At 56.5% G+C, this 55,871-nt stretch carries 58 protein-coding genes and 1 tRNA gene (2 of these 59 running past the window's edge); 29 read left to right on the top strand and 30 right to left on the bottom strand.

Annotation, left to right across the window (positions count from 1 at the left end):
• The 4 genes from U5A05_RS18740 to U5A05_RS18755 all read left to right on the top strand — a co-directional run.
• On the top strand, positions 1-936 hold the 3' portion of the coding sequence (locus U5A05_RS18740; protein WP_261739385.1) for an L-serine ammonia-lyase. 441 nt of this gene lie to the left of the window's left edge; 936 of the gene's 1,377 nt are visible here — the last part of the coding sequence; the start codon falls outside the window, past its left edge; it ends in the stop codon at positions 934-936.
• Positions 937-953: 17 nt separating this feature from the next.
• Positions 954-2,078: a glycine cleavage system aminomethyltransferase GcvT gene (gene gcvT, locus U5A05_RS18745; protein ID WP_321834298.1), complete on the top strand. Its 1,125-nt coding sequence runs from the start codon at positions 954-956 to the stop codon at positions 2,076-2,078.
• Between the two features lie 386 nt (positions 2,079-2,464).
• Positions 2,465-2,677 carry a cold-shock protein gene (locus tag U5A05_RS18750; RefSeq protein WP_261739387.1) on the top strand — a complete coding sequence of 71 codons (213 nt, stop codon included), beginning with the start codon at positions 2,465-2,467 and terminating at the stop codon, positions 2,675-2,677.
• A gap of 92 nt (positions 2,678-2,769) precedes the next feature.
• A complete protein-coding gene (locus tag U5A05_RS18755; RefSeq protein WP_321834299.1) occupies positions 2,770-3,258 on the top strand; it encodes an RDD family protein in 489 nt (162 codons plus the stop codon).
• 131 nt (positions 3,259-3,389) lie between these two features.
• Here U5A05_RS18755 and U5A05_RS18760 read toward each other — a convergent pair whose 3' ends face one another.
• The 4 genes from U5A05_RS18760 to rpoE form a co-directional block, all read right to left on the bottom strand.
• Positions 3,390-4,811 (bottom strand): DegQ family serine endoprotease, encoded by a 1,422-nt coding sequence (locus tag U5A05_RS18760; RefSeq protein WP_321834300.1) that lies wholly within the window; start codon positions 4,809-4,811, stop codon positions 3,390-3,392.
• 180 nt (positions 4,812-4,991) lie between these two features.
• Entirely contained in the window at positions 4,992-5,954 is a 963-nt protein-coding gene (locus U5A05_RS18765; protein ID WP_321834301.1) for a MucB/RseB C-terminal domain-containing protein, read from the bottom strand.
• A gap of 8 nt (positions 5,955-5,962) precedes the next feature.
• Positions 5,963-6,553 (bottom strand): sigma-E factor negative regulatory protein, encoded by a 591-nt coding sequence (locus U5A05_RS18770; protein ID WP_321834303.1) that lies wholly within the window; start codon positions 6,551-6,553, stop codon positions 5,963-5,965.
• Positions 6,554-6,584: 31 nt separating this feature from the next.
• Entirely contained in the window at positions 6,585-7,166 is a 582-nt protein-coding gene (rpoE, locus tag U5A05_RS18775) for an RNA polymerase sigma factor RpoE/AlgU (protein WP_048359852.1), read from the bottom strand.
• Between the two features lie 513 nt (positions 7,167-7,679).
• Between rpoE and nadB the strand changes: the two genes are divergently transcribed.
• Positions 7,680-9,296, top strand: a complete 1,617-nt coding sequence (nadB, locus tag U5A05_RS18780) for an L-aspartate oxidase (protein ID WP_321834305.1) — start codon at positions 7,680-7,682, stop codon at positions 9,294-9,296.
• Here nadB and U5A05_RS18785 read toward each other — a convergent pair.
• Positions 9,265-9,717 (bottom strand): protein YgfX, encoded by a 453-nt coding sequence (locus tag U5A05_RS18785; protein ID WP_261739393.1) that lies wholly within the window; start codon positions 9,715-9,717, stop codon positions 9,265-9,267. The genes nadB and U5A05_RS18785 overlap by 32 nt on opposite strands.
• Positions 9,701-9,955, bottom strand: coding sequence for an FAD assembly factor SdhE (locus U5A05_RS18790; RefSeq protein WP_261739394.1), 255 nt, complete (start codon positions 9,953-9,955; stop codon positions 9,701-9,703). Before U5A05_RS18790 ends, U5A05_RS18785 begins: the two co-directional genes overlap by 17 nt.
• A gap of 138 nt (positions 9,956-10,093) precedes the next feature.
• Between U5A05_RS18790 and ygfZ the strand changes: the two genes are divergently transcribed.
• Positions 10,094-11,038 carry a CAF17-like 4Fe-4S cluster assembly/insertion protein YgfZ gene (ygfZ, locus tag U5A05_RS18795; protein WP_321834307.1) on the top strand — a complete coding sequence of 315 codons (945 nt, stop codon included), beginning with the start codon at positions 10,094-10,096 and terminating at the stop codon, positions 11,036-11,038.
• Positions 11,039-11,071: 33 nt separating this feature from the next.
• Entirely contained in the window at positions 11,072-11,875 is an 804-nt protein-coding gene (locus tag U5A05_RS18800; protein ID WP_261739396.1) for an HDOD domain-containing protein, read from the top strand.
• 55 nt (positions 11,876-11,930) lie between these two features.
• Here the strand turns inward: U5A05_RS18800 and U5A05_RS18805 are convergent, their stop codons facing one another.
• Complete coding sequence (locus U5A05_RS18805) at positions 11,931-13,331, bottom strand: sensor histidine kinase (RefSeq protein WP_261739397.1); 1,401 nt, start codon at positions 13,329-13,331, stop codon at positions 11,931-11,933.
• Positions 13,324-13,995 carry a response regulator gene (locus U5A05_RS18810; protein WP_261739398.1) on the bottom strand — a complete coding sequence of 224 codons (672 nt, stop codon included), beginning with the start codon at positions 13,993-13,995 and terminating at the stop codon, positions 13,324-13,326. The genes U5A05_RS18805 and U5A05_RS18810 overlap by 8 nt, the downstream gene beginning before the upstream one ends.
• 425 nt (positions 13,996-14,420) lie before the next feature.
• Between U5A05_RS18810 and U5A05_RS18815 the strand changes: the two genes are divergently transcribed.
• The 8 genes from U5A05_RS18815 to U5A05_RS18850 all read left to right on the top strand — a co-directional run bounded on the left by U5A05_RS18815 (position 14,421) and on the right by U5A05_RS18850 (position 20,262).
• The gene (locus tag U5A05_RS18815; protein ID WP_321834310.1) at positions 14,421-15,398 is read left to right on the top strand and encodes a Bug family tripartite tricarboxylate transporter substrate binding protein; all 978 of its coding nucleotides are present in this window, start codon (positions 14,421-14,423) and stop codon (positions 15,396-15,398) included.
• A 56-nt stretch (positions 15,399-15,454) separates the two neighbouring features.
• Entirely contained in the window at positions 15,455-15,913 is a 459-nt protein-coding gene (locus tag U5A05_RS18820; RefSeq protein WP_261739400.1) for a tripartite tricarboxylate transporter TctB family protein, read from the top strand.
• A 1-nt stretch (position 15,914) separates the two neighbouring features.
• The gene (locus U5A05_RS18825) at positions 15,915-17,429 is read left to right on the top strand and encodes a tripartite tricarboxylate transporter permease (protein WP_321834312.1); all 1,515 of its coding nucleotides are present in this window, start codon (positions 15,915-15,917) and stop codon (positions 17,427-17,429) included.
• Positions 17,422-18,456, top strand: coding sequence for an AbrB family transcriptional regulator (locus U5A05_RS18830; RefSeq protein ID WP_321834313.1), 1,035 nt, complete (start codon positions 17,422-17,424; stop codon positions 18,454-18,456). The genes U5A05_RS18825 and U5A05_RS18830 overlap by 8 nt, the downstream gene beginning before the upstream one ends.
• A 149-nt stretch (positions 18,457-18,605) precedes the next feature.
• Positions 18,606-18,875 carry a response regulator transcription factor gene (locus U5A05_RS18835; protein WP_261739403.1) on the top strand — a complete coding sequence of 90 codons (270 nt, stop codon included), beginning with the start codon at positions 18,606-18,608 and terminating at the stop codon, positions 18,873-18,875.
• Between the two features lie 149 nt (positions 18,876-19,024).
• On the top strand, positions 19,025-19,378 hold the full coding sequence (locus tag U5A05_RS18840; RefSeq protein ID WP_261739404.1) for a putative holin: 354 nt from the start codon (positions 19,025-19,027) through the stop codon (positions 19,376-19,378).
• Between the two features lie 459 nt (positions 19,379-19,837).
• Positions 19,838-20,095 carry an Ogr/Delta-like zinc finger protein gene (locus U5A05_RS18845; RefSeq protein ID WP_261739405.1) on the top strand — a complete coding sequence of 86 codons (258 nt, stop codon included), beginning with the start codon at positions 19,838-19,840 and terminating at the stop codon, positions 20,093-20,095.
• A 14-nt stretch (positions 20,096-20,109) separates the two neighbouring features.
• Positions 20,110-20,262 carry a hypothetical protein gene (locus tag U5A05_RS18850; protein ID WP_321834314.1) on the top strand — a complete coding sequence of 51 codons (153 nt, stop codon included), beginning with the start codon at positions 20,110-20,112 and terminating at the stop codon, positions 20,260-20,262.
• Positions 20,263-20,370: 108 nt separating this feature from the next.
• On the opposite strand, the gene ung is transcribed toward U5A05_RS18850, so the two are convergent.
• A complete protein-coding gene (gene ung / locus U5A05_RS18855) occupies positions 20,371-21,063 on the bottom strand; it encodes a uracil-DNA glycosylase (protein WP_321834315.1) in 693 nt (230 codons plus the stop codon).
• A 559-nt stretch (positions 21,064-21,622) separates the two neighbouring features.
• A complete protein-coding gene (locus U5A05_RS18865; protein WP_261739409.1) occupies positions 21,623-22,060 on the bottom strand; it encodes a DUF3757 domain-containing protein in 438 nt (145 codons plus the stop codon).
• Between the two features lie 264 nt (positions 22,061-22,324).
• On the opposite strand from U5A05_RS18865, the gene U5A05_RS18870 reads away from it, so the two are divergent.
• The 4 genes from U5A05_RS18870 (at position 22,325) to U5A05_RS18885 (ending at position 24,418) form a co-directional block, all read left to right on the top strand.
• A complete protein-coding gene (locus U5A05_RS18870; RefSeq protein ID WP_261739410.1) occupies positions 22,325-22,546 on the top strand; it encodes a cysteine-rich CWC family protein in 222 nt (73 codons plus the stop codon).
• A 33-nt stretch (positions 22,547-22,579) separates the two neighbouring features.
• On the top strand, positions 22,580-23,290 hold the full coding sequence (locus tag U5A05_RS18875; RefSeq protein WP_261739411.1) for a pseudouridine synthase: 711 nt from the start codon (positions 22,580-22,582) through the stop codon (positions 23,288-23,290).
• Positions 23,291-23,383: 93 nt separating this feature from the next.
• Positions 23,384-24,238 (top strand): alpha/beta fold hydrolase, encoded by an 855-nt coding sequence (locus U5A05_RS18880; protein ID WP_321836534.1) that lies wholly within the window; start codon positions 23,384-23,386, stop codon positions 24,236-24,238.
• Positions 24,239-24,344: 106 nt separating this feature from the next.
• Positions 24,345-24,418: transfer RNA gene (locus U5A05_RS18885), tRNA-Gly, on the top strand.
• Between the two features lie 91 nt (positions 24,419-24,509).
• Here the strand turns inward: U5A05_RS18885 and betA are convergent.
• The 4 genes from betA to speB all read right to left on the bottom strand — a co-directional run bounded on the left by betA (position 24,510) and on the right by speB (position 30,437).
• On the bottom strand, positions 24,510-26,198 hold the full coding sequence (gene betA / locus U5A05_RS18890) for a choline dehydrogenase (protein WP_261739412.1): 1,689 nt from the start codon (positions 26,196-26,198) through the stop codon (positions 24,510-24,512).
• A 2-nt stretch (positions 26,199-26,200) separates the two neighbouring features.
• Entirely contained in the window at positions 26,201-27,736 is a 1,536-nt protein-coding gene (locus U5A05_RS18895; RefSeq protein ID WP_321834316.1) for a purine-cytosine permease family protein, read from the bottom strand.
• Positions 27,737-27,854: 118 nt separating this feature from the next.
• Positions 27,855-29,363, bottom strand: a complete 1,509-nt coding sequence (locus U5A05_RS18900; RefSeq protein ID WP_321834317.1) for an aldehyde dehydrogenase family protein — start codon at positions 29,361-29,363, stop codon at positions 27,855-27,857.
• 96 nt (positions 29,364-29,459) lie between these two features.
• The gene (speB, locus tag U5A05_RS18905; protein ID WP_261739414.1) at positions 29,460-30,437 is read right to left on the bottom strand and encodes an agmatinase; all 978 of its coding nucleotides are present in this window, start codon (positions 30,435-30,437) and stop codon (positions 29,460-29,462) included.
• A 154-nt stretch (positions 30,438-30,591) separates the two neighbouring features.
• Between speB and U5A05_RS18910 the strand changes: the two genes are divergently transcribed.
• The 4 genes from U5A05_RS18910 to U5A05_RS18925 all read left to right on the top strand — a co-directional run bounded on the left by U5A05_RS18910 (position 30,592) and on the right by U5A05_RS18925 (position 35,476).
• Positions 30,592-31,503, top strand: a complete 912-nt coding sequence (locus U5A05_RS18910; RefSeq protein WP_261739415.1) for a LysR family transcriptional regulator — start codon at positions 30,592-30,594, stop codon at positions 31,501-31,503.
• Positions 31,504-31,543: 40 nt separating this feature from the next.
• Positions 31,544-33,058, top strand: coding sequence for a MocR-like pyridoxine biosynthesis transcription factor PdxR (gene pdxR, locus U5A05_RS18915; RefSeq protein WP_321834319.1), 1,515 nt, complete (start codon positions 31,544-31,546; stop codon positions 33,056-33,058).
• A gap of 85 nt (positions 33,059-33,143) precedes the next feature.
• On the top strand, positions 33,144-34,205 hold the full coding sequence (locus U5A05_RS18920; protein WP_261739417.1) for a sugar phosphate isomerase/epimerase family protein: 1,062 nt from the start codon (positions 33,144-33,146) through the stop codon (positions 34,203-34,205).
• Positions 34,202-35,476, top strand: coding sequence for an MFS transporter (locus U5A05_RS18925; RefSeq protein WP_261739418.1), 1,275 nt, complete (start codon positions 34,202-34,204; stop codon positions 35,474-35,476). Before U5A05_RS18920 ends, U5A05_RS18925 begins: the two co-directional genes overlap by 4 nt.
• 31 nt (positions 35,477-35,507) lie before the next feature.
• Here U5A05_RS18925 and U5A05_RS18930 read toward each other — a convergent pair whose 3' ends face one another.
• From U5A05_RS18930 to U5A05_RS18945, 4 genes are all read right to left on the bottom strand, one after another.
• Positions 35,508-36,791 carry a diguanylate cyclase domain-containing protein gene (locus U5A05_RS18930; protein WP_261739419.1) on the bottom strand — a complete coding sequence of 428 codons (1,284 nt, stop codon included), beginning with the start codon at positions 36,789-36,791 and terminating at the stop codon, positions 35,508-35,510.
• 79 nt (positions 36,792-36,870) lie between these two features.
• Positions 36,871-37,506, bottom strand: coding sequence for a LysE family translocator (locus tag U5A05_RS18935; protein ID WP_261739420.1), 636 nt, complete (start codon positions 37,504-37,506; stop codon positions 36,871-36,873).
• A 103-nt stretch (positions 37,507-37,609) separates the two neighbouring features.
• Entirely contained in the window at positions 37,610-38,767 is a 1,158-nt protein-coding gene (locus U5A05_RS18940; protein WP_321834322.1) for a phospholipase D-like domain-containing protein, read from the bottom strand.
• Position 38,768: 1 nt separating this feature from the next.
• Positions 38,769-39,359, bottom strand: coding sequence for a YceI family protein (locus tag U5A05_RS18945; protein WP_261739422.1), 591 nt, complete (start codon positions 39,357-39,359; stop codon positions 38,769-38,771).
• Between the two features lie 239 nt (positions 39,360-39,598).
• Here U5A05_RS18945 and olsB point away from each other — a divergent pair, with 239 nt between their 5' ends.
• Both olsB and U5A05_RS18955 read left to right on the top strand, forming a co-directional pair.
• On the top strand, positions 39,599-40,354 hold the full coding sequence (olsB, locus tag U5A05_RS18950; protein ID WP_261739423.1) for an L-ornithine N(alpha)-acyltransferase: 756 nt from the start codon (positions 39,599-39,601) through the stop codon (positions 40,352-40,354).
• Positions 40,354-41,145: a lysophospholipid acyltransferase family protein gene (locus U5A05_RS18955; protein WP_261739424.1), complete on the top strand. Its 792-nt coding sequence runs from the start codon at positions 40,354-40,356 to the stop codon at positions 41,143-41,145. Before olsB ends, U5A05_RS18955 begins: the two co-directional genes overlap by 1 nt.
• A 375-nt stretch (positions 41,146-41,520) precedes the next feature.
• On the opposite strand, the gene U5A05_RS18960 is transcribed toward U5A05_RS18955, so the two are convergent.
• Positions 41,521-42,108 carry an acyl carrier protein phosphodiesterase gene (locus U5A05_RS18960; RefSeq protein WP_321834325.1) on the bottom strand — a complete coding sequence of 196 codons (588 nt, stop codon included), beginning with the start codon at positions 42,106-42,108 and terminating at the stop codon, positions 41,521-41,523.
• A gap of 155 nt (positions 42,109-42,263) precedes the next feature.
• On the opposite strand from U5A05_RS18960, the gene U5A05_RS18965 reads away from it, so the two are divergent.
• The 3 genes from U5A05_RS18965 to U5A05_RS18975 are packed head-to-tail and all read left to right on the top strand — an operon-like array spanning position 42,264 to position 44,814.
• On the top strand, positions 42,264-42,566 hold the full coding sequence (locus U5A05_RS18965; RefSeq protein WP_261742484.1) for an ArsR/SmtB family transcription factor: 303 nt from the start codon (positions 42,264-42,266) through the stop codon (positions 42,564-42,566).
• A gap of 11 nt (positions 42,567-42,577) precedes the next feature.
• Complete coding sequence (locus U5A05_RS18970) at positions 42,578-43,744, top strand: MFS transporter (RefSeq protein WP_321834326.1); 1,167 nt, start codon at positions 42,578-42,580, stop codon at positions 43,742-43,744.
• 20 nt (positions 43,745-43,764) lie between these two features.
• Positions 43,765-44,814, top strand: a complete 1,050-nt coding sequence (locus tag U5A05_RS18975; RefSeq protein ID WP_321834327.1) for an alkene reductase — start codon at positions 43,765-43,767, stop codon at positions 44,812-44,814.
• 688 nt (positions 44,815-45,502) lie between these two features.
• Here the strand turns inward: U5A05_RS18975 and rpoS are convergent.
• The 8 genes from rpoS to U5A05_RS19015 all read right to left on the bottom strand — a co-directional run bounded on the left by rpoS (position 45,503) and on the right by U5A05_RS19015 (position 52,693).
• Positions 45,503-46,507 (bottom strand): RNA polymerase sigma factor RpoS, encoded by a 1,005-nt coding sequence (rpoS, locus tag U5A05_RS18980; protein WP_261739428.1) that lies wholly within the window; start codon positions 46,505-46,507, stop codon positions 45,503-45,505.
• A 106-nt stretch (positions 46,508-46,613) separates the two neighbouring features.
• The gene (locus tag U5A05_RS18985) at positions 46,614-47,441 is read right to left on the bottom strand and encodes a peptidoglycan DD-metalloendopeptidase family protein (RefSeq protein ID WP_321834330.1); all 828 of its coding nucleotides are present in this window, start codon (positions 47,439-47,441) and stop codon (positions 46,614-46,616) included.
• A 203-nt stretch (positions 47,442-47,644) separates the two neighbouring features.
• Complete coding sequence (locus tag U5A05_RS18990) at positions 47,645-48,280, bottom strand: protein-L-isoaspartate(D-aspartate) O-methyltransferase (protein WP_169845246.1); 636 nt, start codon at positions 48,278-48,280, stop codon at positions 47,645-47,647.
• A gap of 41 nt (positions 48,281-48,321) precedes the next feature.
• Positions 48,322-49,071 carry a 5'/3'-nucleotidase SurE gene (gene surE, locus U5A05_RS18995; RefSeq protein WP_321834332.1) on the bottom strand — a complete coding sequence of 250 codons (750 nt, stop codon included), beginning with the start codon at positions 49,069-49,071 and terminating at the stop codon, positions 48,322-48,324.
• Positions 49,059-50,117: a tRNA pseudouridine(13) synthase TruD gene (truD, locus tag U5A05_RS19000; protein ID WP_321834333.1), complete on the bottom strand. Its 1,059-nt coding sequence runs from the start codon at positions 50,115-50,117 to the stop codon at positions 49,059-49,061. Before truD ends, surE begins: the two co-directional genes overlap by 13 nt.
• Positions 50,114-50,587, bottom strand: coding sequence for a 2-C-methyl-D-erythritol 2,4-cyclodiphosphate synthase (gene ispF, locus U5A05_RS19005; protein WP_048359885.1), 474 nt, complete (start codon positions 50,585-50,587; stop codon positions 50,114-50,116). Before ispF ends, truD begins: the two co-directional genes overlap by 4 nt.
• Positions 50,588-50,639: 52 nt before the next feature.
• Positions 50,640-51,485: an S-formylglutathione hydrolase gene (gene fghA, locus U5A05_RS19010; RefSeq protein WP_425262889.1), complete on the bottom strand. Its 846-nt coding sequence runs from the start codon at positions 51,483-51,485 to the stop codon at positions 50,640-50,642.
• A gap of 95 nt (positions 51,486-51,580) precedes the next feature.
• Positions 51,581-52,693 (bottom strand): S-(hydroxymethyl)glutathione dehydrogenase/class III alcohol dehydrogenase, encoded by a 1,113-nt coding sequence (locus U5A05_RS19015; RefSeq protein ID WP_261739432.1) that lies wholly within the window; start codon positions 52,691-52,693, stop codon positions 51,581-51,583.
• 108 nt (positions 52,694-52,801) lie between these two features.
• On the opposite strand from U5A05_RS19015, the gene U5A05_RS19020 reads away from it, so the two are divergent.
• Positions 52,802-53,707 carry a LysR substrate-binding domain-containing protein gene (locus tag U5A05_RS19020; RefSeq protein WP_261739433.1) on the top strand — a complete coding sequence of 302 codons (906 nt, stop codon included), beginning with the start codon at positions 52,802-52,804 and terminating at the stop codon, positions 53,705-53,707.
• A gap of 48 nt (positions 53,708-53,755) precedes the next feature.
• Here U5A05_RS19020 and ispD read toward each other — a convergent pair whose 3' ends face one another.
• From ispD to eno, 3 genes are all read right to left on the bottom strand, one after another.
• Positions 53,756-54,460, bottom strand: a complete 705-nt coding sequence (gene ispD, locus U5A05_RS19025; protein ID WP_261739434.1) for a 2-C-methyl-D-erythritol 4-phosphate cytidylyltransferase — start codon at positions 54,458-54,460, stop codon at positions 53,756-53,758.
• Positions 54,457-54,735: a cell division protein FtsB gene (gene ftsB / locus U5A05_RS19030; RefSeq protein WP_261739435.1), complete on the bottom strand. Its 279-nt coding sequence runs from the start codon at positions 54,733-54,735 to the stop codon at positions 54,457-54,459. The genes ispD and ftsB overlap by 4 nt, the downstream gene beginning before the upstream one ends.
• Positions 54,736-54,903: 168 nt before the next feature.
• On the bottom strand, positions 54,904-55,871 hold the 3' portion of the coding sequence (gene eno / locus U5A05_RS19035) for a phosphopyruvate hydratase (RefSeq protein WP_261739436.1). The gene runs 322 nt beyond the window's last position; the window shows 968 of its 1,290 coding nt (coding positions 323-1,290); the start codon falls outside the window, past its right edge — the gene reads right to left on this strand; its stop codon occupies positions 54,904-54,906.

A 55,871-nucleotide genomic window follows, 5' to 3' on the forward strand; every position in this document is an offset into this window, starting at 1 on the left:
GGTGGCGGCTTTGTGGTCGATGAAGGCGCAGCGGGCGCTGACCGCATTGTCGAAGACAGCACCGCACTGAAATACCCCTTCAAGACCGCCAAGGACCTGTTGCGCCATTGCGTCACTCACAACCTGTCGATCAGTGAAGTGATGATGGCCAACGAAAGCGCTTGGCGCCCCGAGGCCGAGACGCGCAGCGGCTTGCTGAAAATCTGGCAAGTGATGCAGGACTGCGTGAGTGCCGGTTGTCGCAACGAAGGCATTTTGCCCGGCGGGTTGAAGGTCAAGCGTCGGGCGGCTGCGCTGCATCGTCAGCTGTGCAGCAACCCTGAGGCCGCGTTGCGCGATGCGCTGTCGGTGCTCGACTGGGTGAATTTGTACGCGCTGGCGGTCAATGAAGAAAACGCCAACGGCGGACGTGTTGTCACCGCACCTACCAACGGCGCGGCCGGGATCATTCCTGCCGTGTTGCATTACTACATGCGCTTTATTGGCGGAGCCAATGAAGACGGGGTGGTGCGATTTCTGCTGACCGCCGCCGCCATTGGCATTTTGTACAAGGAAAATGCCTCGATCTCCGGCGCCGAAGTCGGCTGTCAGGGCGAGGTCGGCGTGGCCTGTTCAATGGCGGCTGGCGCGTTGTGCGAAGTGCTGGGTGGCACCGTACAGCAAGTCGAGAATGCTGCCGAGATCGGCATGGAGCACAACCTCGGCCTGACCTGCGACCCGATTGGCGGCCTGGTCCAAGTGCCGTGCATCGAACGCAATGCAATGGGTTCAGTCAAGGCAATCAACGCGGTACGCATGGCCTTGCGCGGTGACGGCCAGCACTTTGTCTCGCTGGACAAGGTGATCCGCACCATGCGCCAGACCGGCGCCGACATGAAAAGCAAATACAAGGAGACCGCTCGCGGCGGTCTGGCTGTCAACATTATTGAGTGCTGATTTTCAAGGAGTCTCGAATGTCCACCGAACAACTGCTTCAAACCCCGCTGCACGCACTGCACCTTGAACTCGGTGCCCGTATGGTGCCGTTCGCCGGCTACGACATGCCCGTGCAGTACCCGCTGGGGGTGATGAAAGAACACCAGCACACCCGTGAACAGGCCGGGTTGTTCGATGTATCGCACATGGGCCAGATCCGCCTGATCGGCGCTGATGCAGCCAAGGCCCTTGAAACTCTGGTGCCGGTCGACATCATCGACCTGCCGGTGGGCATGCAGCGCTATGCCATGTTCACCAACGAACAAGGTGGCATCCTCGATGACTTGATGGTTGCCAATCTGGGCAATAACGAACTGTTTTTGGTGGTTAACGCCGCGTGCAAGGATCAGGACCTGGCGCATCTGCGCAAGCATTTGAGCGCCCACTGCCAGATCCAGCCGTTGTTTGAAGAGCGCGCCCTGCTCGCCCTGCAAGGCCCGGCAGCCGTCAACGTGCTGCAACGCCTGGCGCCAGAAGTGGCAAAAATGACCTTTATGCAATTTGCCCCGGTGACATTGCTGGGCGCGGACTGCTACGTCAGCCGCTCTGGCTATACCGGCGAAGACGGCTTTGAGATTTCAGTACCGGCCGATCGCGCCGAAGAACTGGCACGTCGCCTGCTGGCAGAACCGGAAGTCCAGGCCATCGGCCTCGGCGCACGGGACTCGCTGCGCCTGGAAGCTGGCCTGTGCCTGTACGGGCATGACATGAACGACAGCACCACGCCAATTGAGGCCAGCCTGCTGTGGGCAATCTCCAAGGCTCGCCGCGCCGATGGCCTGCGTCCTGGCGGGTTCCCGGGTGCCGAGAGCATCTTTGCCCAGCAGCAAAATGGCGTGGCACGCAAACGCGTGGGCTTGCTGCCACAGGAGCGCACCCCGGTACGTGAAGGCGCGGAAATTGTCGACGCCGACGGCACTGTGATTGGAACTGTGTGCAGCGGCGGTTTTGGCCCAACTCTGGGCGCGCCCCTGGCAATGGCTTATCTGGATATCGCGTTCACCCCGGTGGACTCTGAAGTCTGGGCGATTGTGCGAGGCAAGCGTGTACCCATGAAAGTGTCGAAAATGCCATTTGTCGCACAGCGTTATTACAGAGGCTAAGCGTCTAACCTCAAGTAAGACAGTTGCATGTTTACACACTAACGTAGCATGCAACTGCTCCTGGACTGCACTAAGATTCGATAGCGAAAACACTGTTTTAAACTCGAAAACAATTGAACCTCTCTATGATTAATCCGCACTTATAACTTCCCGCTGCAGGTTAATAACCCGGTATCGCCCGCTTATTAACGGGGCTTGTATTTTCAATTCCAGTTTCGTAGAGTTTGCCTACTGTGTTTGCATGGGTCGCTGGAATCGTGACCTGGGCAGTAGCTCTACGTTTGCTACAACCCGTTCTGCGTCTCTTACTTTCCTGCAACCCAGCACCAGAACTCTTTCATGTGAAAGAGGCTGTCATTAATTGTTAGCGTCAAAGGAATTAAGAAATGTCCCAACGTCAGAGCGGTACCGTCAAGTGGTTCAACGACGAGAAAGGGTTTGGTTTCATCACCCCTGAAAGTGGTCCAGATCTGTTTGTGCACTTTCGTGCCATTCAGGGCAACGGCTTCAAAAGCCTGAAAGAAGGCCAAAAAGTGACCTTCATCGCAGTTCAAGGCCAAAAAGGCCTGCAGGCTGACGAAGTTCAACCAGAAGCCTGATCTCGCGCACAAAAGCCTCTGATGGTGACATCAGAGGCTTTTTTATGGCCGTAATTCCGTAAGATGGCTCTTTTCCTTCACGAGACCCTGCCATGTCGAAACAACCACTTAGCCCTCAAGGCGAATTTCCCGCCGTTGGCCTGGGGCGCCGCCTGGCAGCCATGTTCTATGATTTCCTGCTGTGTACCGCCCTGCTGATTGTCACCACCTTTATTTACAAGCTGATCATGATGAGCTTTATCGGCGAAGCCAAAATGAGGGCACTTTCCGAGGCCGGTGCCCTGGATGGCGACCCATTACTCTCGACCATCCTGTTTTTTGTCCTGTTCGGTTTCTTTGCCAAGTTCTGGACCCATTCCGGGCAAACCCTGGGCATGCAAGTCTGGGGCATACGCGTGCAAAATGCGGACGGTACGGCCATCAGCCTGTGGCAAGCCTTGTTGCGTTTTATCGTCTCCATCGGCTCATGGCTATGCCTGGGTCTGGGGTTCATCTGGTCGGTCTTCGACAAGCAAAACCGCACCTGGCATGACATGTATTCCAACACTCAGTTGGTGCGCATCCCCAAAATCAAGAAATAAAAAAAGCCCGTATCTCTCGATACGGGCTTTTTTGTTGCTGCGTTGCGAATAACAAGATCCAAAGGATCTTCAAACAGGGGTTGCTACGCAACCCATCGCAGCCCTCGGCAGCGGCTACAGATATCTATGGCTTACTCAGCCAGCTTGAAGGTTATGAAGCTGGCACGACCCTGACGCAGAACCCGCATCGACACCGAGCGATTCTTCGGCAATGCCTTGGCAATTTCAGTGAACTCCTTACCATTGGTAATTGCCTGATTGTTCAGGTGAGTAATCACGTCGCCAGGTTGCAAGCCGATCAAGGCCGCAGGACCGTCCTGAACGTCGGTGATGATCACGCCACCCTTGATGTCGTTGGCTTTCTTCTGCTCTTCGCTCAAGTCGGCCACGGACACACCCAGACGGTTGCTGCTTTGCTCGGCACCCGTGCCTGAAGCGAGATCTTTCGCATCATCAGGGATAGCACCGACAGTCAGGTCGAGGTTTTTGCGCTTGCCGTCACGAATCACTTCAAGGGTTGCCTTGCTGCCGGCCTTGAGAGCGCCAACCAGATGCGGCAAATCTGCCGACATGATGATCGGCTGACCATTCATGCTCAGAATCACGTCGCCAACTTGCAAACCACCTTTGGCAGCCGGCCCGTTATCAAGTACCTGTGCCACCAGCGCACCAGCTGGCTTGTCCAGGCCAAACGACTCGGCCAGATCCTTGTTGACCTCTTGAATCACTACGCCCAACCAACCACGGCTGACCTTGCCGCCAGCCTTGAGCTGATTGGCAACATCCATGGCGACATCAATAGGGATCGCGAAGGACACGCCCATAAAGCCGCCCGAGCGGGTGTAGATTTGCGAGTTGATACCCACCACTTCACCCGCCAGGTTAAATAGCGGGCCACCCGAGTTACCCGGGTTGATCGGCACGTCAGTCTGGATAAACGGCACGTAGCTTTCATTCGGCAGGCTGCGACCGATAGCGCTGATAATGCCTTGGGTCACGGTGTGGTCAAAGCCAAACGGTGAGCCGATGGCAACCACCCACTGACCGGCCTTGAGATCCTGAGACTTGCCCAGTTTCAGTACAGGCAGGTTTTTGCCTTCGATTTTCAGCAGCGCAACGTCGGAACGTGGGTCAGTACCAACCAGCTTGGCCTTCATTTCGCTGCGATCAGACAGGCGCACGATGATTTCATCAGCATCTGCCACAACGTGGTTGTTGGTCAGGATGTAGCCATCGGGCGAGATGATAAAGCCCGACCCCAAGGATTGAGCCTCGCGTTGCCGCCCACCTTTGCCACCAGGCGGCATACTGCGTTCAAAGAAGTCGCGCAGACCAGGCGGCAAGCCTTCCAGGTCGGGCATTTGCCCCATGCTTGATACTTTGCGCTCCGGCAACTTTTGCGTGGTGCTGATATTCACCACGGCTGGCGAGGCTTGCTCGACCAGTTGCGTAAAATCAGGCAACTGCGCTTCAGCCATCACCGGAACTGCCTGCCCGAGCATCAGCACGGCTGCAAAAATAGGTAAATAAGTTTTCAATCGAGGCATCGACATACAGCTCCCGTTAATAGCAGCAGAGTTAAGCGACAGGCACTAAAAAACCAAGTCCAAAGCATAGACCGTTTTTAAGGCCCCAGAAAACAAACAAGGCCAGAGCCCTTTAGGGCTCTGACCTTTATTAAAAGATAGAAAAATGGCAATTGGAAAATTGTCACCCGCCATGTCGACCCAGCCCTATGGTTTAGTCTGAGATTCGTCTTTACCGACACGCATTGAGAGTGCAATTCGCTCCGCAGTTCCCAGCGGGATTTCACCCACCACAGTGGCAATCATGTCACCTTGCGGGGTGGTCAGATGCCGTGAAACTGCAACTGTTGGCCCCAGTTGTACACGGGCATCGGGAACTGCAGTGCCCTGCAAAGGCTCAAGAAACACCGAAAACCGCGTCAAGCCATCGTCATACAAGAGGCTGGTGACTTCAGACTTGGTCCGTGGATCACGCCGCACTGTGCTGCTGATTTGCTCGAAACCGGGTGGCAGCCAGTCGGAATGCCAAGCATGGGCAGTATTGACCACAGGGGCCGCCGTATCAGCCGTGGCAACGGGACGGCAAAGGCCTGTGGGCTTGAGTTCACTGTCATCAGGAGTGGTTGTTTCAAGGCTGGTAAACTGGAAACGCTCAAGCAGTTGCCCCTTGTCATTGAGCAACAACGACTTGAGAGGCAAACCGGTTTCACGGTCCAGATACAGTTCGAACCCATAACGATGCTGGTCGCGCGGGGTGAGTGAAATCACCGCCACCGGCCGACCTGCAACTCTTGAGTCGCCTGTTTTTGTCACTGCGTACCAGTCATTGAGCTTCTGGGTATCAAGCTGTCTGGCCGACACGGCACTGACATCTCCAGGCCCGGAGACCATCTTGCCAGTGACACACTCAGTGCGCCCGTCGGCACGAATGACCTCTTGTGCAGCGCCATCCAACTGCATCAAGCGTTCACGAACTTTCCCATCCTGCACGCGGTGCCAGATGCTGTGGGTAGAAAAACTACCGTTACGTTCGTAAACGAAAGTGCCCTGATAGCTGTGCTGTTGCTCGGCCTGCCCAAGACGTTTGAGCCAGTCCTGGGCATCATCGGCGTGTGCAGGTACAACAAACCAGCCGCAGAGCAAAAGCGATAACAGAGGTAGGACGCGCATGTTGGTCCTTAACGGTTTTCCAGGCTGGCAGCCCGAGCATATGGCAGAGGGCTTTCAGACCCTTTCAATGCCGCTTGCTGGGCGTGCTGACGCAGGTAACCTGGCAAACGCTGATCGTGCCAACCGGGCTGACCTTGCAGAACACCGTTTGCCATCGGACCTGTGGCCTGATCGGAGCTTTCGCTGTAGTTGGCCAGTACCGCTGGGCCTTTAGCCATCGGCGCACTCAGGCTCTGTGGTGCAGCCTGCTGAGCAAGCTGGGCACCAACGATGTCATCCTGGTTGTACAGCCTGACACACGCCAAAACAGCAACGGTAACCGAAGCAGCAACGGCCAGGCGACCAATGCTGCGCCACGGACCACGAACCACCTTGGCCGGTACTTGTTCTTCGGCCAAGGCGGCCGAAACGGCAGATGCGATGTCCAGGCGCGGAATCAGCAGGTCCTTGTGCATCACAGCACGGGCCACCTGATAACGAGACCAGGTATCACGCGTTTGTGTGTCGTCAAAGGCATTCAATACCCGACGTAGTTCCAGTTCGTCCGCTTCGTTATCCATCACTGCGGACAGCGATTCCTGCAGGGCTTCACGACTCATGGCGGTTCCTCTCTTGGCTGTCGCCGCTGTCTCAGTTTTCCTGCAACAACGGTTGCAGGGCTTTATCAATGGCTTCCCGAGCGCGGAAAATCCGGGAGCGCACGGTACCCACCGGACATTGCATGACGCTCGCAATGTCCTCGTAACTCAGACCGTCGAATTCACGTAAAGTTAAGGCCGTACGCAAATCTTCTGGCAGTAGCTGAATGGTGCGATGTACGGTGCTCTCGATCTCGTCGCGGAGCAAAGCGCGCTCCGGCGACTCGAGATCCTTGAGACCGTGGTCACCATCGTAAAACTCAGCATCTTCTGAACTCACATCACTATCAGGCGGACGTCGACCGCGTGATACCAGGTAGTTTTTTGCCGTATTAATGGCGATGCGATACAGCCATGTGTAAAAGGCGCTGTCACCGCGAAAATTACCAAGTGCCCGGTAAGCCTTGATAAAGGCTTCTTGAGCGACGTCCTGGGCTTCATGGGTGTCGTGCACAAAACGCACGATCAACCCGAGAATTTTGTGCTGATACTTCAGCACGAGCAGATCGAATGCGCGCTTATCGCCGCGCTGTACGCGCTCGACCAGCTGCTGATCCTCTTCCTGGGCTAGCATGAATACTCCTCATAAGGCCGGGAGGAAGATTGCTTTGCTAATTGATCAGGCTTGCAAACATAGACTCGGGCTTTACACAAAAGTTCTCTCCCCCCTGGCAAGTTTCCTGCGCGCTCGGATTTGGCACGCACGAAAACGCAGCTCGGGCCTGGCCGGCTGCGTCGATAATCTTGTCGCCACATTCTGCTGTCGAGTCGAAAAACAAACCCCGCATCAAATTGAGCGCCGTTTCCCTGCATCAAGGGCAACCCTCTATGGAACGCTGAGCAGTACGAAAAGTTCAATACTTTCGTACGAAGTACACCCTGCGGCACCTCGAAAGCGGATCAGGGTTCGAGTCCCCCTGAGCCTTGACGCCCCTTGCAGATTAATTGTGAAAATCGACATGCAGACTACTCAAGTCTGAGGCACACTTCATGCCCGCTGTAATTTCACAATGCCATAAAGGCCCGGCCATTGTGCCGATCCCCCCTTCTATATACTAGTGGGCGCTTTTTTGCGGATGTCAGAAGAATGAGCCAACATTTTCAACATGACGTGCTGGTGATTGGCAGCGGCGCTGCTGGTTTGAGCCTTGCTCTCACACTACCCAGCCACATGCGTATTGCGGTCCTCAGCAAGGGCGACCTGGCCAATGGCTCGACATTCTGGGCTCAGGGTGGTGTTGCCGCCGTTCTGGATGACACCGACACGGTGCAATCCCACGTCGAAGACACCCTCAATGCCGGCGGCGGCCTGTGCCATGAAGACGCGGTACGCTTTACCGTCGAGCACAGCCGCGAGGCCATCCAGTGGCTGATCGATCAGGGCGTGCCCTTTACCCGCGACGACACCGTCGATCCCGAGCAGCCAGGTTTTGAGTTCCACCTCACCCGTGAAGGCGGCCACAGCCATCGGCGCATCATCCATGCGGCTGACGCCACCGGCGCCGCCATCTTCAAGACCTTGCTCGATCAAGCACGTCAGCGGCCCAATATCGAATTGCTTGAACAACGTGTCGCCGTCGATCTGATTACCGAACGTCGCCTGGGCCTCGACGGCGATCGCTGCCTCGGCGCTTACGTGCTCAATCGCGCCACGGGCGAGGTCGATACCTTTGGCTCGCGCTTTACTATTCTGGCCACGGGGGGCGCGGCCAAAGTGTACCTCTACACCAGCAATCCGGACGGCGCCTGCGGTGATGGCATTGCCATGGCCTGGCGCTCGGGCTGCCGCGTGGCCAATCTGGAATTCAACCAGTTCCACCCCACTTGCCTGTATCACCCGCAGGCCAAGAGCTTTCTGATCACCGAGGCGCTACGGGGCGAAGGGGCACACCTCAAGTTGCCTAACGGCGAGCGCTTCATGCATCGGTTCGACACACGAGGCGAACTGGCTCCGCGAGATATCGTGGCACGCGCCATCGACCATGAGATGAAGCGTCTGGGCATCGACTGCGTGTATCTGGATATCAGCCACGAGTCAGAATCGTTCATCAAGACTCACTTCCCGACAGTCTATGAGCGCTGCCTCGGGTTCGGCATCGACATCACCAAGCAGGCGATCCCGGTGGTGCCAGCGGCGCATTACACCTGCGGCGGTGTAATGGTCGACGAACATGGTCATACGGATGTTCCAGGCCTGTACGCCATTGGCGAAACCAGCTTCACCGGCTTGCACGGCGCCAACCGCATGGCCAGTAACTCGCTGTTGGAATGCTTTGTGTACGCCAAGTCGGCCGCTGCCGACATCCTTGCCCAACTGCCCGACATCGCCGCGCCCATAGCCCTGCCGAGCTGGGATGCCAGCCAGGTTACCGACTCTGACGAAGACGTGATCATCGCCCACAACTGGGATGAACTACGGCGCTTTATGTGGGACTACGTTGGAATCGTGCGCACTAACAAGCGTTTGCAACGCGCACAGCATCGAGTGCGCTTGCTGCTGGACGAAATTGACGAGTTTTACAGTAACTATAAAGTCAGTCGCGACCTGATCGAGTTGCGCAATCTGGCACAAGTAGCTGAGCTGATGATCCGCAGCGCCATGGCGAGGAAGGAGTCACGGGGCCTGCATTACACTCTCGACTACCCGCACATGTTGCCCGAAGCCCTGGACACTATTCTGGTGCCAGCCACCTACGCCGACTGAACTTCAGTCGCACGCGCAAGCGCCGGTGCTGATCTGGCGCCAGCGCGTCGGCGGGGATACACACAGCCCGAACCCGCCATTCACCAGGCAACTTGAAACGTACAATCACCACCCAAGGCAGAGCCAGGCTGTCGCGGCGCAATTGCACCGCCTGCCAGCCCCGTGCACGGCTCCACAGCTGCCAGCCATCGGCATCGCGGCGCAAGCGGCTAAAAGCCTTGGCATGGGTCAATCGAACATGCCGTGGCAGCACCCAAACACCGTACGCCAGGCACAACAAAACGCCGAGCACGCGTGCCATGACCGGGATTGAAAGAAGGCAGATTGAAATCAGCGCCAGGGCCTGGGCTGCAAGACATGCCGCCAGCAATTGCCCGGAGGCATGCCAGCGGCACTCAAAATAATTACTTGGGCTGGACACGATCCAGAATCATGCGAACCATGCGTTGCAGCTCAGGGTCCTCGGATTCGGTGCGTTCCATAAACCAGCCGAACATGTCCTGGTCTTCACATTCCAGCAGCTTGCGATAGCAGTCGCGGTCTACATCATTAAGGGTGGCGTACACTTCCTTGACGAAAGGCACCAGCAACACGTCAAGTTCAAGCATGCCGCGACGGCTGTGCCAGTAGAGACGATTGAGTTCAACATCTTCGACCATGGAGCGCTCCTCAAATAGAGCGCAAGTATACAGGCCGATCCGTCATAGAACAGTCGGCTTTGGTCGGTCCCCTGGAACTACCCATTTGCAGGGCGCACCTCTATGATGTCCCCCAGACTTTTTTACCTGCGATGACCCATGGCCGACTCTGCTTTTTTCTGCACTCTGAACCACGAAGGTATTCTTGCTGTTATCGGCAACGACGCCAGCAAGTTTTTGCAGGGGCAGTTGACCTGCAACCTCAACTACTTGAGCGAAACTCGCTCGAGCCTGGGTGCCCGTTGTACGCAAAAAGGCCGCATGCAATCCAGTTTCCGCATCGTGCTCCAGGACAACGGCTGCCTGCTGGCAATGGCCCATGAGCTGGTCGAGCCGCAGTTGGCGGACCTGAAGAAGTACGCCGTGTTCTCCAAGTCGACACTGACCGACGACAGCGCCAACTGGGCACGCTTTGGCCTGAGCCAGGCAGACACGGTACTGGAGAGCCTGGGCCTGAACCTGCCTGCCGAGACCGACAGCGTCGCTCGCGCCAACGGTTTGATTGCCATTCGCGCCTCTGAAGGCCGTGCAGAACTGTGGGCCCCGATTGCACAGCGCGAAAGCGTTGTTCAACACTTGAAGGCGCAATTGGTTGAAGCCGACCTCAACCAATGGTTGCTTGGCCAGGTCCGCGCGGGTATTGGCCAGGTCATGGCCCAGACTCGCGAATTGTTTATTCCGCAGATGATCAACCTGCAAGCCGTGGGCGGTGTCAGCTTCAAAAAAGGCTGTTACACCGGCCAGGAAATCGTCGCGCGCATGCAATATCTCGGCAAACTCAAACGCCACCTCTACCGTTTGTCGCTTGAGGCGGCTCAAGAAGTACCCGCGCCAGGGACCCCTCTGTTTGCACCTTCCCATAGCAGTTCAGTGGGCGAAGTCGTGCTTGGTGCTCAAGCAGAAAACGGTATCGAATTGCTTGCCGTCCTGACCTCGGATGCGGCCCAAGCGGGCGATATTCACCTGGGTGACTTGCAAGGCCCTGGCCTTTCGCTGCTTGAGCTGCCTTATCAATTGGACCGTGATCGCGAGATCCAGCGTTGATTGCCACACATTGAAACGCAGCACCCTAGAGATATGAGCATGCTCGCGCACAGAGTCCAAGCGGACTTGCTTAAGGCCATTGATAGAGACGACCTGGTTTTGCCCACGCTACCGGAAGTAGCGTTGAACATCCGCAAGGCAGCTGAAAACCCTGAAATCAGCGTCAGCCATTTGAGCAAGGTCATCAGTCGTGACACTGCGCTGTCGGCGCGATTGATCAAAGTGGTCAACAGCCCGATGCTGCGTGCCACCCGCGAGGTTACGGACCTGCACACCGCCATCACGCGCCTGGGCGTCAACTACAGCAGCAATCTGGCAATCGGGCTGGTGATGGAGCAAATTTTCCATGCCCGCTCGGAAACGGTCGAAAAAAAAATGCGCGATGTTTGGCGCCAAAGTCTGGAAGTAGCAGGTATCTGCTACTCCCTGTGCCGCCGTCATAGCTCACTCAAGCCAGACCAGGCGGCACTGGGCGGCCTGGTGCATCAAATTGGCGTACTGCCCATCCTGACCTACGCCGAAGAACACAACGAACTGCTCTCCGACCCGATCTCACTGAATCACGTGATTGACAGCATCCATCCGCTGATTGGCGACAAATTGCTGGCTGTTTGGGAGTTTCCGGAGATGCTTCTCAAGCTTCCCGGCCTGTATCAGGACTTTAACCGCCAATCCAAAGCCATTGACTACATCGATCTGGTGCAAATCGCGACCGTGTTCATGCATCAGGACATTGAGCAACTGAGCGCCCTGCACGCCTTCAAGAAACTGGGGGTAGAAGCTGGCGACCCCAGGTTTCAGGAGCAACTGAACGAAGCGCGCGGGATGTTTATCTGAACTCGTAACACAAACTCTGTGTTGCTACAGAGATTGAATCCCGGAGTTTCTCACCCTATCGGCGATCGCCATTGGCCGGGACAAAACTAACCCGTACTTTCAACCCGCCCTGCACGCCATCGTGCAGGCTGATATGTGCAAGGTGCGCACGGCAAATGTCACCGACAATTGCCAACCCCAGGCCCGACCCCGCTACTTGCTGATTACGTCGATAAAAACGTTCAAATACCCGCTCGCGTTCTTCAGGGGGAATACCTGGGCCGTCATCTTCGACTTCCAGTACCGCGGGAGCAGTGACTCTCAAGACGACATTGCCACCCACGGGAGAGTGGGCCATGGCGTTGTCCACCAGATTGCTCAGCAGTTCGTGCAGCAACGTGGGTTCACCGTACAACCAAACCGGCTGATCGGCCTCAAGCGCCAGCGCAAAACCCCGGGTATGGGCCAGAGGTGCCATCGCCATGCCCAGCTCACGAGCCAATTGACTGAGGTCGAGTAACTGCGCGCCGCCTTCAGCGATGGCTCGCGCGCCATTTTCGATCCGTGCCAGCGACAGGAGCTGATTGGCCAGGTGAGTCAGCCGGTCCGTGCCCTGGGTTGCCTGCTCAAGGGTATTGCGCCAGGCGTGCGGATCATCTGCACGCAAGCCCAGTTCAAGCTGGGCCTTGAGCACCGCCAATGGGGTACGCAGCTCATGGGCCGCGTCGGCAATAAATTGCGCTTGGCGCTTGAATTGCCCGCGCAAACGCTCGGTAAAATGATTGAGGGCCTGGACCAATGGCCGCAATTCCCGCTGCACGGAAACCAGCGGCAAAGGTCGCAGGTCATCCGTCTCACGCTCCTCGACAGCGGTGCGCAAACGCTCCAGCGGGCGTAATGCGGCGCTTACGGCAAACCACACAACCAGCAACGCCCCTAGCCCCAACATCCCCAAACGCAGCAGAGTGTCGGCCATCAGGCTGCGGGCCATAGCCACCCGCGCCTCATCGGTCTCGGCCACACGGATTTCCGCCATGCCATTCATGCTGGGTTCGCTCACCGCCTTGAGCAAACTCACGACCCGCACGTTCTGCCCCAAATACATGCCGTTATAGAAACTCGCCAAAGCCGGGTAATCATCGGTACGTAGCGTGCCCGGTGGCGGTGCCGGCAAGTTTTCATAGCCAGAAATCAACTGCTGGTGGATATCGTTGACCTGATAGTAAATTCGCCCGGCGCTGTCGTAGGCAAACGTATCCAGCGCAACGTAGGGTACGTCGGCGCTCAGACTGCCATCACGCTGCGACAGGCCCGCCGCGATGGTACGCGCCGACGCCAGCAGGGTTCGGTCGTACGCGGTATCGGCAGCTTCACGGCCATTGAGATAAGCACTCAAACCGCTGGCCAGCATCAGTACAACCAGCAACAGCGTCAGGTGCCAGAGCAAACTCCAGCGCAGGCTGTCGAGCTTAAACATCGCGGCTTTCCAGCAAGTACCCCAAGCCCCTGAAGGTCACAATTGCCACGGCCTGGCCATCGAGCTTTTTGCGCAAGCGGTGAATATAAATTTCGATCGCGTCAGAACTCGCTTCCTCGTCCAGACCAAACACCTGGGCCGCCAACTGTTCCTTGCTCATGACCCTTCCGGGCCTGGCTATCAGCGCTTCGAGCACCGCCTGCTCACGCGAAGTCAAGGTCAGTAACTCTTCGCCCAAGGTAAAGCGCCGGGTTTCAAGGTCGTAGATCAGAGATCCACATTGCTGCTGGCGTTCGCCACCCAATACGCTACGGCGCAGCAGCGCTTTGACCCGAGCCTCAAGCTCTGTCAGCTCGAACGGCTTGGCCAAGTAATCATCGGCACCAAGGTTAAGCCCGTGAACCCTATCCTTGACGTCACTGCGCGCAGTCAACATCAACACCGGCAAGGTTTTGCCACGGGCACGCAAGCGCGCCAGCACCTCAAAACCATTCATGCGCGGCAAGCCCACGTCCAGAATCGCCACCGCATATTCTTCACTGCTCAGGGCCAGGTCAGCGGCCACTCCGTCGTGCAGTACATCTACGGTCAAGCCTATGCCCTTCAAGGCTTGGGCGACACTCTCGGCCAGTTGCAACTGATCTTCGACCAAAAGCACACGCATTGGGTTTACCTCATTATTTTTGTTCAGGACGCAGCCTTCAGTGCGCGGAGTGTACAGACGGCCGGAGCCCTGTGAAGCCCAAAAGCCGTGAATGCCTTATGTAAGGTTAGCGAAAGGTTAGCCGGTTAGCATCGCGAGACTTACAGCAATCCCTATTACCGCCATGGCCTGCATGGCGGCCCGAAAAACGCCTCGAAGCGTTTTCGCCAATAAGAACAATAATGGAGCACCTGTATGCTGACTCATCAGCCCAAGCCCCGTCACTTCTGTGTTTGTTCCGTACTCGCGCCCTGTCTCACCATGCCTGCGAGTGGCCTTCTATCGCCCGTACTTTGTACCTGATACGGGCGAGGCACAGCCCTGCGCCAACGAATTTGAGCAACAAATAACTACCCTATAAAAACAAAAGCTCCTGAGGAGATAATATGAAACTTCCCCTGCGTTCCCTGGCTCTCGCTGCCAGCTGCATGCTGCTTACCAGCCAACTCATGGCTGAGCCAAAACGCCCCGAGTGCATCGCCCCGGCCTCGCCGGGCGGTGGTTTTGACCTGACCTGCAAACTGGCGCAAAGCGCACTGGTGAACGAGAAGCTGCTCAGTAAACCCATGCGCGTAACCTACATGCCCGGTGGCGTAGGTGCCGTTGCCTATAACGCGGTGGTGGCCCAGCGCCCGGCCGACGGGGGCACTTTGGTAGCCTGGTCCAGTGGCTCATTGCTTAACCTGGCACAAGGCAAGTTCGGCCGTTTCGATGAAAACGCCGTGCGGTGGCTGGCTGCCGTTGGCACCAGCTACGGCGCCATTGCGGTGAAGAGCGACTCGCCCTACAAGAACCTCGATGATCTGGTTCAGGCCCTGAAAAAAGACCCCAGTAAAGTGGTGATCGGCTCAGGCGGTACGGTTGGCAGCCAGGACTGGATGCAAACTGCACTGATCGCCAAGGCCGCCGGGATCAACCCGCGTGACTTGCGTTATGTAGCCCTGGAAGGCGGCGGCGAAATCGCAACGGCGCTGCTGGGTGGGCATATTCAAGTAGGTAGTACGGATATTTCCGACTCCATGCCGCATATCCAGAGCGGCGATATGCGCCTGCTCGCGGTGTTCGCCAACGAACGCCTGGATGAGCCGGAGATGAAGAACATTCCGACCGCCAAAGAACAGGGTTACGACATCGTATGGCCGGTTGTGCGCGGTTTCTATCTTGGGCCAAAAGTCAGCGATGCAGACTACGCATGGTGGAAAGACGCCTTCGACAAACTGCTGGCCTCCGAAGAGTTCACCGCATTGCGTGATCAGCGCCAGCTATTCCCCTTCGCCATGACCGGTCCGGAGCTGGACACCTATGTGAAAAAGCAGGTGGCTGACTACAAAACCCTGGCCCAGGAATTTGGCCTGATCCAGTAACCACTGCCGACCGCTGGCTGCGCCCTTGAATATAGGGCTCAGCCCAGGAGTGAACCATGCTCGTACAACGCGTTTTTGCCGTTGCAATGCTGCTTGTCTGTCTCGGTTTGGCGGTGATGGCCTGGCCTTATCAGGCGGCTTTTTCCTATGAACCCGTCGGCCCTCGCGCCTTCCCTTTGCTCATGCTGGCTTTGATGGGGCTGGGGCTGATCTACATGGTCTTTCGTCCATCGCCCGTAGTGCATAGCGAAGATGACCCCAAACTGGATCGCGAAACCCTGACCAAGATTGGTCTGTGTGTCGTACTGCTGCTGATTTTCGCCGGTACATTCGAGACCCTCGGTTTCATTCTCAGCAGCACCCTGATCGGCATCCCGATGGCGCGCCTGTATGGCGGGCGCTGGCTGCCCAGCATCGTGATCATCAGCTTGATGAGCGTCGGCCTTTATTTACTGTTCGATAAAGCCATGGACGTTCCGCTGCCTCTTGGCCTGCTCGACGTTCTGGAGAACTGATATGGATACTTTTGGCTATTTGGGCCAGGGCTTCGGCGTCGCGCTCAGCCCTTACAACCTGGTCACCGCGTTGTGCGGCACCTTGATCGGCACCGTGGTTGGATTACTGCCAGGGCTTGGCCCAATCAACGGGGTCGCTCTGCTGATCCCTATCGCCTTCGCCCTCGGGTTACCGCCGGAGTCGGCACTTATCCTGCTGGCAGCGGTGTATTTGGGCTGTGAATACGGCGGGCGTATCAGCTCGATCCTGCTGAACATCCCGGGGGAAGCTTCGACCGTGATGACCACCCTCGACGGCTACCCAATGGCCCGCAAGGGACTGGCTGGCGTGGCGTTGTCGTTGTCGGCCTGGAGCTCATTTATCGGTGCCTTTATTGCCACCTGCGGCATGGTGTTGTTCGCACCGCTGTTGGCCAAGTGGGCGATTGCTTTCGGTCCGGCGGAGTATTTTGTGCTGATGGTGTTCGCCATTGTCTGCCTGGGCGGCATGGCGGGAGATCGGCCACTCAAGACCTTTATCGCAGCCCTGATTGGCCTGTTTCTGGCGTGCGTGGGGATTGATGCCAACAGCGGCGTTTACCGTTTCACCGGGGACAACATCCACCTGACTGACGGCATTCAATTTGTCGTTCTGGTACTGGGATTGTTCTCCATCAGCGAAATTTTATTGCTGCTGGAAAAAACCCACCGCGGCCAGGAAGTCGTAAAAGCCACTGGCCGCATGATGTTCAATTTCAAGGAAGCCTCGGCGGTGTTCGTGGTGAATATCCGCTGTGGTCTGCTCGGCTTCGTCATGGGCGTACTTCCAGGGGCAGGCGCCACCCTGGCCAGTGCCGTGGCCTACATGACTGAAAAACGCCTGGCGGGTGCTACCGGCAAATTTGGCGAGGGTGACATGCGCGGTCTGGCGGCTCCCGAAACGGCCATTGGCGCTTCGGCATGCGGCGCGCTGGTGCCGATGCTGACGCTGGGTGTACCGGGTTCGGGCACCACGGCGGTGATGATCGGCGCCTTGTCTCTGTACAACATCACACCCGGCCCGCTGTTGTTCCAGCAGCAACCGGATATCGTCTGGGGCCTGATCGCCTCGTTGTTTATCGCCAACATCATGCTGGTGATCCTCAACATTCCGATGATCCGCATCTTCACCCGGATACTTTCGGTGCCTAACTGGGCGCTGGTGCCGGTGATCGCAATTATTACCGCCATTGGCGTCTATGCCGTTCACGCCACTACATTCGATCTGTTCCTGATGATCGGTATCGGCATTTTCGGCTATATCCTGCGCAAACTCGACTTCCCGCTGTCTCCGGTACTACTGGGGTTCATTCTGGGCGGGCTTATGGAGCAAAACCTGCGCCGCGCCCTGTCGATTTCCAATGGTGCACTGGAAATCCTTTGGGCAAGCCCGATCACGTTGGGCGTTTGGGTACTGACTGCGCTCATGTTGCTGATGCCTGTACTGCGTATCTGGCGTAAGCGTAGTGCTCAACGTCGCGCCTTGGCCGATGCGTGATTCAGGACTCAAACACTGGTGGGGAACGCCGCTGGTCGGTCTGGCCGGCGGTTATCTCGCCAGCCTTATCGGCTGGCCACTGCCGTGGATGGTCGGCTCCTTGCTCGCGATCATCCTGGTACGTTGCCTGACACCCTGGCAACTGGCCGAAATTCCTGGCGGGCGAAAATGCGGACAATGGATTGTCGGCATCGGCATCGGCCTGCATTTCACGCCCGTGGTGATGGAGCAAGTGCTGGCGCATTTTTGGCTGATCCTGGCTGGCGCCCTGCTCACCAGTGTTTCGAGTGTGATCGGCGTATGGCTTATGCGTCGCAGCGGCGAGGATCGCGCGACGGCGTTCTTCTCCAGCATGCCCGGCGGCTCGGGAGAGATGGTTAACCTCGGCGCACGCAATGGTGCCGTGTTAAGCCGCGTTGCAGCAGGCCAGAGCCTTCGGGTGCTGACTGTTGTACTGTGCGTCCCGGCAGCCTTCAAGTATCTACTGGGCGAAGGTGCACCTGCCTTACACCCCGCCCCCATCAACGTTTACTCGTTACTGTTGTTGTTTCCAGCAGGTGCTTTGCTGGCCTGGATCTGGCAACGCTTGCGTCAACCCAATCCGTGGTTGTTCGGACCACTGCTAGTCAGCGCCAGCGCCAGCATCCTGTGGGATTTGCATATCGGTCTGCCTGACGGCAGCAGCCAGATGGGCCAATGGTTAATTGGCAGCGGGCTGGGCTGCCACTTCAATCGAGCGTTCTTCCGTCGGGCACCTTCGTTCATTGGCCGAACACTGCTGGGCACAGCGCTGACGATGCTGATCGCTAGTCTGTGCGCACTGGGCTTGAGTGCTCTTACCCAACTCGATCTGCGCTCCATGACCCTGGGCATGATGCCGGGCGGGATTGCTGAAATGAGCCTTACAGCAGAAACACTGCAACTTTCAGTTCCACTGGTCACCGCCTTGCAAGTCATGCGCCTGATCTTCGTGCTGTTTTTGGCAGAGCCTTTGTTTCGGTACTGGACGCGGGATCACTCCCGCTGAAATACCACCGATCAATGTAGGAATTCTCGTAAGATGTTAAAGGTGTTCCTACAACCTTACTGAGTTGTTGGTGTGTAGCAAGTGCGCTTATTTTTAATGCTCAAACAATGAACCTGCGCTTACACCAACCACTACAGCAAGGACACCACATGCATAGTTCTGCTCATTCAGAAAAGTCACTTTGCCGACTGACCCCGCCGACACCCCAGCCGTTCATACCGAGCCTCACTCAGAAAGAACAAGAAATACTTGAGTGGTGTGCCAAGGGAAAAACCAGCGCTGAAATTGCAATCATTCTGAGCCGGTCAGAAACTACGATCAACTTCCACATGGCTAACTTACGCCTAAAGTTCGATGTTACGTCACGTCACGCCGCGGTACTTAAAGCCATTAAGCTCGGCATCACCCTTCTACCCTGAGCGGAATTGCCTGGACGCTCTCCAAGGGGCAAACCATGACCACACGCCCCTTTACCTCACCTCATCAAGCATCATCAACTCAAAAATCGAGGCAACTACCCACTTGAATCTTTACATCAAACAAATACATTGATCCCAGAGTACACACCATGACAATTGAAATAGTTAATCTAGCTCAATACTGGTATTTCGAAACAAAACTGTCCATCGTCGTCGCAATGATCGATCGTGACACTCTATTTGGGGCAAGCTTGGGTGCATGTATCGTGACGAGCAGGCGCGGCAACCTGAAAGGCTGGAGATTTCCAGGGTCATTTTTCCTGAGTGCCGGCGTTGGGTATTTGTTTGCCCCCGTGGTACTGCCACACCTGCCAGGCTTGTCTTCGGGTGTCACCGCATTTATTTGCGCACTTATCGTCATCCCCATCAGTATAAAATTAACGGCTTGGGTAAATACAGCAGACATAGTTGAAATAATCCGGCGTTTACGCCCACCTAAGTAAATCAAGAGCCCCATCAAACAATTGAAACTGCCAGCCTGCTCTTGAGCTCACTGCCACAGTCCTGACACCGGCGAAGGCGCGGCACTAGGCTTAATCAAACTCACTTTCAACAGCCCAAGTATTTCAATTGGTTTCAGGCCACACACATCTACTCACTCCAATTTGACTTTATTGAGCTTTTCGGCAGAATTTAAGCTTACCGAGTACTTCCAGTATTTCTGCCATGTAACCTTACCCATAAAAATAAAGGCAAAAAGCGCGATCACATGAACTTAATGAACAAACACTAACAACAACCACAGTTCCTACAAGCAAGGTAAAAATAACCTACACACCATTTATAAAACATTTCAAACCCACCCATAACGATCCTGGCCCACGATCAACGGATTGGTCTTTTTTTGAAATTAGCGTGCATGTTCAATCAGGCACCTTACGATAGTTCAACTGGAGTCAATCATGAGCGCCTACAAAATGGTTTGCCCGCACTGCCTAAGTAAAATGCGTATTCGCACCAGCGAGGGTCGCCACATATTCTTGCGTGTCGCTTACTTGCAGTGCACAACTGAAGCCTGCGGCTGGTCAGTCAGAGCCGAGTTTGAAATGACCCATGAGTTATCTCCCAGCGGCATGCCTAATCCCAACGTCCACCTTCCCGGCGTAAATCGTGAACTGCGCCAAGCAGCTCTACTTTATGAAAACCTGCCTTGCAAGTAGTTAGGAGCAACATCATGAACATCACCTACCTGGACATCAGTATCGGCAGCGAGACGTTCGCTAGCATGAGCATCCGGTTCGACGCAGTGACTTGGGTAGCACGCGTCGGCGCAATTGCAGAAAAATTGACAGGCACAACCGACAATTGTCGATTGTGCACTGCCTGATTCAAATCGAGTTTTAACACTGAGACCCTACACACCAGGCTGCCTTACCTGGTGTGCAAAACGATGATCAACTATCGCGGCCAACCACCCCGCTACTGCCTGAACTGTTTATGCCAGTGGCAGTTTCCAGTCGATCGGGGACAAGCCATTTTGCTCAAGGAACTTGTTGGTTCGACTGAAGTGGCCGTTACCGATAAACCCTCGATAGGCCGATAGCGGCGATGGGTGCACCGACGTCAGCACCAGATGCTTGGTCGCATCAATCAGTTTTTGCTTGCTCTGCGCGTGGGCGCCCCACAGCAAGAAAACAAGTTTAGGCTGCTGCTCACTCACTACCTGAATAATTCGGTCAGTAAAGTGCTCCCAGCCCTTTTTTGCATGGGACGCGGCATTGGCACGCTCCACCGTCATCGTTGTATTGAGCAGCAGAACACCCTGCTCAGCCCAATGCTGCAAGCAGCCGTGGGGGGCGATGTCGATATTCAAATCGCGCTTGAGCTCTTTATAAATATTGACCAGCGAGGGCGGGGTCGGGACACCGGGCTGCACTGAAAAACACAACCCATGTGCCTGGCCTGGGCCGTGATAAGGGTCCTGGCCAAGGATAACCACCTTGATCCTGTCCAACGGCGTCAGGTTCAAAGCGTTGAAAATAAGCGGGCCCGGTGGGTAAATTTCCTTACCGGCTGCATGCTCCTGACGCAAGAATTCACGCAGTTCGGCCATGTAAGGTTTATCGAACTCTTCACGCAAGGCCTGCTTCCATACAGGTTCAAGTTTTATACGGTCATCCGACGTCATGGCTACATCCTGAGAAACAATGGGGCGGACACTAGAAAAGCCCGCCGCCATTGTCAACATCACCGGTGGTTCCACCCCCGCCCACCATTATGACCAGCGCCATAACCCGGCCCATGACCGTAACGATAGCCTGGCCCCTGAGGGTAATACGCGGGCCCATGGTAATAGCGTGGAGACGGGGCATAGTAGCCTCGCGGATACACGTAATACGGACGATAGCCGCCATAGTAATAAGGGGCCGGAGCCGTATAGACCTCTGTACGATAACCTTCGTAACCCGAGTAATAAGGCACGCAAGCAGATACAGCCAAGCCAAGAACAACGATAGAGAGCAGGCGACGATACATGGCGGCCTCCTGGACCGCGAAAGAGCACATCCAGCGACGCTGGAAGGCGACAAACAGCAACGCTGTCTGACACCTGTTAAGACCGCAAAAATGATTTTCAGTGCCGTGAATAAAAAACGTCAGACCGGCGGATCAAGCAGAGAGGCAACACACTGCCCTCCGCCCTCCCCTCTGTCACCCGGCTGTTGTATCAAAACTGATGGATTACCGAGTTACTCCAGTATGGAAAAAGCACAGGCGCCTGGATCTGAAACAGTGCATTCATAGAGTTTCAGACCCAGCCCACTTTCCATAAACGTCCAGTTGCCTACATTGAGCAGACGCATTGAGTGCTCTTCAGCGCGGCTTTGTCGATAGTGCAAATTCACACGGGAACGATCCTGCGCTTTATATTCGCAATAGCCAATTTTCCCTACAGAGCCTTGCTGATTACTTTCCGGATAAAACACCCCGGCCTCAAATGATTCCAACCGCGAAGCCGACTGCGCGCCAGACACAGCGATCCATTCGCTCCCGGCCTTGGCGGCCGGCGCGGTGTAGATACCCGCCCGCAGGGTTACACTTTCAACACTCGGACAACTTTCGGCTGTATTAGCCCATGAACTTGCCGAATAAAATAACACCCACAAAAATATACAAATAACTTTCATAACCAGCCACCTCTAAATATTTATTTAAAACTTGATAGTTCTCGACACTCACCCCTTGCCGAAGCACCCAATACTAATCAACCCTCACAACTTGACAATGCAATTCTTAGTAGGCGAATTCCGATAATTGTGCACGAACTTTTAAATACCCACTTACTGAAAAATTAATGAATTTTCATACGCCCCGCGCATAAAAATACGTACGCCCTCGACAGCGTTTACTATGGAGCGATTAAGCGCCTGCCCCACAACGGACACCCAGACATGACCACTCCCGAGATTTGCCCTGCATGCGGGGCCCGCAACGACTGTTCCATGGCAAACCCTGCAACCGTCGACCAACCCTGCTGGTGCTACAGCGTCAGTATCGACCCCGAAATCATCCGCGCCTTGCCACTTGAACAGCGCGACCTGACATGCCTTTGCCCTCGCTGTGCGAACGTTCAAAGCCAATTGCAGCCAGCGCAATCGGAGCACCTAAAGTAATATGCAGGTCTGTTTTTCTTGTGATTAATCGCTATGCGTGTAGACCGTTTCCTGAGCAACTTGCCCCAGTTCAACCGCCAACAAGTACGCTTGCTCCTGATCGAGAAGCGGATCCAGGTGGATGGGCAGGTGATTAGCGATCCACGCCACGAAATCCGGGCATTCAGCAGGATTGAGTTCGACGGGCAAATCCTTCAGGCAGGTAAACCAGCGCGGTATTTCATGCTGCATAAACCACCTGGCTGTGTAAGCGCCACCCAGGACCCGGAGCACCCGACGGTACTTGATTTGCTCAATGAGCCCGACCAGCACGAACTGCACATTGCAGGCCGGCTGGACTTCAATACCAGCGGGCTGATGCTGATCACCAACGATGGGCAGTGGTCGCGCCATGTGACCCAACCCCAAACCAAAATGCCCAAGGTGTATTACGTCGAGACGGAACAGGAAATCGGCCCCGAGTACATCAGCAAATTCATTGAAGGCGTTTATTTCGCCTTTGAAGACCTGACAACACAGCCCGCCGAACTGGAGTTGCTCGGCCCTTGCAGTGCGCGCCTGAGTATCGTTGAAGGTCGTTACCATCAGGTCAAACGCATGTTTGGCTACTTCAACAACAAGGTTGTACTGCTGCACCGCGAAAGCATCGGCCCGCTGGTACTCGACAGCCAACTGGCCCCCGGCGAATATCGGGCGCTGAGCGATCAGGAAATACAACTATTCCAAGGGCCGCCCGCACACTAGCCGTCAACGGACTATCCCCTTACCCTTGCCTGTAACAATCGCGGTGCACCATCAGTCAGACCGACGCTCGATTCACTGGAGTCTGACGCCATGATGAAGCCCGAAATTGCAGTGCTCGATATTCAAGGCCAATACCGAATTCACACCGAGTTCTATCGGTGCGATAACGCAGAGAACACCATCATCTTGGTCAATGGTTCGATGGCGACGACTGCGTCATTTTCCCAGACCTTGAAAAACCTGCACCCGCATTTGAATGTTGTTCTTTACGACCAGCCTTACGCCGGAAAGTCCAAACCTCATAACCCTCATCAGAAAATGCTGACAAGAGAACTGGAAGCGCAGGTGCTTCTGGAGTTGATAGAGCACTTTGATGCAAATTATCTGCTGTCGTTTTCCTGGGGGGGCACAGCGGCGCTGACCGCACTGGCATCTGCGCCACGGCGTATCGAAAAAGCCGTGATCAGTTCTTTTTCACCGTTGATCAACGAAGCCATGCGCGACTATCTGGAGCGTGGTCGTCACTGCCTGGCGGCCTGCAACCGGACCCAGGTCGGCAATCTGGTGAATGACACGCTGGGCAAGCACTTGCCCCCGCTCTTCAAACGCTTCAACTTTCGGCATGTCAGCAGCCTGGCCGAGCATGAATATGCGCAGATGCACTTTCATATCAACCACGTTCTGAACAGCGACCAGCAGTGCTTCCTCAGTGCAGCCAAGGGGATCGAGATCCCGGTGTTATTTATCAATGGCGCATGGGATGAATACACCGTGGCCAGCGACGCTCAGCACTTTGCGCAACCGATTGCCAACAGCCAGTTTGTCAGCCTGGAAAACACCGGGCATTTTCTGGACATGGAACACAAGTCCGCCAGCCATATCAGTAAAAACGCCCTGCTCGACTTTCTAAAACCGACGCAGCTTCAACCACAGTCACTCTCCCTGTGAGCGCGTGCGAGACAAACAACAGGTCGAAAAAACGCTGCGAAGTGCATATTTTCAGAATAAAACTTCTCATCAAGGCCGACTTCTGGTACAAAGTCAGCCGCTCTGAGCGGGTGTCGTATAATGGTATTACTCCAGCTTCCCAAGCTGATCACGCGGGTTCGATTCCCGCCACCCGCTCCACTTTTGCTTCCATGGAAACTCCCAAATTCCATAAGCAGCTCAAAGTAAGAATCCCTTCTTCAAGTCAAAATCCCCCACACTGCGCTACGCCTCAAACGCTGACTTTTCTCACCGGTGCTGAAGTGCGCTGACGTGTTTCCCACTGTGCAGCCAACCCCACAACCACATCGGATTCAGGAAGCATCTTGCACCCACGAACCAGATCTGCGGCCCGCTCGGCCAACATGATGGTAGGAGCGTTGAGGTTGCCGTTCGGCTCTGTCGGGAATACAGACGAGTCGATCACACGTAAACCCTCGACCCCGCGCACTCGCAGTTGTGAATCCACCACTGCCATATCGTCCTCCCCCATGCGGCACGAACCACAAGGGTGGTAGGTGCTTTCCAGATTTTCGCGTACGAAGGCATCGATCTCGGCATCGCTGTTCACGTTCGGTCCTGGTGCAATCTCGGTGTCACGGAAACGGTCCATAGCGGGTTGGCCAATGATTTCCCGGGTCAGGCGCACGCAACGTCGAAAACCTTCGCGGTCCTCTTCGCGTTGCAAGTAGTTGAACAGAATCTCAGGATGCTCATAGGGATCCGCCGAACGAAGCCGTACATGGCCACGACTTTTGGGTTTGTTCGGCCCGGTGAGCACCATAAAGCCGTGGCCCTTGATCGGCTTTTTGCCGTCATAGCGCATGGCAGCGGGCAAGAAGTGAAACTGAATATCCGGCCAGCGCAGACCCTGTTCGGAACGGATAAAACCGCCAGCTTCAAAGTGGTTGGTTGCTCCGAGCCCGTCCTTGCACAACAACCAGCGCAGGCCAATCGTCAGTTTGCTCAGGGGGTCCATTTTGCTGTTGAGGGTGACCGGTTCCTTGCAGCCGTACTGGATGTAGATTTCCGAGTGATCCTGAAGGTTCTCGCCCACTCCAGGCAGATCGTGCAGCACCTCTACCCCGGCCTTTTCGAGCACTACCGAGGGGCCGATTCCGGAGCGTTGCAACAGATGCGGCGAGCCAATCGGCCCCGCGCAAATCAGCACTTCGCGCTTGCAGTAAACCGTGTGGGTCTGGCCGTCACGGTCGTAGCTGACGCCCACTGCGCGCTGGCCGTCGAGAATGATCTGACGGGTCATCGCCAGTGTGATCACAGTCAAATTGGGACGCTGCATGGCAGGTCGTAAATAGGCATTGGCCGTAGAGCAACGAACGCCGTCTTTGACCGTCATATGCATGGCGCCAAAGCCTTCCTGCATGTAGCCATTGCAGTCATCGGTCTTGATGTATCCCGCTTCGGCACCGGCATCGACCCAAGCCCCGTACAGCGGGTTTTTCATCTTGTTGCCGCTGGTGGTATGCAGCGGGCCGCTGCCTCCGCGATACTCGTCACCGCCCGCTTCACAACTCTCGGCACGCTTGAAGTACGGTAGGCAATTGCGATAGCCCCAGCCCTCTGCGCCCAAGGATTCCCACTCGTCAAAGTCAAAAGCATGGCCACGGATATAGACCAGCCCGTTGATAGACGACGAGCCACCCAGCACCTTGCCCCGCGGACAATGAATGCGACGGCCATCGAGGTAAGGCTCGGGCTCGGACTCATAGCGCCAGTTGTATTTGGTGGTGTTCATCGGGATCGAAAACGCACTCGGCATCTGGATCACCACACTGCGATCGCTACCGCCGTATTCGAGCACCAGAACCTGAGTATCGAGGTCTTCGGTCAGCCGATTGGCCAACACGCATCCGGCAGAACCTGCGCCAATGATGATGTAATCAAAATCTTTGATCGACATGTCTATCTCCCAAAATTCGTAATGCCGGACAGCGGCGCAAGCGGCATCGCTGCCTTGTCCCCGGTGGTGAAATGCGGATGCGTCAGTTCGATCCGCTGAATGACGGCTTCTTCGTTTTTGAGATCGATCGAGCGGCTTAACCAGTAATACACAAGCCCCGACACGATGAGCCCGACCAGCCAGGCGATATCTATATTGCCCAGAGCCTTGGCCAGCGGGCCGACATAGACTTCCTTCTGCGCCACCCCATCAAAGATGTAGAAGAACGGGATCATCGCGACGAAACCAATGGCATATGAAGCGAGGCCACGCATGCCCCAACTGCCATAGAGGCTGTCGTGCGGCGTGAAAAAGTGCGGGATGGCATAGCGCCCCTTGCGCACAAAGAAGTAGTCGGTGAGGTTCACGGCCGTCCATGGCACCAGGAAATACAGCATCACCACCAGATAGATCCCCAGCACCGACAAACCTTTGTCCGACCCCTGAAGGCTCAGCGACACACCCAGTTGCAGCAGGATCACAAAAGCGATTGCGAGGATACGTGCCCTGCGCGTCGGCTCGATGTGTTTGATCGAGTCCACGCACGTCAAGGTGGTCAGCTTGGCGCTGTAAATGTTCATGGCGATAACCGGCAAAAACACCAGAATGGTCACACCGACCACAACAATGCCCATCAAGGGGGAGACGGTGTTGCCCACTTGCGACAGCGCAACCAGAACGTTACTCGCATGCAGGTGATCGGCCAGCCAGGCACCCACGGCAATCATCCAGGCACCGGACAGAGAAGCGCCGAGAAACACCACCGCGATCAGTTTCCCGCTATGGGTGTTCTTGGGCAGGTAGCGTGAGTAGTCGGATACGTATGGCGCATAGGCAATGTTGTAACTGGCGGCTGCGGCAAACTGGGTGATAAAGCCGGTCCAGTTAAAACCCAAAGGTGCCGGGGTTGCCTCACCCGCAGCGAGCAGCGGCATCGGTGCATCGGGCACCCAATTCATCATTACTGCCAGCGTCACCAGACCGTAGAGCGGGATCGACAGAAACAGCGCCCACTTGAAACTGCGGTGCATCCAGTCATGGCCCAGAATCGCCAGCACCGTCGCTGGCACCGTCACGGCCAGCGCCACAATCAGCGGGTTGAAACCGAAGAGCTCCTTGAGGCCCTGCATCATCAACACCATGTTGACAATGTTGAAACCGGCGAACACAAACAGCGTGGCCAACAGTGCCAAAATCACCCCGCGATAACCGAACTGGGCCCGCGACTGGATCATCTGCGGCAAACCCAAGTGCGGCCCTTGGGAGCCGTGAAATGCCATGAACAAAGTGCCAAACATGATACCCAGCGTGCCGGCCAGGATGGTCCATAAGGCACTCAGCCCAACACTGGGGCCAACGAAACCTATGGTCATGGTGAAGAATGTGAAGTTACCAAGAAACCAGAACGGCCCCTGGCTGGACAGTTTGTCGGTGCGCTCGCTTTCGGGAATAAAGTCGATCGAGTGCCCTTCGACAGCCGATTTGGGAAGAGTGTCCATGATGTACTCGCAAAGGTAGTGAAGATCATGACCAGATAACCGACCTGCTCCGGCACGCACTGGAGTGCGTCTTTTCAGAGTCGCGTCAGGCGCCCGACGAACCAGAGTCACAAGACACTCAGGGCAGCGTTATCCACACCGCTTTGGTTTCCAGCAGGTAATCGAGCTGTTCAGCGCCCAGATCCTTGCCAAAACCCGATTGCTTGTAACCTCCGAACGGCATCGAAGGGTCTATGGTGCCGTGGGCATTGACGTACACCGAACCGGCCCGGAGCCGCGGAATCAGGCTGTGTACGCGACCCAGGTCATTGGAGTACAGCGCTGCGGCCAGGCCGAACGGAGAGTCGTTGGCCAGCGCCAGAGCCTCTTCTTCATCATCGAACGGCGCGGTAACCAGCACCGGGCCGAATATCTCCTCCTGAACGATCTGCATATCGTTGCGACAATGAGCAAAGATCGTCGGCTCGACGAAGTAGCCAGGACCTTGGACTGGCTGTCCGCCATAGACCAGCTCGGCACCTTCGCGCTTGCCGATTTCGATGTAGTCCAACACCCGTTGTTTCTGCAATGCAGAAACCAGCGGGCTGATAAAGCAGTCGGGGTCCAGCCCCGGCGCCATCTTCAGGGTCCGAGTGTAGGCAATCAACTCACTCAGGAAGCTGTCGTAAATACTGCGATGTACGTAGGCCCGAGTACCCGCATCGCATACCTGGCCCGAGTTGAAAAACACCCCGTTGGCAATCGCCTGAGCCGCCGCTGGCACATCGGCATCGGCCAGCACGATAACCGGGGACTTGCCGCCCAGTTCCAGGGTAAGTCGCTTCATGTCATCCAGTGCCGCCTGCCCGACAGTGCGACCAACGGGGGTCGAGCCGGTAAAGGTCAGCTTATCGATACCCGGATGGGTCGCCATCGCCGCACCAACGACATTACCGCGCCCGGTCACAATGTTAACCACACCGTCAGGGATGCCCGCTTGCTGCACCAGTTCTGCAAAGCGCAAGGCCGACAGTGACGTCAGCTCGGCCGGTTTGACCACCACTGTGCAGCCGGTGGCCAACGCGGCACCGAGTTTCCAGGCCATGGTTTGCAAAGGGAAGTTCCACGGCACGATGGCGCCCACAACACCGATCGGCTCCTTGCGGGTATAGGCCAGATAGTTACCGGGCAGCGACGGTTCTACAGTTCGTCCATGAATCTTGGTCGCCCACCCGGCGAAATAGCGCAGCGTGTCCACCGTACCCTGCAAGTCGACAGCACGGGCACCGGACACCGATTTACCCATATCGATGGACTCGATTTCAGCCAGCTCATCAGCATTTTCTTCAATCAGATCGGCCAGCCGATGCATCAGCCGCTCGCGCTCCAGCGGCTTGAGCTGACGCCAGGCGCCACCGTCAAACTGCGCCCGAGCAGCCTGCACGGCGCGGTCCAGATCCGCGGTGGTGCCCATGGGAATGCGAGTCAAAACGCACTCGGTCGATGGCTCAATCACGTCAGACGTTTGCCCGTCGCTTGCCTCGACCCACTCTCCAGCAATAAACATTTTCTGGTGTTTGGTGAGAAATCTTTGCGTCGCTTCGCTCACACCGAATGTTTGCAAATACTGCTTGACGGTCATGTCCATTTTTATTCTCTCGGGCCGGGGTGAAGGTCACGCCAAGCCTCTTGGGTTCAAGACTCGATCCGGGGCTGCACACTGATCCCCGACGTGTTGCGCATATCAGAGTTCGCGTGCCTTGGCCCGCTCGTGGTAGATGAAACCGATGCTGTTGAGCAGCAATTGCGCGGCCAGAATCGAGGTCACACCGGCCTGGTCATACACCGGCGCAACCTCCACCAGATCCATGCCGATAATGTTGCCTTTGCTGCGTTTGGCCAGGGCCTGGATAATTTCCAGTACCTCGTAGTACAAGAAACCACCGTGGCTCGGGGTTCCCGTGCCAGGTGCAATGGAAGGGTCAAAACCATCGATATCGATGGTGATGTAGTATTTGACCCCTTGCGGGATCAGTTCCAGTACGCCCTCGGTGCCGAGGCGGCGCACATCGCGAACAGAAAGTACTTTGGAGCCGGAAGCGTAGGCGGCCTCATAGTCATCGCGGTTGGACGACGACACGTTACGGATGCCCATTTGGGTCATGCCGACAATGTGGTTCATTTCCGAAGCACGGCGCAGCGGGTTGCCATGGCCATATCGAACGCCATGCCGCTCGTCGACAAAATCCAGATGCGCATCAAAATGCACGATATGAATCGGTCCCTTGCCCTCGAACGCCTTGATCACCGGGGCATGTACGGAATGATCCCCCCCCAGAACCACCGGCATGGCACCGGCTTCGAGAATCTTGCGTACCGCGAATTCGATATTGTCGTTACTGGCATTCATGTCGGTGTGGATAATATCTGCATCCCCCACATCCACCATGCGCACATCCTGAGCGGTCAGGTACATAACGTCATCTTCGTGATCGTATGCACCCGCATGGCCGAAGGAAAACAGCGTCGATGCCTCACGAATCCCGCGTGGACCAAAACGTGCCCCGGAGCGCCATTGCGTTCCCATGTCATTGGGCGCTCCGAGGATCGCCACGTCGGCATCAAGGGCATCCCAATCGGTGCAGACCGGGGCCTTGCCAAACGTACAGTGACCCACGAACGGAAGGTTCAAACGCCCGGATTCATACCCATTCTTAGACATAGTGATGTATCTCCAGTTCTTGTTATTGGCGAGGACAGTGCTGGTAAGCGTCCCCTGCTGGAGTGACTATGAGCGCAGGTTTTGATGGAAAAAATGCTAATCATCCGATACTCATATCGGGCTATCCGATGCATCAAGAGAAGGGAGTACCGGAGTGAATCAACTACACACCGTAGATCTGAAACTGCTCAGGGTCTTTGTCGAGATCGTAAAATGCGGAGGGTTTTCTGCGGCACAAGCGGCCTTGAATATCGGCCAGTCGACCATCAGCGAACAAATGACCCACCTCGAAACCCGGCTCGGGGTAAAACTGTGCCAGCGCGGCCGTAGTGGCTTTCGCCTGACCGAACAAGGCGTGGCCATTTACGAATCTACCCAGCGCCTGCTGATGGCCGTGGACTCCTTTTGCCTGGATGCCGGTGTGCTCAAACAGAACATCACCGGCAAGCTGAATCTGGGCATCATCGACTCCACCATCAGCGACCCCGGCTCGCCCCTGCCCAGAACCACGCAGCGCTTTGTTTCCCGCGGCCACGATGTACACCTCAACGTTTATGTCGGTACCCCGGCAGAGCTGGAAGAGCGAGTACTCGACAACCGTTTGCACCTGGCCATAGGGCACTTCCCCAACCCCGTGTCAGGGCTTGAATATTCACCGCTGTACCATGAAGCTCTCGGGTTGTACTGCGGGCGCCGCCACCCATTGTTCGCAAGCACTGCAGAAAGTGACGAGTTACTGGAGGAAATCGGCGAAAGCCGTATCGTGGCCCGGGGCTTTATGCAGCAATATGATCTGGATAGTCTGGGAGTGAGCAAGGCGGCAGCCACCGTCGACAATATCGAGGCACTGGCCATTCTGATCATATCGGGAGCCTACCTGGGCTTTCTGCCCAATCACTTTGCGGCCCAGTGGGTCAAGACCGGCGAGATGCAGCAACTTGCACCCAACACGCTTTGCCTGACCTCCCCTTTTGATGTGATCACCCGACGGGGCGTCGCCCCGCCACCGATTCTACGAGTGTTTCTGGAAGACCTGGCCGCCATACGTGACGACGCGCAACTCTGAGTACCTGAGTACGCAATAACAATAATTGAGGCAAAACCCCATGAAATCCCCCGGTGGTCGGCTCCTGACCGGCATCGCGCTGGATCGTGCCAGCCCAACGCCCCTGTATCGTCAACTGTATTTGCAAATTCGCCAGCAGATTCTTGCTGGTCGCCTGCAAGGAGGTACTCGGCTGCCCTCCACGCGGACCTTGTGCAAAGAACAGGCGCTGTCGCGAATTACCATCCTGAACGCTTTCGATCAGCTGATTGCCGAGGGGTTTCTGGTTTCACGGCCCGGTGCGGGCACTTATGTCGGAGCCGAGTGGGAAAGCCGCGAAACCACGACTGACGAACTGCATAAGCCCCCGCGCCTGTCGAGCCTGAGCCAATCGGTGCTGTCCTTGCGCAGCGATCATTTCAGCGGGATTTCCTACGAGACCTGGGAACCAAACTGTCCGACCTCTTTCCTCCCAAGCCAGGGCGCCTTCGATGCTTTCCCGCTGCATGTGTGGAAGCGCTTGATGAACCGGCATCTGTGCCAACCGACCAAGGCAATACTCGGTTATGGCGAGGTAAAGGGGTTGCTGCGGTTGCGCGAGGCGATTGCCGAATACGTCTATGACGCTCGCGGAATCGAATGCGAGGCCAGCCAGGTAGTTATCGTCTCGGGCGCCCAGCAAGCGTTCAACTTGCTGGGCATGTTGTTGCTCGACCCCCAGGACAGCATCTGGATGGAAGACCCCGGCCATATTGCTGCGCGCATTGCCCTCCAGGCCCAAGGTTGCCGAGTGGTGCCATTACGGATTGATGAACAGGGTATCGACGTGCAGCAAGGCCTGCGTGAATGCCCAGAGGCGCGACTGGCGTTTACGACTCCGTCACGCCAGCACCCGCTCGGCACGACAATGAGCTATGCACGGCGCCAGGAATTGATCGAGTGGGCTGATCGGGGCAATCGCTGGATCATCGAGGACGATTGCGACAGCGAGTTCACCTATGGCTCGCGCCCACTGCCAGCCCTCTATGCAATGGACCAACGGGCCCGCGTCATCTACGTCGGCACGTTCAGCAAAGTGCTCTACCCGTCATTACGGCTGGGTTACGTAATACTCCCGCAAGCGCTGGTCGATCCCTTCTGCGCCATGCGTGCCGTCATGGATCGTAGCCCGTCCACGCAGCTACAGGCAGTCACGGCAGACTTTATCCGCGAAGGCCATTTCCTCGGCCATATCCGCCGTATGCGCGCGCTGTATCAGGTTCGTCAAGAGTGTTTATTGAGCACACTGCAGCAACGTTTGGGCAACTTTATGCAGCTCAAACCCGTGAGTGCTGGCATGCATCTGATCGGCTGGCTCGCCCCAGAACTGGATGACGCGGCCATCGCCAAGGAACTGGCCCGGCACCAGATTCATACCTACGCCCTGAGCGACTACTGCGTACAGCGTTATCTGCCACCCGGTCTGCTGATCGGCTTTGCCGGCACCCCGGTAGAACAGGCCGAAGAGAAAGTCGAAGCGCTGGCTCAGGCGCTGCTGAAAATGGGCCACTCACTGCAAAGTGGTCATAAGAATTAAAAAATAATGGCTCTATAGATAGAACCACCCTGGTGCGATAAAGGCCCTACCGACTGATTCGGTGCCTGTACCAGGAATAATTCTAATGAACTGTATTCAAGCACGCTTCAACTCCCTGCTAAGCCATAACACCGATGGCAGCTGCCCGCCGCCGGTGCTGACCCCGCAACTGGCCAGTAAACTTATCGACCGACTGGCGCAGCTGCGCCTGTTCGCCCATGCCTATCCCCTCCTCAGCAACCTGACCCATGGCCGGGTCCTGCCAGGTGAGCTGCTGGACTTCGCCTACCGCCATGAGCTGCAAGGGCTGAGCCTGCACTTGCTCGATGGCGAGGCCAACAGCCTGAGCAACATGAACCCGCACCAGTTACAGGAATTCCGCGACAAGGCTGCCAGGCTCGGTCTGGATGTGCATCTGGAAATCAGTAGCACCCGCAAGGAAGATGTCGATCAGGTTATCGCCATTGCCAACGTTCTCGGCACGCGCAACATCCGCGTTTACTCACGCTATGAAGGCCACCTTTCACGGGTTATGGCGCTGATTGAAACTGACCTGCGGTATCTGGCCGAGCAGGCAGACCTGCACGACCTGTTTTTCGACTTCGAGCAACATGAAGAGTTGAAGAGCCATGAGATTGCGCAGTTGCTGCAGCGTCTTGACCATCCACGCCTGCATGCGCTGTTCGACTTCGGCAACATGATCAACGCCTGCGAGCAGCCGTTGCCAGCCCTGCAACAACTGGCCCCGCACATCCGCCAAGTACATATGAAAGGTGTACGCGTGGTGCCTGAGCAAAACGGTTTCGGGCATTACGGTGTGCTGCAAGGCAGCGTCGAAGACCATCTGCCAAGTGCGCGCATGGTGTTCGAACTGCTGATGCTCGGCGAGCACGAGCCGCAGGTTATCGCCTTCATTCTGGAGCAGGAAAACCACTACATCGCGCCAGCTTTCCGCCAGTCGGACGAAGCCGCTGACCCCTTTATCGACTACCGCGAAATGAGCGAAACCGCGCTGCCGCCAGGCTATTGCGTGGAACGGATGATGGATGAGGAACACCAGTGGGCGAACAACCAGATTCGCTATGTGCGCGACCTGCTGGGTGAATTGAAAATGTTGGCTCAACTGACGCTGGGAGAACAAAAATGACCACTCAGTCCAAAGCCAAATGGCTACGCTTTCTGGTCCTCATTCTTGGCGGCGGGACTATCTACAAGCTCGCCAACCTCAAAGACGCTTTCTACGTCCCGATTCAGCAATATATGGGGCTCAGCCACACCGAGCTTGGCACGCTGCTCAGTGCCAATGCCATCATCGCCACCGCCCTGTTCGTGGTCGGCGGGTATCTGGCGGACCGCTTTGATACACGCAAGCTGATCCCCCTGGGCCTGATCGGAACCGGCAGTCTGGGACTGTATCTGGCCACCTTCCCCGGCTTCGACAAGCTGTTGATCGTGTTCTGCCTACTGGCCGTCTGCGCGGACTGCATCTATTGGCCTGCCTTGCTCAAGGCCGTGCGCAACCTTGGCGAGGATAACGAACAAGGTCGCATGTTCGGCTTTCTGGAGGGAGGTCGGGGCATCGTCGATACGCTGGTCGCGTTTTCAGCGCTGGGGGTGTTCGTCGCGATGGGGTCAGGTGAAGCGGGGCTCAAGTCGGCCATCGTGTTCTATTCGTTGGTCGACATCATCGCGGGCATTGTCACCTGGTTCTTGTTGCGCGATAACAAGGCAGCCCCCGTGGTCAAGAAAGAGGCCAGCCTGTCCGGCATGTCCGGGCTGCTTGAAGCGATCAGGATTCCCGGGATCTGGCTGGTCAGCTTCAACGTCTTCATGGTCTACATCGTCTATTGCGGCCTGACTTACTTCATTCCCTACCTCAAGGATATTTATGAGCTGCCGGTCGCACTGGTCGGTGCCTACGGCATCATCAACCAGTACTTCCTCAAGATCCTCGGCGGCCCGGCGGGCGGCTTTATGGCCGACAAGTATTTCAAGAGCCCTTCGCGCTACATGAAGTGGGCATTTCTGGCGCTGCTACCAATCATGGCGTTGATCATGCTGGTGCCAAAGGGCGGGCACTTCATCTATATCGGCATGGCCGCCACGCTGTCCTTCGCACTGATTGTGTTCACCATGCGTGGCGTATTTTGGGCGCCCATGAGTGAAGTGGGCATTCCCCAGCGCATCACCGGTTCGGCCTTCGGTATCGCCTGCTTGATCGGCTACGCCCCCGGGATGTTTGCCTACGTGATCTACGGTTCGATCCTCGATCACTTTCCAGGCCAACAAGGCTACAACTATGTATTCAGCCTGATGAGCCTACTGGCGCTGATCGGCTTTATGGTGTGCGGCCTGCTGCATCGCGCGGTACGTAAAAACATTGCGACCGTCCAGCACACAGCTCTGGCTCAGGCCTGATGAGGCAAGAGCGGGCAAGTGGTGAATGATCTCACCCGCGCCCGCTCTTTTTCACTCGATACATTGCCGTGTCTGCATAGTTGAGCAGTTGCTGGGCCAGCTCTCCATGCTCGGGATAAACGGCGATGCCGATGCTGGCAAAAATGCTGAGCCTATGGCCCTCAATCAGCACGGGCTGACTGAGGTTCAGTCGCAGTTTTTCAGCCACGACCAGCGCGTGCTCCGGCAACGTGAGTTTGGACAGAACCAGCACAAACTCATCACCACTCATCCTGGCGACAGTGTCGCTTTCACGCACGCTACTTCTCAGACGGTGCGCAACCTGTTGCAACAGACCATCACCGACGGCATGCCCGAAGCTGTCGTTGACCCGTTTGAAATGGTCCAGATCCAGATACAGGACGGCCATGCATTCACGCTCACGCTTGGCATGCACCAGCGCGCAGTTCAAACGGTCGTAGAGCAGCGTTCGATTGGGCAAGCGAGTCAAGGCATCGTACTGCGCCAAGTACTGCAAGCGGGCATGCAATTGCTTGCGTTCGATGGCGGCCGCCACCTGGGTCGAGACGTATTGCAGCAGGTCTTGGTGCTGCTCGGTATAACGCTCTTCTCCCTGCGCACTCTTGACCACCAGAGCACCAATAATGCCGTTCTGGGTCGCCAGGGGCACGCCCAGCCATGACGGCATTTTCTCGCCACAACGCAGAATGGACTGACCACCGCGAATGACCAGCTCACTGAGTTGGGTAACCTCCGAGTTTTGCTGCAACGGATGCTCATCAACGTGATAAGGAAAACTCAGCGCACCCTGGCCTTGATCACAAAGCGCAACCGAAAAATTCAATGCCGGCAGCCACTGCGCAATGAGCTGGTGTACTCGCTTGAACAGCGTCAGCAAATCATCGGTTGCGTGGGCGGCTTCCGATATTGCGAAAAGTGCCAACTGGCGCGACTCGGCTTGCTTGCGCTCGGTAATGTCACGGGCTACGGCAATGCGCATCTGATAGGTTTCAGACCAGCGCGCTGACCACAATATATGGGCGACCCGCCCATCCTTGCGGACATAGCGGTTCTCGAAATTCAGCTTGGGTTCGCCTGCCATGATTTCACTGGCAGCGAGCAGTGTGCGCTCACGATCGGCGGGGAAAACCAGATTGATCATGGGCTGGCCAATCAGCTCGCTTGGCTCATAGCCCCAGATACGCTCGCAGGCCGCACTGACATAAACAAAGTGGCCTGCGCGGTCGACCACACACACTGCATCCAGCAGCAAGTCAATAAAACCGGCCTGAAACAGGTAACTTTTGATGTCCATAAGACCGCTTGGTGCCTCAGGGGTAAACATCAACATTCATCCCTGAGCCGTAGATCGCCATGCGTTCCCTGCCACTACTTCATACGATAGTTCGCAATAACCCAGGCAGCGCGTGCATCAAGGCACTGATCGCAAAACCGATAAACATCACCCCGCATAAACGGGTAATCAGCAGCTCATGCCGTTGATAGAGTGCCCTGACATGCCCCGCGCCTACAATGCCTACCAAAATGACGTAGGCCAGCGCCCCACCCACAAAGCTCAATGCGATCAGCCATGGCAGCATGGCCCATGTCAGAAGTTCCGCACGGCTGGAGAGCAATGCAGTAAAGGTCGCCACCGCCACGGGGTACGCCTTGGGATTGGTCAAGCCGAAGAAAATGCCATGGGTAAACGGCTGGCGTGCTGGTCCTTGCTGGGCGACGCTGCCACGCTGGGCGCGAACTGCACGCAGCCCCAGCCAAAACAGGTAAAGGCCGCTGATCAAGCCCAGGACATTAAACGCCGTGCTGCCAAACTCACGGGCGCCCACGATGGCAATCAGCGCCGTACTGCACCAGATCACATCACCCAGCAAATGCCCGCACAAAAAACCGGCTCCGGCGCGTCGCCCGCGTGCGGCACCAATCCCAAATACGGCGAGCACCCCCGGTCCAGGGGTGATGCCGTAGATAAAACCCGAAGCCAGAACGGCCAATAACAGCGAAGGTGTCATGCAAAACGCTCCAAAAAAACATGCTTCACGCGTTTCCGTTACTCGTGAAGTCGCTCGATTTTGCACGTTATGCAGGGTTCTGTAACCGCGTGCCGAGAAAATTCTAGTGCCGACGCCCCAAAATATTCACCACCACCCGATCAACCCAGCCCCAGATGCGCTGCTGCACCCGCTTCCAGAGTGGTCGTGACTGCCAGTCTTGCAGGCTGATGGGCTGGCTCTGCGCGAAGTCGTTGATAAAACTGGCGGCGACCGCCTGGGTGAGCGCAGGGTCGATCGCCTCGAGGTTAGCCTCAAGGTTGAACCGCAGGTTCCAGTGGTCGAAATTGCACGAGCCAATACTGACCCAGTCGTCGATCAGGACCATTTTCAAATGCAGGAAACGGGGCTGATATTCCAGAATCTGTACGCCGGACTTAAGCAAACGCGGGTAATAGCGATGACCGGCATAACGCACGGAGGGATGGTCGGTGCGCGGCCCCGTGAGCAACAACCGCACATCAACACCCCGTGCAGCCGCACGGCGTAGCGAACGACGTACGCTCCAGGTCGGCAAGAAGTAAGGCGTGGCCAGCCAGATCCGTTGTTTTGCGCTGTTGATCGCGCGCACCAGCGATTGCAGGATATCGCGATGTTGATGCGCATCCGCGTAAGCCACGCGCCCCATACCCTGCCCTTCGTCAGGCACCTTGGGCAATCGCGCAAGTCCAAAGTGTGTCGCTGATTTCCACGCCTTGCGACTGATGTTGGCGCGCCATTGACGATCAAACAGCATCTGCCAGTCCAGCACCAACGGGCCTTGAATCTCGACCATGACTTCATGCCAGTCGCAGGTGTTTTCACTGGGGCGCCAAAACTCGTCGGTCACCCCGGTGCCTCCAACCACGGCCAATTGCTGATCCACCAGCAACAGCTTGCGATGATCGCGGTACAGATTATTCAGCCCGCGTCGCCAGCTCAGCGGGTTGTAATACCGGAGTTCGACACCGGCCTCGGTCAATCGCCGGCGCAACCCCAGGTTCAATCCCAGACTGCCATAACCGTCAAACAGGCAGCGCACCCGTACCTCGCGCCAGGCCGCTTGTTCCAGGGCCTGCACGATGGTTTCGGCACAGTCTCCGGCCTCCACCAGATACAACTCCAGATCAATCTGCTCTTGTGCCTGCTCGATGGCTGCCAGCATTCGAGGGAAAAACTGAGGCCCATCGATCAGCAACTCGAACTGGTTGTCGCTACGCCAGCCAAACACCGCGCCAGCCATCTTAGCGAGCCGTGAAAATCAGCACCGCACTCACCGGTACTGAAAAACTGATCGCCGACAGTCCGGCCAATTTTCGCAGGGTTTCGAGCTCCGGTTGCAGACCAAAATCTTCGGCTTGCAGCATCAGCGGCTCAAGAGTCACGACCTGAAAGCGCCGTTCATCAAGACGCGTGGCCAATAACTCGGCCTCATAGGTGTGCTGTTTGCCGCGCAAGCTGACCGTGACCGGCAAGTGCAGCTCCAATTGCGCCCCGGAGGCAAGATCGTTGATCGGTTGCAGATCTATTTGCGCGCTGATTTGCGCTTCGGGGAAGGACTTGAAATCAAACAGCACGTCGCGCATGCGCTCATCACGCAACGGCACCGCACTGTTGACCGAATCCATTTCGATGCGCAATTGCGCATGGCCTTTACGGTCGACTTTGCCGTGCAAGACCAAAAAGCGATGCGCGTTGGCAACATTGGCATTTTGCGTAGTGATAAATGACAACCGTGATGACTCACCGTCCAGATACCAGTTGGCCTGGGCAGACAGGCTCACACCAAGGGTCAGCAACAAGGTGCAGGCCGCAGATAAAAACGCTTTGAACATAAAAACTCATCACCCGATAAACGTGCGCGAACATTAACCCCAGAGCGCGCTCTTGGCAGTTTTTTTTACACAGTGTTAGAGCCGCAACCCCTATCGACAGTTCCTCTGCCCAGAGCCTGTCATGTAAGCATCATCCAAATGTCATGGCGATGACATTGCACCTGCCTAGCCTGAAGTTGCCCACCTCAGTCGATTCGCAGAAACCCAAGGCAGGCCCGGTGCCTGCACGGAGATTCGCAATGTCCCAGATCGCCCGTATCCGCGAAACTGTTCCAGAACGCCGCCTGCAGGCAGAACGCCTGATCGGACCTGACGCGTTGCGCGAGGCCCAGGCCCTGCGCTTTCGGGTGTTTAGCGACGAGCTGAAGGCCAAACTCAAAGGTGCAGAACACGGTCTGGATGAAGACGGTTACGACGCCTATTGCGAGCATATCGGGGTGCGCGATCTCAATAGCGGCCAATTGGTAGCCACCACCCGCTTGCTGGATCACGGCGCAGCACAGAACATCGGCCACTTTTACAGTGAAGAAGAATTCAACCTGCACGGGCTGGCTCACTTGCAGGGCCCAATTCTTGAAATCGGCCGAACCTGTGTCGACCCAGCCTACCGCAATGGCGGCACCATCACCGTGCTCTGGGGCGAATTGGCTGAAGTACTCAACCAGGGCAATTATCGCTACCTGATGGGCTGCGCCAGCATCCCGATGCAGGATGGCGGTATCCAGGCCCAGGCAATCATGCAGCGTCTGCGCGAACGCTACTTGTGTACTGAACATTTACGCGCCGAGCCGAAAAAGCCATTACCGGCACTGGAAGTACCCGCCAACGTCATCGCCGAAATGCCACCGCTGCTCAAGGCTTATATGCGCCTGGGCGCCAGGATTTGTGGCGAACCCTGCTGGGATGAGGACTTCCAGGTGGCTGACGTGTTTATTCTGCTCAAGCGCGATGAACTGTGCCCGCGTTACGCTCGCCACTTCAAGGCGGCCATGTAATGAGCCGCTTACGCCGATATGGCCGAGTGGCGCGAGTGCTAGGGGTGGTGAGCCTGGGGTTGAGCATGGCTGGAGTGTTCGGGGTACTTGAACGCTTGCGCCTGAACAGCGCGATGGATCGTCGCCAGCGCTGGTCGCAATTTTTTATGGCACGCCTGAGCAATGCCCTGCCCTTTCGCATCACCGTAGTCGGCGAGCTACCTGCAACACCAATGCTATGGGTCAGCAATCACGTGTCATGGACCGATATAGCGCTGCTTGGGCAACTGACCCCGCTGTCCTTCCTGTCCAAATCAGAGGTGCGCAACTGGCCCGTTGCAGGCTGGCTGGCGGCCAAGGCCGGCAGCCTGTTCATTCGCCGGGGCGCGGGCGACAGCCAGTTGATTCGAGAGCAGATGACCCGTCACTTGCAACAACCGCTGTCCCTGTTGATGTTTCCCGAAGGCACGACCACTGACGGGCGCTCGGTACGTACCTTTCATGGCCGTCTGTTAGCGGCAGCGATTGACAGCCAAATGTCGTTGCAGCCTGTAGCCATCCGTTACTTACGTAATGGTGAGGTCGATGCGATAGCACCGTTTATTGGCGATGACGATTTGCTGTCGCATTTGTTGCGCTTGTTTTCCCACGATCAGGCCGACGTCGAGATCCATCTGCTGGAACCTATAGCCTGCCAGCAACAGGAGCGTGCATTGCTGGCGTTCAAGGCCCAGGAAGCGATACGGCGAGTGGTGACAGCACCGATCACGCAAACCGACCCGCTGCCGGAAAGAGTGGGGGCGATGATTTGAGCTGAGGCCTATGCACAGTGAGGAGTGGGAGGCCCCACTACCTCTTCGATGCAGCGCTGTCGCGCATCAAACTGGGGGGCGCCTACGAGAATTCACGTTTTAAAGGATAATTTTCAATTTTTTAAATCAGTAACTTGCTTCATGTTTGATAAGAGCGGGCTTGCTCGCGATGCAGACGAAGCGGTGAAACGGTAAAGGCCCGTAGCCACTGTCCGGGATTTACCTGAACCACTGCAGTGTACGGTTTTGCGACTGCTGCCCAGCCGAACGCAGCCTTCGTTCCTCGACAGCGGCTACAGGAGATTGCGCAGCAGTCGTAAACCCTGACAACCGGGTTTAACTGATACACCGCAAAATCTGGTTTTTCGGCACCTGCTACGGACATGCCTTCCGATAGCAACCCGCCGCATACACCTGCAACTGCGGATAAAACAGCCGAAAATCCTCACTGAGCGGCTCGTACAATCCCTTCAAATCCTGCATAGCACCGGCCAGTTCTTCCGGGCGCGACAAGCGTCGAGCTATCCCGTTGAACACTTGCTCCAGCACAGCAAAGTCCCGATACGAACCCAACCAGTCATGAGCAGCCATATGCGGCGCGATAGTGGCAAGCCGCCGTGGCAACTGCTGTTCGGCCACCAGCACCCGATAAAAGTCCGAAGTAAATCGCTCAAGCGGCCCCTCGGCATACTGGCCCCAGTCCCGTGCCAGGCAATGATCGAAAAACACATCCAGCACAATGCCCGCATAACGCCTGCGGGTCCGGGTAAATCGCGACAACGATTGATCAACCAAGGGATGGTTGTCGGTAAATACATCAATGCTGCGGTGCAGTTGAATCCCGTGTTCAATCTCGGGGCTGTACTGACCGTGCAGCCGCCCTTTGACGAAGTCGCCATAGAGGCTGCCAAGTAATTCTTCCGGGCGCTGACCGCCAAGGTGCAGATGTGCGAGATAATTCATGTCGCGCAGTTTAGCACTGCCGCACCAATATCGTTATAACCCGATATATCGATTTGAGCTGATCCTAGATCAATTTCATATTTGTATATCGCGATACGACGATTTAAAGTTCGCCTCATCGCGATATAACGTTGTACCCAATGAGCACTGCCACTATGCCGATTGAACTCGACGAAATAATAAAAGCCCTGGCACACCCAGTACGCCGAGAAATTCTCAAGTCCCTCAAAGACCCTGACACCTCGTTTCCTGACCAGGTCCACTCCACCGAACATGGCGTGTGCGCCGGACAGTTTGACCAACTCTGCGGCCTGTCGCAGTCAACGGTCTCTGCCCACCTGGCAACGCTGCAGCGAGCGGGCCTGATTACCAGCCAAAAGCATGGCCAGTGGCACTTTTTCAAACGCAATGAGGAAACCATCAAGGCCTTCCTCGAACAAATCAGCCAAGAGCTTTAACAAGGACTTTCATGCCCCTCTCGCTACTCATTCTGGCGCTCAGCGCTTTCGCCATCGGGACCACCGAGTTCGTGATCATGGGCTTGCTGCCTGATGTCGCAGCCGACCTTGGCGTATCGATCCCCGGCGCTGGCTGGCTGGTGACCGGTTACGCACTGGGCGTGGCAATCGGGGCTCCGTTCATGGCGCTGGCCACGGCTAAATTGCCGCGCAAGGCTGCCTTGGTCGCGTTGATGGTGATCTTTATCATCGGCAACCTGCTGTGTGCCTTGGCCAGTGACTACAACGTGCTGATGTTTGCCCGCGTAGTGACAGCGCTGTGTCACGGCGCGTTCTTCGGTATTGGCTCGGTTGTGGCTGCAGGCCTGGTACCTGCCAACAAACGCGCGTCAGCAGTGGCCCTGATGTTTACCGGCCTGACCCTGGCCAACGTGCTGGGCGTCCCCCTGGGCACCGCTCTGGGCCAGGCCGCAGGATGGCGCTCGACGTTTTTCGCAGTCACCGTGATTGGTGTCGTGGCGCTGATCGGCCTGATCCGCTTTCTGCCCGCCAAACGTGACGAAGAGAAGCTCGATATGCGTGCCGAGCTGGCCGCACTCAAGGGCGCTGGCATCTGGCTTTCATTGAGCATGACCGCGCTGTTTTCCGCCTCGATGTTCACCCTGTTCACTTACGTAGCGCCCTTGCTCGGTGATGTCACTGGCGTATCGCCAAGCGGCGTGACCTGGACCTTGTTGCTGATCGGCCTTGGCCTGACGGTGGGCAATATCATCGGCGGCAAGCTGGCAGACAAGCGCCTGGCCGCGACCCTGATCGGTGTTTTTATCTCGATGGCCGTGATGTCGACCGTATTGACCTGGACCAGCGTCGCCGTGATTCCAACTGAAATCACCTTGTTCCTGTGGGCCGCCGCCTCCTTTGCCGCCGTACCGGCACTGCAAATCAACGTCGTGACCTTCGGCAAAGCCGCACCCAACCTGGTTTCAACCCTGAATATTGGCGCGTTCAACGTCGGCAATGCACTGGGCGCCTGGGTGGGTGGCAGTGTTATTGCCCACGGCTTCGGCCTCACCAGCGTTCCGCTGGCCGCTGCCACGCTGGCGATTCTGGCGCTGCTGGTGACCCTGATTACTTTTCGCCAAAACGGCAATGCCGAACTGGCCAGTGCTACAAACTGATCCTTGAGAGGGCTGCATAAATGACCACGATTTTCGATCCGATCAAGCTGGGCGATCTTGAACTGCCCAACCGCATCATCATGGCTCCGCTGACCCGCTGCCGCGCCGATGAAGGTCGGGTTCCCAATGCGCTGATGGCTGAATACTACGTTCAGCGCGCTTCTGCCGGCCTGATCCTGAGCGAAGCCACTTCGGTAACAGCCATGGGCGTCGGTTATCCGGATACCCCGGGCATCTGGTCCAACGATCAGGTCCGTGGCTGGACCAACATCACCAAGGCGGTGCATGCAGCCGGTGGGCGGATTGCGTTGCAGTTGTGGCATGTGGGGCGTATCTCGCACCCGATGTACCTGAATGGCGAAGCGCCTGTAGCCCCAAGCGCCATTGCTGCCAAAGGTCATGTCAGCCTGGTTCGTCCAAAGGCTGACTTCCCGACGCCACGGGCACTGGAAACCGCCGAGATCGCTGATGTTGTCGAGGCCTACCGCACGGGTGCCGAAAACGCCAAGGCCGCCGGGTTTGATGGTGTCGAAATTCATGGTGCCAATGGCTACCTGCTCGACCAGTTCCTGCAAAGCAACACCAACAAACGTACCGACCAATATGGGGGCAGCGTAGAGAACCGCGCTCGCCTGTTGCTCGAAGTTACCGATGCCGCCATCGACGTCTGGGGCGCTGGCCGTGTTGGCGTGCATTTGTCGCCTCGTGCCGACTTGCACGACATGGGTGATGACAACCTGGCTGAAACCTTTGGTTATGTCGCCCGCGAACTGGGCAAGCGCGGTATCGCCTACATCTGTTCCCGCGAACACGCAGCGCCAGACAGCCTTGGCCCGCAGCTCAAGGAAGCCTTTGGCGGCCCGTATATCGTCAACGAAAGCTTCACCAAAGACAGCGCCAATGCTTGGCTGGCCGCGGGCAAGGCGGATGCCGTTGCCTTCGGCGTGCCTTTTATCGCCAACCCAGACCTGCCTGCACGCCTGAAGGTCGATGCACCGCTCAATGAAGCGCATCCAGAGAGCTTTTACTCCAAAGGCTCGGTGGGCTACATCGACTACCCAACGCTGTAAGCACATGGCATGTGTGCCCTGAAGAGGCATCAGCGTTAACGGGACATTTGGGCCCCACAAAACAAAGCGCCCGAGGTCAATGACCTCGGGCGCTTTGCTGTTAGCGATTCGCTGATGCGTAATAGTGCGAGTAGTCACACGACCTTTTTTCGGGCGAAAAAAGGGGCGGTTTGACCCGCCCACATTTTTTCCCTAGTCCCTTTTTTTCCTTCTCATCATCCTGATGAATCGCATCCCGCGATGTCCATCTGCGTTCTTCCTTGAGCGCCGCGTCGATCCGTCGACACAACTTAGATACTAGAGTTTTATTGAATTGCTGCAAGCACAGCAGTTATAGATATTTATTACATAGCAGTTATAAACGAAAATAAAAAATCGTTATATTTCAAACAATTACATTCAATAGCATACATAAAAAAGGTTCTATCCCACCCTGATAGAGCTCTCGGCTTACGCAAAAGGTAAGCAAAGGCTTACAGCAATACGCAGATAATATTCAATATCGTCCGTAACATTGCTTTTCAAGACTTATCCGAATGATCCCTTTATGCCCTACCCCAACAGCCGCCATTTGACCCTGCATTTCAACCGGCATTGATACTGAATATGCACCGAAGAGCATCCCGCTGAATTCAAGACACAAAAAACCCCGAGTCGCTCGGGGTTTTTGGTTGATACGCCTAGCTTGTTACTGGAACAGCGACTCGCTCGACAAACCGTTGCGTTCAAGGATTTCGCGCAACCGCTTGAGCCCCTCGACCTGGATTTGCCGCACGCGTTCGCGCGTCAGGCCAATTTCCAAACCTACATCTTCAAGGGTGCTGCTCTCATGACCACGCAACCCGAAACGACGAATAACGACCTCACGCTGCTTGTCTGTGAGCTCAGAAAGCCACTGGTCAATACTTTGCGATAGGTCATCGTCCTGAAGCAGCTCACAAGGATCTGTAGGGCGGTCATCCGTCAGGGTATCGAGCAGTGTTTTGTCAGAGTCCGGGCCTAGAGAAACGTCTACCGATGACACCCGCTCATTGAGCCCAAGCATGCGCTTGACCTCGGCAACAGGTTTTTCCAGCAGGTTGGCGATTTCTTCAGGGGACGGTTCGTGATCGAGCTTTTGCGTGAGTTCACGCGCTGCTCGCAGATAGACGTTGAGTTCTTTGACAACATGGATCGGTAAACGAATGGTACGGGTCTGGTTCATGATCGCCCGTTCAATCGTTTGGCGAATCCACCAAGTGGCGTAAGTCGAAAAGCGAAACCCGCGTTCGGGATCAAATTTCTCGACAGCCCGAATCAGCCCAAGGTTGCCCTCCTCGATCAGATCCAGCAGCGACAAACCACGATTGACGTACCGACGGGCGATTTTCACCACCAGCCGCAAGTTGCTTTCAATCATGCGCTTGCGCCCGGCCGGATCTCCACTTTGCGACAAACGCGCAAAATGAACTTCTTCTGCAGGGGATAGCAGCGGGGAGAAGCCAATTTCATTGAGGTACAACTGGGTCGCATCAAGCGCCCGTGTGTAGTCAATGTACTTGTGCTGTTTGGTGACTGGTGCTTTTTTGGACTTGGTTCGAGCTGGAGGGGTTGAATCGTCTTCTTCTGACATCAAGTCGCTATCGATGCTGGAGTCCATAAGGAGCACCTCATCGTCGATGTCAAACCCCGGCGCTTCTTTATTGAGAGCCATTTCTATAGTCCTTTGGTGAGTTCGACCTCAAGCTCGAGCATCGCCTTAATCCTTGGCAATGCTTGAGCCTGTTCCTTAACCAGAGCAGGAACAGGCTGGTAACCGATCAACGACGTGGAAGGAATTGCAGTGGATCTACAGGTTTACCTTGGCGGCGAATTTCAAAGTGAAGTTTCACCCGGTCTGTACCAGTTGACCCCATTTCGGCAATTGTCTGTCCAACCTTGACCTGCTGCCCCTCCCGAACCAAAAGCCTGCGGTTATGACCGTAGGCGCTGACATAGGTATCACTGTGTTTGATGATGATCAGTTCGCCGTAGCCCCTCAATCCACTGCCAGCGTAAACAACCGAACCATCAGACGCAGCTAAAACAGGCTGTCCCAAATCACCGGCGATATCAATACCTTTATTCAAACTACCGTTTGAAGAAAATTTGCCTATCAAAATGCCATTAGAAGGCCATCCCCAACCCTTCGGTGCGGGACCTGCCGGCAGTGGCGCGACAGCCGCCGGCGCCGCTACGACAGCGCCTGGACGCTTGATAACGGTGGTCTTGCTACCCGAAGAAGACGACACCACAGTGGTGGAAGTGCCACCTGCAGGCAGGGTTCCGGAGCGTCCGTCAAAGCGAATTGATTGACCTGGGACAATAGTGAACGGAGCCGCAATATTGTTACGTGCGGCCAGCGCTTTCCAGTCCCAGCCGTAGCGAAACGCAATCGAGAACAGGGTATCGCCACGACGCACGACGTACTGCCCTGTGGTCACTGCCGGGCGCTGAGCCACCCCATTGCGGTCAACGACGTTTACGCCATTTTTCGAGGTGCTGGAGCACGCCGCCAACAAAGCCAGCGTGGCACTCAGGAACAGACCGACCACCAGTCTCTGATAGCTTTTGGTACTCATACGCTGCGCAATGACTGTGAGACTCACCCGCCGCTCCCTTTGAAGATGGCTAAAGATAAATAATAGACGCCAGTACTGGCCATGATTTGGCGCAAGTATAACTGGCTACAGGGCTTTTACAGACGGCAAAGCCGAATCATGAAAACAACTGTCAAGCATTGGGCGGCGTGTTGGCGCTGCGCAGTATGACCTGCGCCCGGTCCTATAATTCACTCAGACCAGGCAAAGACTCAGGCCAATGGCCCATTGAGCAGCGGTACAAAGCGCACATTGCCGATCACTCTCCGGGCGAAACCGTGCTCTTCGCGAACAATCAACATCAATTGCTGCACCTCACCCGCGCCTACCGGAATCACCAGACGCCCACCGGGGGCAAGCTGGTCGAGCAATGCCTGCGGTACATCGGTCGCCACTGCCGTCACGATAATGCCGTTGTAGGGCGCCAGCGCAGGCCAGCCCTCCCAGCCATCGCCCCAGCGAAATACCACGTTGCGCAGGTTGAGCTCGAGCAGTCGCTCCTTGGCCCGATCCTGCAATACCTTGATGCGTTCAACCGAAAATATGCGTTCAACCAGTTGCGAGAGCACAGCAGTTTGATAACCCGACCCGGTGCCGATCTCCATTACCTTGTCCAGCGGCCCGTCTTCAAGCAGCAGCTCGCTCATGCGCGCCACCATGTAAGGCTGGGAAATGGTCTGGTTATTACCGATCGGCAGCGCCGTGTCTTCGTAGGCCCGGTGTGCCAGAGCTTCATCCACAAACAGATGTCGTGGTGTACGACGAATGACCTCAAGCACGTTCTGGTTAACGATGCCCTCTTCACGCAGACGCTGAATCAGCCGCTCGCGGGTACGCTCAGAGGTCATGCCAATGCCGCGGTGCATCATGCCATCCTGCTCGCGCGCCATCAGCCCATACCCTCCAGCCAGCCATTAAGGCTTTTGAAACCATCACCAAAGGTGCGGTCCAGTTGCAGCGGTGTGATCGACACATACCCCTGCATCACCGCGTGGAAGTCCGTACCTGGCCCACCGTCTTCGACGTCCCCCGCCGCGGCAATCCAGTAGCCGGCCTTGCCGCGCGGATCAACCATTCGTACCGGCGCCGCAGCCCGTGCCCGGAGCCCAAGACGGGTGAGCTGAATGCCGCGAATCTTCTCGAGTGGCAAGTTGGGAATATTCACATTGAGGACGGTACGCGGTGGCAGTTCCAGCGATGCGTGGGCCTCAAGCAATTTGCGGGCAAAAAAAGCCGCGGTCGGCAAGTTGTCTACCTGGCGCGATACCAGCGAAAAGGCAAATGAAGGACGATCCAGAAAACGCCCCTCCAGCGCTGCCGCCACGGTGCCTGAATACAACACGTCATCACCCAGGTTGGCGCCCAGGTTAATCCCGGACACCACCATATCCGGCTGCTGCTCCAGCAAGCCGTGAAGGCCCAGATGCACGCAATCGGTCGGGGTGCCATTAATGCTGATAAAGCCATTGGCCAACGTGTGCGGATGCAGCGGCCGGTCCAGCGTCAGCGAACTGCTCGCCCCGCTTTTGTCTTGATCAGGGGCAATCACCACACACTCGGCGTAATCGGCCAGCGCACCGTAGAGCGCAGCCAACCCCGGGGCTGTGACCCCATCATCGTTTGAAATCAGAATACGCATAGGCTATCCGCTTGATCCAAAGGCACCAGATCAACAAGCTCGCGCACCAGAACAGTGGCGAAGCATCCGGCCGGCAGAACAAATTCCAGTTGCAGAATGTCAGGCTGCGGATAATGCCACGTCAACCGGCCAATGGGCAGTCGCAGGATGCGTCGCTCATGGCTCATGCCCGCGCGAACCAGCCAGTCGCGCAAATCGGCTTCGCGCTCTGCGATCGATTGCTCAAGCGTATGGGTCACGCCGGTGGTCGGCGACTCACCCTCGCCCCACTGCGGGCCGGTAGGGTGCAGATCGAGGATAGCCAGTCGCGGATCGCTGCATTCAGCTTCGCCCGCCGGGAAAAAACTGCGGCTGTCGGTAAAGGCCAGCAAATCACCGACCTGAGCCCGCTGCCAGCTACCATCGGCCACGCGTGCCGCCAGCACCTGATTGAACAGATAGCTGCGAGCGGTGGAGAGTAACCGCGAACGCACGTTACGCTGCTCAGGCAAGGCTTTGCGCGCCGCATAATCGCGGGCTTCGCCCAGATTGCCGCCCTGCCAGCCGAAACGCTGGGTGCCGAAGTAGTTCGGTACGCCCTGCTTGGCTATCAGTTGCAGGCGCTGTTCCAGTGCATCCTTGTCCCCGGCCATTTGCGTCAGACGCAGGGTAAAGCCGTTGGCCGCATGGGCTCCACGCTGCAATTTGCGTTTGTGGCGCGAGCTCTTGAGAATTTTCAGGGTGTCGTTTTCAGCGCCCGACAAGTCAGGGTCTGCCTTGCCCGGCAGTTGCACGCTGAACCATTGGCGGGTTAACGCCTGACGGTCCTTGAGGCCTGCGTAGCTGACAGTGCGCAAAGGCACGCCTGCCGCCTTGGCGATTCGGCGCGCGGCCTCTTCGGTGTTCAGGCCGCGTTTCTCGACCCACAACCACAGGTGTTCACCGTCTCCGGACAGCGGTATATCAAGCACTTCGTCGACTTGAAAATCTTCAGCCGTCGCTTTGAGCACTGCCGTGCCCAATGCCTCGCCATAGGCCCGTGGACCGAGCAAATCAGACTCGTTCATGCGCGAACCAACAACGCAATGGAGTGCACCGCGATACCTTCTTCACGCCCAACGAAACCAAGCTTTTCAGTGGTCGTAGCCTTTACGTTTACCTGGTCCAAATCAACCTCTAGATCCGCCGCAATCAGCGCACGCATCGTTTCAATATGCGGCGCCATTTTCGGCGCCTGGGCAATGATGGTGTTGTCGACGTTGCCGACTTTCCAGCCCTTGGCATGGATCAGACCCACGACATGACGCAACAGGACGCGACTATCGGCGCCCTTGAAGGTCGGATCGGTGTCCGGAAAGTGTTTGCCGATGTCGCCAAGCGCCGCAGCACCCAGCAAGGCATCGCTAAGGGCGTGCAAAAGCACATCGCCATCAGAGTGGGCAAGCAGCCCGAATTTGTGGGAGATCCGCACGCCGCCCAACGTAATGAAATCGCCTTCAGCGAAACAGTGCACATCATAGCCGTGGCCAATACGCATAAAAAAACGCCCCGATTAAGTCAGGGCGTGATTCTACCTACTTTGACCAACATTAGGCGCTAAGTGCGCTCGCGTGATGCCGCAAGTGGTCATCAATAAAGCTGGCGATGAAGAAATAGCTGTGGTCGTAGCCCGGCTGCAGGCGCAGGGTCAACGGATAATCCGCCAATCTGGCGGCCTGCTGCAGTGCTTCAGGTTTGAGTTGCACGGCCAAAAAGTCATCCCGATCACCTTGATCTACCAGCAATGGCAACTTCTCACGAGCCTCACTGATCAACACGCTCGCATCCCACTCACGCCAGCGCGAACGCTCGTCACCCAAATAGTTGGAGAACGCTTTTTGCCCCCACGGGCAATCCATCGGATTACTGATCGGCGCAAAGGCTGATACCGACTGATAGCGCCCAGGGTTGCGCAGCGCACAGACCAAAGCGCCGTGGCCGCCCATCGAATGGCCGCTGATGCCACGCTTTTGCGAAGCCGGGAAATGCGCTTCGACCAAGGCTGGCAACTCCTGCACCACATAATCGTGCATCCGATAATGTTGTGCCCAAGGCTCTTGAGTGGCGTTCAGATAGAAACCTGCGCCCAGACCAAAGTCCCAGGCACTCTGCGGGTCATCCGGCACCCCCTCGCCACGCGGGCTGGTGTCGGGCGCCACGATAATCAGCCCCAGCTCGGCAGCCATTTTCATGGCACCTGCCTTGTGCATAAAATTCTCGTCGTTACAGGTCAGACCCGACAACCAGTACAGCACCGGTAACTTGGCGCCCTGCTCGGCCTGCGGCGGCAAGTACACGGCGAATACCATTTCACAGCCCAGTACTTCAGAGCGATGCTTGTAACGCTTGTGCCAGCCGCCAAAGCTTTTTTGGCAGGAGATATTTTCCAATGTCATGGGCAGCTCCAGGCTTTCAGCTGCAAGCCACAAGTTAAAAGCAGGCAAGGTGTATCACCCGCTGCAGCTTATAGCTTGCAACTTGCAGCTCTTCGTCAGAAGTGGATTACGGTGCGAATGCTTTTGCCTTCATGCATCAGGTCAAATGCCTTATTGATATCTTCCAGGCCCATGGTGTGGGTAATGAAAGTATCCAGCGGGATCTCGCCGCTTTGCGCCATGTCGACGTAGCTTGGCAATTCGCTGCGACCGCGCACACCGCCGAACGCCGAACCGCGCCAGACGCGGCCAGTCACCAGCTGGAATGGACGGGTTGAAATTTCCTGGCCTGCACCGGCTACGCCGATAATCACGGACTCGCCCCAACCCTTGTGGCAACACTCCAGTGCCGCACGCATCAGCTGTACATTACCGATGCACTCGAACGAGAAGTCGACGCCGCCGTCGGTCATGTCGACGATCACATCCTGAATCGGGCGATCGAAATCTTTCGGGTTTACGCAATCGGTGGCACCTAACTGGCGGGCAATTTCAAACTTGGCCGGGTTGATGTCGATGGCAATAATCCGCGCAGCCTTGGCTTTTACGGCGCCGATCACTGCAGACAGACCAATACCGCCCAGGCCGAAAATCGCCACGGTATCGCCCGGTTTGACCTTGGCGGTGTTGAGAACCGCACCGATCCCGGTGGTGACGCCGCAACCCAGCAGGCACACCTTCTCAAGGGGTGCATCTTTCTGAATTTTCGCGACCGAAATCTCCGGCAGCACGGTGTATTCCGAAAACGTCGAAGTACCCATGTAATGGAAAATCGGCTGACCTTTGTAGGAGAAGCGCGTAGTGCCGTCCGGCATCAGGCCCTTGCCTTGAGTCGAGCGAATCGCCTGACACAGGTTGGTCTTGCCCGACAGGCAGAATTTACACTTGCCGCACTCAGGTGTGTAAAGCGGGATGACATGATCACCGACCGCAACCGAAGTCACGCCTTCACCGATCGCTTCAACGATGGCGCCGCCTTCGTGGCCCAGGATCGACGGGAAGATGCCTTCCGGATCCGCACCGGACAAGGTGTAAGCATCGGTATGGCAAACACCCGACGCAACAACCCGCAGCAGCACTTCGCCAGCCTTTGGCATGGCAACGTCAACTTCTACGATTTCCAGCGGCTTTTTGGCCTCAAACGCTACGGCAGCACGTGACTTGATCATCAATCGTCTCCAGCAAAGTAAAAACAAGACGCCGAGTGTAAATCAGCGCTGAGTGATTAATAATCCAGACAAAAGCAAAACATTATTGCCATACAGGGATAATCACCCATGAATGAGAACCGTTGGGAAGGTATCGACGAGTTTGTCGCCGTGGCCGAGTGCGGCCAATTCACAGCGGCGGCCGAGCGCCTTGGCGTCTCTTCATCCCATATCAGCCGGCAGGTGGCGCGCCTCGAAGAGCGACTGCAAACGCGTCTGTTTTATCGCAGCACCCGAAAGGTGACGCTGACCGAAGCCGGGCAAACTTTTTTGCAACACTGCCAGCGCCTGCAAGATGGACGGGAAGAGGCGCTGAGAGCGGTCGGTGATCTGGCCAGCGAACCCAAGGGCATGCTGCGCATGACGTGTGCGGTAGCTTATGGCGAGCGATTTATCGTGCCTTTGGTCACCCGCTTTATGGGGTTGTACCCGCAATTGCGGGTCGATATAGAACTCAGCAACCGGCCATTGGACCTGGTGCATGAAAGCCTTGACCTGGCAATTCGCTTGGGCCGTTTGCAAGATTCGAGATTGGTAGCCACCCGCCTCGCCCCCAGGCGCATGTATGTCTGCGCATCACCTTCCTACCTGGAACATTACGGCCGCCCCCATAGCCTGTCGGAATTGAGCCGGCATAACTGCCTGATTGGCAGCTCCGATCTGTGGCAATTACAGCAGGACGGACGCGAGTTTTCGCAACGGGTGCAGGGTAATTGGCGCTGCAACAGCGGGCAGGCGGTACTGGATGCAGCGTTACAGGGTGTGGGGCTGTGTCAGTTGCCGGATTACTACGTGCTGGAGCATTTGAAGAGCGGCGCATTGGTATCTCTGCTCGACACCCACCAGCCGCCCAACACTGCGGTCTGGGCGCTGTACCCGCAACAGCGGCACTTGTCGCCAAAAGTCAGAAAACTGGTGGATTACTTGAAGGAAGGTTTGGCGAAGCGGGAGGAGTATCTGACGCTATCTCTGTAGCCGCTGCCGAAGGAACGAGGCTGCGTTCCTTCGGCAGCAGTTACATGCTCAGCGATTAAGCCAACGCAAACGCAGCCATTCCAGGTCTTCCGGGCGGGTGACCTTGATGTTGTCCGAACGCCCTTCGATCAGGCGCGGGGCCAGACCGGCCCACTCCATCGCCGAAGATTCGTCAGTGATGGTCGCATCTGCCACCAGGCTGTCAGCCAAAGCACGATGCAAGGCCCCCAAGCGAAACATCTGCGGTGTATAGGCCTGCCAGATCAAACTGCGATCAACGGTTTCAACTGCGCGACCATTTTTGTCGACGCGCTTGAGTGTGTCCCGCGCAGGAACAGCCAGCAAACCACCCACAGGATCGTCAGCCAATTCACTCAGCAGTTTGTTCAGGTCTTCACGTGACAGGTTTGGCCGTGCCGCATCATGGACCAACACCCAATCGTCATCCGCAGCGCCTTGGGCATGCAGATGCAACAACGCATTGAGCACGGAATCCGCCCGTTCGCGCCCGCCATCCACCCGCACTACACGAGGGTCAGCGGCACATGGCAAAGCTGGCCAAAAGGGATCATCAAACGCGACGCTGACCACCAGCCCCTTAAGGCCGGGATGGTCGAGAAAACAGCTGATGCTGTGTTCGAGAATACTGCGCCCGCCCAACTGCAAATATTGCTTGGGACGGTCCGCGGCCATACGGGCACCAACACCCGCGGCAGGAATCACGGCCCAGAAGGCCGGTGTTGGATAGCTCATTGGGCCAACTGATAGAGGGTTTCACCCTCCTTGATCATGCCCAACTCATGGCGAGCACGCTCTTCAACGGTCTCCATGCCTTTTTTCAGCTCCAGCACTTCCGCATCCAGGACGCGGTTACGCTCCAGCAAAATTTCATTTTCAGCATGTTGATCGGCTATTTGCTGGGTCAGGTCGGTAACCTGCGCCAAACTGCCATTCCCCACCCACAGGCGATACTGCAGGCCAGCGAGCAGCAAGAGCAAGATGAGAAACAACCAATTGGGACTGCGCATCGAATATCAGGTATCCAGTAAAAAGACAGCCATGCCGACAAACGTAAACAACCAATAGTACAAAGCCTGGAAGAACCAGGCTTGTACCGATGTGCATCAGATTAGTGTCAAAAGACTCGCAGTGGCGAATTTTCCGACACAAGCTGCAGTCTTTTTACCACGCCGTACTTAGCCGCGGAACTCGCTGCGACCGTTGTACTTGGCTTTTGCACCCAGTTGCTCTTCGATACGCAGCAATTGGTTGTACTTGGAAACGCGATCAGAGCGGCACAGAGAGCCGGTCTTGATCTGGCCAGCCGCAGTACCCACTGCCAGATCGGCAATGGTGGAATCTTCGGTTTCGCCCGAACGGTGCGAGATCACAGCCGTATAACCAGCAGCCTTGGCCATCTGGATAGCTTCCAGAGTTTCGGTCAGGGTGCCGATCTGGTTGAACTTGATCAGGATCGAGTTGGCGATGCTCTTGTCGATGCCTTCTTTCAGGATCTTGGTGTTGGTTACGAACAGGTCGTCGCCAACCAGCTGAACCTTCTCACCGATTTTGTCGGTAAGGATTTTCCAGCCGTCCCAGTCAGATTCGTCCAAGCCGTCTTCGATCGAGATGATCGGGTAGCGCTGGGTCAAACCTTTTAGGTATTCAGCAAAACCTTCGGAACTGAAGACTTGACCTTCACCGGACAGGTTGTATTTGCCGTCTTCGTAGAACTCGCTTGCCGCGCAGTCCAGCGCCAGGGTCACGTCAGTGCCCAGGGTGTAACCGGCGTTGGCGATGGCTTCGGAGATCACTTTGAGTGCATCTTCGTTGGAAGCCAGGTTAGGTGCGAAACCACCTTCGTCACCCACTGCGGTGTTCAGGCCACGGGCCTTGAGCACAGCTTTGAGGTGATGGAAGATTTCGGTGCCCATGCGCAGCGCGTCGGAGAAGGTCTTGGCGCCAACCGGCTGAACCATGAACTCTTGAATGTCGACGTTGTTATCAGCGTGCTCGCCACCGTTGATGATGTTCATCATCGGAACCGGCATCGAGTAAACACCCGGCGTGCCGTTCAGGTTAGCGATGTGCGCGTACAGCGGCAGGTCCTGGTCCTGTGCAGCGGCTTTGGCAGCAGCCAGAGACACGGCCAGAATGGCGTTAG

The sequence above is a fragment of the Pseudomonas kulmbachensis genome, assembly GCF_963681935.1.
Classification (GTDB): domain Bacteria; phylum Pseudomonadota; class Gammaproteobacteria; order Pseudomonadales; family Pseudomonadaceae; genus Aquipseudomonas; species Aquipseudomonas kulmbachensis.

What these genes read in the sequence shown, in the direction of transcription:
- gcvT (WP_321834298.1), top strand. Translation starts at nt 954, where the DNA reads ATGTCCACCGAACAACTGCTTCAAACCCCGCTGCACGCACTGCACCTT.
- U5A05_RS18750 (WP_261739387.1), top strand. Translation starts at nt 2,465, where the DNA reads ATGTCCCAACGTCAGAGCGGTACCGTCAAGTGGTTCAACGACGAGAAA.
- U5A05_RS18755 (WP_321834299.1), top strand. Translation starts at nt 2,770, where the DNA reads ATGTCGAAACAACCACTTAGCCCTCAAGGCGAATTTCCCGCCGTTGGC.
- U5A05_RS18760 (WP_321834300.1), bottom strand. Translation starts at nt 4,811, where the DNA reads ATGTCGATGCCTCGATTGAAAACTTATTTACCTATTTTTGCAGCCGTG.
- U5A05_RS18765 (WP_321834301.1), bottom strand. Translation starts at nt 5,954, where the DNA reads ATGCGCGTCCTACCTCTGTTATCGCTTTTGCTCTGCGGCTGGTTTGTT.
- U5A05_RS18770 (WP_321834303.1), bottom strand. Translation starts at nt 6,553, where the DNA reads ATGAGTCGTGAAGCCCTGCAGGAATCGCTGTCCGCAGTGATGGATAAC.
- rpoE (WP_048359852.1), bottom strand. Translation starts at nt 7,166, where the DNA reads ATGCTAGCCCAGGAAGAGGATCAGCAGCTGGTCGAGCGCGTACAGCGC.
- nadB (WP_321834305.1), top strand. Translation starts at nt 7,680, where the DNA reads ATGAGCCAACATTTTCAACATGACGTGCTGGTGATTGGCAGCGGCGCT.
- U5A05_RS18790 (WP_261739394.1), bottom strand. Translation starts at nt 9,955, where the DNA reads ATGGTCGAAGATGTTGAACTCAATCGTCTCTACTGGCACAGCCGTCGC.
- ygfZ (WP_321834307.1), top strand. Translation starts at nt 10,094, where the DNA reads ATGGCCGACTCTGCTTTTTTCTGCACTCTGAACCACGAAGGTATTCTT.
- U5A05_RS18800 (WP_261739396.1), top strand. Translation starts at nt 11,072, where the DNA reads ATGAGCATGCTCGCGCACAGAGTCCAAGCGGACTTGCTTAAGGCCATT.
- U5A05_RS18805 (WP_261739397.1), bottom strand. Translation starts at nt 13,331, where the DNA reads ATGTTTAAGCTCGACAGCCTGCGCTGGAGTTTGCTCTGGCACCTGACG.
- U5A05_RS18810 (WP_261739398.1), bottom strand. Translation starts at nt 13,995, where the DNA reads ATGCGTGTGCTTTTGGTCGAAGATCAGTTGCAACTGGCCGAGAGTGTC.
- U5A05_RS18815 (WP_321834310.1), top strand. Translation starts at nt 14,421, where the DNA reads ATGAAACTTCCCCTGCGTTCCCTGGCTCTCGCTGCCAGCTGCATGCTG.
- U5A05_RS18820 (WP_261739400.1), top strand. Translation starts at nt 15,455, where the DNA reads ATGCTCGTACAACGCGTTTTTGCCGTTGCAATGCTGCTTGTCTGTCTC.
- U5A05_RS18825 (WP_321834312.1), top strand. Translation starts at nt 15,915, where the DNA reads ATGGATACTTTTGGCTATTTGGGCCAGGGCTTCGGCGTCGCGCTCAGC.
- U5A05_RS18830 (WP_321834313.1), top strand. Translation starts at nt 17,422, where the DNA reads ATGCGTGATTCAGGACTCAAACACTGGTGGGGAACGCCGCTGGTCGGT.
- U5A05_RS18835 (WP_261739403.1), top strand. Translation starts at nt 18,606, where the DNA reads ATGCATAGTTCTGCTCATTCAGAAAAGTCACTTTGCCGACTGACCCCG.
- U5A05_RS18840 (WP_261739404.1), top strand. Translation starts at nt 19,025, where the DNA reads ATGACAATTGAAATAGTTAATCTAGCTCAATACTGGTATTTCGAAACA.
- U5A05_RS18845 (WP_261739405.1), top strand. Translation starts at nt 19,838, where the DNA reads ATGAGCGCCTACAAAATGGTTTGCCCGCACTGCCTAAGTAAAATGCGT.
- U5A05_RS18850 (WP_321834314.1), top strand. Translation starts at nt 20,110, where the DNA reads ATGAACATCACCTACCTGGACATCAGTATCGGCAGCGAGACGTTCGCT.
- ung (WP_321834315.1), bottom strand. Translation starts at nt 21,063, where the DNA reads ATGACGTCGGATGACCGTATAAAACTTGAACCTGTATGGAAGCAGGCC.
- U5A05_RS18865 (WP_261739409.1), bottom strand. Translation starts at nt 22,060, where the DNA reads ATGAAAGTTATTTGTATATTTTTGTGGGTGTTATTTTATTCGGCAAGT.
- U5A05_RS18870 (WP_261739410.1), top strand. Translation starts at nt 22,325, where the DNA reads ATGACCACTCCCGAGATTTGCCCTGCATGCGGGGCCCGCAACGACTGT.
- U5A05_RS18875 (WP_261739411.1), top strand. Translation starts at nt 22,580, where the DNA reads ATGCGTGTAGACCGTTTCCTGAGCAACTTGCCCCAGTTCAACCGCCAA.
- U5A05_RS18880 (WP_321836534.1), top strand. Translation starts at nt 23,384, where the DNA reads ATGAAGCCCGAAATTGCAGTGCTCGATATTCAAGGCCAATACCGAATT.
- betA (WP_261739412.1), bottom strand. Translation starts at nt 26,198, where the DNA reads ATGTCGATCAAAGATTTTGATTACATCATCATTGGCGCAGGTTCTGCC.
- U5A05_RS18895 (WP_321834316.1), bottom strand. Translation starts at nt 27,736, where the DNA reads ATGGACACTCTTCCCAAATCGGCTGTCGAAGGGCACTCGATCGACTTT.
- U5A05_RS18900 (WP_321834317.1), bottom strand. Translation starts at nt 29,363, where the DNA reads ATGGACATGACCGTCAAGCAGTATTTGCAAACATTCGGTGTGAGCGAA.
- speB (WP_261739414.1), bottom strand. Translation starts at nt 30,437, where the DNA reads ATGTCTAAGAATGGGTATGAATCCGGGCGTTTGAACCTTCCGTTCGTG.
- pdxR (WP_321834319.1), top strand. Translation starts at nt 31,544, where the DNA reads ATGAAATCCCCCGGTGGTCGGCTCCTGACCGGCATCGCGCTGGATCGT.
- U5A05_RS18920 (WP_261739417.1), top strand. Translation starts at nt 33,144, where the DNA reads ATGAACTGTATTCAAGCACGCTTCAACTCCCTGCTAAGCCATAACACC.
- U5A05_RS18925 (WP_261739418.1), top strand. Translation starts at nt 34,202, where the DNA reads ATGACCACTCAGTCCAAAGCCAAATGGCTACGCTTTCTGGTCCTCATT.
- U5A05_RS18930 (WP_261739419.1), bottom strand. Translation starts at nt 36,791, where the DNA reads ATGGACATCAAAAGTTACCTGTTTCAGGCCGGTTTTATTGACTTGCTG.
- U5A05_RS18935 (WP_261739420.1), bottom strand. Translation starts at nt 37,506, where the DNA reads ATGACACCTTCGCTGTTATTGGCCGTTCTGGCTTCGGGTTTTATCTAC.
- U5A05_RS18940 (WP_321834322.1), bottom strand. Translation starts at nt 38,767, where the DNA reads ATGGCTGGCGCGGTGTTTGGCTGGCGTAGCGACAACCAGTTCGAGTTG.
- U5A05_RS18945 (WP_261739422.1), bottom strand. Translation starts at nt 39,359, where the DNA reads ATGTTCAAAGCGTTTTTATCTGCGGCCTGCACCTTGTTGCTGACCCTT.
- olsB (WP_261739423.1), top strand. Translation starts at nt 39,599, where the DNA reads ATGTCCCAGATCGCCCGTATCCGCGAAACTGTTCCAGAACGCCGCCTG.
- U5A05_RS18955 (WP_261739424.1), top strand. Translation starts at nt 40,354, where the DNA reads ATGAGCCGCTTACGCCGATATGGCCGAGTGGCGCGAGTGCTAGGGGTG.
- U5A05_RS18960 (WP_321834325.1), bottom strand. Translation starts at nt 42,108, where the DNA reads ATGAATTATCTCGCACATCTGCACCTTGGCGGTCAGCGCCCGGAAGAA.
- U5A05_RS18965 (WP_261742484.1), top strand. Translation starts at nt 42,264, where the DNA reads ATGCCGATTGAACTCGACGAAATAATAAAAGCCCTGGCACACCCAGTA.
- U5A05_RS18970 (WP_321834326.1), top strand. Translation starts at nt 42,578, where the DNA reads ATGCCCCTCTCGCTACTCATTCTGGCGCTCAGCGCTTTCGCCATCGGG.
- U5A05_RS18975 (WP_321834327.1), top strand. Translation starts at nt 43,765, where the DNA reads ATGACCACGATTTTCGATCCGATCAAGCTGGGCGATCTTGAACTGCCC.
- rpoS (WP_261739428.1), bottom strand. Translation starts at nt 46,507, where the DNA reads ATGGCTCTCAATAAAGAAGCGCCGGGGTTTGACATCGACGATGAGGTG.
- U5A05_RS18990 (WP_169845246.1), bottom strand. Translation starts at nt 48,280, where the DNA reads ATGACCTCTGAGCGTACCCGCGAGCGGCTGATTCAGCGTCTGCGTGAA.
- surE (WP_321834332.1), bottom strand. Translation starts at nt 49,071, where the DNA reads ATGCGTATTCTGATTTCAAACGATGATGGGGTCACAGCCCCGGGGTTG.
- truD (WP_321834333.1), bottom strand. Translation starts at nt 50,117, where the DNA reads ATGAACGAGTCTGATTTGCTCGGTCCACGGGCCTATGGCGAGGCATTG.
- ispF (WP_048359885.1), bottom strand. Translation starts at nt 50,587, where the DNA reads ATGCGTATTGGCCACGGCTATGATGTGCACTGTTTCGCTGAAGGCGAT.
- fghA (WP_425262889.1), bottom strand. Translation starts at nt 51,485, where the DNA reads ATGACATTGGAAAATATCTCCTGCCAAAAAAGCTTTGGCGGCTGGCAC.
- U5A05_RS19015 (WP_261739432.1), bottom strand. Translation starts at nt 52,693, where the DNA reads ATGATCAAGTCACGTGCTGCCGTAGCGTTTGAGGCCAAAAAGCCGCTG.
- U5A05_RS19020 (WP_261739433.1), top strand. Translation starts at nt 52,802, where the DNA reads ATGAATGAGAACCGTTGGGAAGGTATCGACGAGTTTGTCGCCGTGGCC.
- ispD (WP_261739434.1), bottom strand. Translation starts at nt 54,460, where the DNA reads ATGAGCTATCCAACACCGGCCTTCTGGGCCGTGATTCCTGCCGCGGGT.
- ftsB (WP_261739435.1), bottom strand. Translation starts at nt 54,735, where the DNA reads ATGCGCAGTCCCAATTGGTTGTTTCTCATCTTGCTCTTGCTGCTCGCT.